This is a genomic window from Dysgonomonas sp. ZJ709 (genome assembly GCF_011039195.1).
GTDB lineage: Bacteria > Bacteroidota > Bacteroidia > Bacteroidales > Dysgonomonadaceae > Dysgonomonas.
This window is the reverse complement of the sequence record NZ_JAAKEM010000027.1, coordinates 1-46,147: the sequence shown is the minus strand read 5'-3', so window position 1 is coordinate 46,147 and position 46,147 is coordinate 1. Positions and strand designations below refer to the sequence as shown.

Annotated in this window: 38 protein-coding genes and 2 pseudogenes; 27 read left to right on the top strand and 13 right to left on the bottom strand. The window is 37.7% G+C overall.

What is annotated here, in order from left to right; all coding sequences use genetic code 11:
- Nucleotides 1-120: 120 nt before the first annotated feature.
- The 3 genes and pseudogenes from G7Y56_RS15040 to G7Y56_RS15030 form a co-directional block, all read right to left on the bottom strand.
- A pseudogene (locus G7Y56_RS15040) lies at nucleotides 121-4,116 on the bottom strand (N-6 DNA methylase); the annotation flags it as partial.
- Complete coding sequence (locus G7Y56_RS15035; protein WP_165044730.1) at nucleotides 4,106-4,543, bottom strand: DUF1896 family protein; 438 nt, start codon at nucleotides 4,541-4,543, stop codon at nucleotides 4,106-4,108. The pseudogene G7Y56_RS15040 and the gene G7Y56_RS15035, both read right to left, overlap by 11 nt.
- A 207-nt stretch (nucleotides 4,544-4,750) precedes the next feature.
- A complete protein-coding gene (locus G7Y56_RS15030; protein ID WP_165044728.1) occupies nucleotides 4,751-6,142 on the bottom strand; it encodes a DUF3945 domain-containing protein in 1,392 nt (463 codons plus the stop codon).
- Nucleotides 6,143-6,719: 577 nt separating this feature from the next.
- On the opposite strand from G7Y56_RS15030, the gene G7Y56_RS15025 reads away from it, so the two are divergent.
- Genes G7Y56_RS15025 through brxL form a run of 4 tightly spaced genes read left to right on the top strand, consistent with a single transcriptional unit; the run spans nucleotide 6,720 to nucleotide 16,273 of the window.
- A complete protein-coding gene (locus G7Y56_RS15025) occupies nucleotides 6,720-9,269 on the top strand; it encodes a phosphoadenosine phosphosulfate reductase family protein (protein WP_165044726.1) in 2,550 nt (849 codons plus the stop codon).
- Between the two features lie 28 nt (nucleotides 9,270-9,297).
- Complete coding sequence (locus tag G7Y56_RS15020; RefSeq protein WP_165044724.1) at nucleotides 9,298-12,705, top strand: hypothetical protein; 3,408 nt, start codon at nucleotides 9,298-9,300, stop codon at nucleotides 12,703-12,705.
- Between the two features lie 9 nt (nucleotides 12,706-12,714).
- Nucleotides 12,715-14,844, top strand: coding sequence for a BREX-4 system phosphatase PglZ (pglZ, locus tag G7Y56_RS15015; protein WP_165044721.1), 2,130 nt, complete (start codon nucleotides 12,715-12,717; stop codon nucleotides 14,842-14,844).
- Between the two features lie 7 nt (nucleotides 14,845-14,851).
- Nucleotides 14,852-16,273: a BREX system Lon protease-like protein BrxL gene (gene brxL / locus G7Y56_RS15010; protein WP_165044719.1), complete on the top strand. Its 1,422-nt coding sequence runs from the start codon at nucleotides 14,852-14,854 to the stop codon at nucleotides 16,271-16,273.
- 74 nt (nucleotides 16,274-16,347) lie between these two features.
- Here the strand turns inward: brxL and mobC are convergent, their stop codons facing one another.
- On the bottom strand, nucleotides 16,348-18,348 hold the full coding sequence (mobC, locus tag G7Y56_RS15005) for a conjugal transfer protein MobC (RefSeq protein ID WP_165044717.1): 2,001 nt from the start codon (nucleotides 18,346-18,348) through the stop codon (nucleotides 16,348-16,350).
- A gap of 110 nt (nucleotides 18,349-18,458) precedes the next feature.
- Here mobC and G7Y56_RS18890 point away from each other — a divergent pair, with 110 nt between their 5' ends.
- Complete coding sequence (locus G7Y56_RS18890) at nucleotides 18,459-18,821, top strand: transposase (protein WP_221412561.1); 363 nt, start codon at nucleotides 18,459-18,461, stop codon at nucleotides 18,819-18,821.
- 63 nt (nucleotides 18,822-18,884) lie between these two features.
- On the opposite strand, the gene G7Y56_RS14995 is transcribed toward G7Y56_RS18890, so the two are convergent.
- The 4 genes from G7Y56_RS14995 to G7Y56_RS14980 form a co-directional block, all read right to left on the bottom strand.
- Nucleotides 18,885-19,103: a DUF2798 domain-containing protein gene (locus G7Y56_RS14995; protein ID WP_165044715.1), complete on the bottom strand. Its 219-nt coding sequence runs from the start codon at nucleotides 19,101-19,103 to the stop codon at nucleotides 18,885-18,887.
- A 30-nt stretch (nucleotides 19,104-19,133) separates the two neighbouring features.
- On the bottom strand, nucleotides 19,134-19,583 hold the full coding sequence (locus tag G7Y56_RS14990) for a DUF1097 domain-containing protein (protein WP_165044713.1): 450 nt from the start codon (nucleotides 19,581-19,583) through the stop codon (nucleotides 19,134-19,136).
- Between the two features lie 32 nt (nucleotides 19,584-19,615).
- Nucleotides 19,616-20,017 carry a nuclear transport factor 2 family protein gene (locus G7Y56_RS14985; RefSeq protein ID WP_165044711.1) on the bottom strand — a complete coding sequence of 134 codons (402 nt, stop codon included), beginning with the start codon at nucleotides 20,015-20,017 and terminating at the stop codon, nucleotides 19,616-19,618.
- A 154-nt stretch (nucleotides 20,018-20,171) separates the two neighbouring features.
- The gene (locus tag G7Y56_RS14980) at nucleotides 20,172-20,939 is read right to left on the bottom strand and encodes an SDR family NAD(P)-dependent oxidoreductase (protein WP_165044709.1); all 768 of its coding nucleotides are present in this window, start codon (nucleotides 20,937-20,939) and stop codon (nucleotides 20,172-20,174) included.
- 134 nt (nucleotides 20,940-21,073) lie between these two features.
- Here G7Y56_RS14980 and G7Y56_RS14975 point away from each other — a divergent pair, with 134 nt between their 5' ends.
- Nucleotides 21,074-21,382, top strand: a complete 309-nt coding sequence (locus tag G7Y56_RS14975) for a MerR family transcriptional regulator (protein ID WP_165044707.1) — start codon at nucleotides 21,074-21,076, stop codon at nucleotides 21,380-21,382.
- Between the two features lie 231 nt (nucleotides 21,383-21,613).
- Here the strand turns inward: G7Y56_RS14975 and mobB are convergent, their stop codons facing one another.
- Nucleotides 21,614-22,900, bottom strand: a complete 1,287-nt coding sequence (gene mobB, locus G7Y56_RS14970) for a conjugal transfer protein MobB (protein ID WP_165044705.1) — start codon at nucleotides 22,898-22,900, stop codon at nucleotides 21,614-21,616.
- Nucleotides 22,885-23,328 carry a conjugal transfer protein MobA gene (mobA, locus tag G7Y56_RS14965; RefSeq protein WP_165044703.1) on the bottom strand — a complete coding sequence of 148 codons (444 nt, stop codon included), beginning with the start codon at nucleotides 23,326-23,328 and terminating at the stop codon, nucleotides 22,885-22,887. The genes mobB and mobA overlap by 16 nt, the downstream gene beginning before the upstream one ends.
- Nucleotides 23,329-24,017: 689 nt before the next feature.
- On the opposite strand from mobA, the gene G7Y56_RS14960 reads away from it, so the two are divergent.
- The 12 genes from G7Y56_RS14960 (at nucleotide 24,018) to G7Y56_RS14905 (ending at nucleotide 36,198) form a co-directional block, all read left to right on the top strand.
- Entirely contained in the window at nucleotides 24,018-24,791 is a 774-nt protein-coding gene (locus tag G7Y56_RS14960; protein WP_165044701.1) for a ParA family protein, read from the top strand.
- Complete coding sequence (locus tag G7Y56_RS14955) at nucleotides 24,784-25,182, top strand: DUF3408 domain-containing protein (RefSeq protein ID WP_165044699.1); 399 nt, start codon at nucleotides 24,784-24,786, stop codon at nucleotides 25,180-25,182. The genes G7Y56_RS14960 and G7Y56_RS14955 overlap by 8 nt, the downstream gene beginning before the upstream one ends.
- 4 nt (nucleotides 25,183-25,186) lie before the next feature.
- Nucleotides 25,187-25,846: a hypothetical protein gene (locus G7Y56_RS14950; RefSeq protein WP_165044697.1), complete on the top strand. Its 660-nt coding sequence runs from the start codon at nucleotides 25,187-25,189 to the stop codon at nucleotides 25,844-25,846.
- 150 nt (nucleotides 25,847-25,996) lie between these two features.
- Entirely contained in the window at nucleotides 25,997-26,296 is a 300-nt protein-coding gene (locus G7Y56_RS14945; protein ID WP_165044695.1) for a DUF4134 domain-containing protein, read from the top strand.
- A gap of 58 nt (nucleotides 26,297-26,354) precedes the next feature.
- The gene (locus tag G7Y56_RS14940; RefSeq protein WP_165044693.1) at nucleotides 26,355-26,684 is read left to right on the top strand and encodes a DUF4133 domain-containing protein; all 330 of its coding nucleotides are present in this window, start codon (nucleotides 26,355-26,357) and stop codon (nucleotides 26,682-26,684) included.
- Nucleotides 26,681-29,182 (top strand): TraG family conjugative transposon ATPase, encoded by a 2,502-nt coding sequence (locus G7Y56_RS14935; RefSeq protein WP_165044691.1) that lies wholly within the window; start codon nucleotides 26,681-26,683, stop codon nucleotides 29,180-29,182. Before G7Y56_RS14940 ends, G7Y56_RS14935 begins: the two co-directional genes overlap by 4 nt.
- A gap of 60 nt (nucleotides 29,183-29,242) precedes the next feature.
- Nucleotides 29,243-29,785 (top strand): DUF3575 domain-containing protein, encoded by a 543-nt coding sequence (locus G7Y56_RS14930; RefSeq protein WP_370457702.1) that lies wholly within the window; start codon nucleotides 29,243-29,245, stop codon nucleotides 29,783-29,785.
- Between the two features lie 102 nt (nucleotides 29,786-29,887).
- Complete coding sequence (locus G7Y56_RS14925; protein ID WP_165044689.1) at nucleotides 29,888-32,047, top strand: hypothetical protein; 2,160 nt, start codon at nucleotides 29,888-29,890, stop codon at nucleotides 32,045-32,047.
- Nucleotides 32,048-32,168: 121 nt separating this feature from the next.
- Nucleotides 32,169-33,053, top strand: coding sequence for a hypothetical protein (locus G7Y56_RS14920; protein WP_165044687.1), 885 nt, complete (start codon nucleotides 32,169-32,171; stop codon nucleotides 33,051-33,053).
- 90 nt (nucleotides 33,054-33,143) lie between these two features.
- Nucleotides 33,144-34,109, top strand: coding sequence for a fimbrillin family protein (locus G7Y56_RS14915; RefSeq protein WP_165044685.1), 966 nt, complete (start codon nucleotides 33,144-33,146; stop codon nucleotides 34,107-34,109).
- 79 nt (nucleotides 34,110-34,188) lie between these two features.
- Entirely contained in the window at nucleotides 34,189-35,949 is a 1,761-nt protein-coding gene (locus tag G7Y56_RS14910) for a fimbrillin family protein (RefSeq protein WP_165044683.1), read from the top strand.
- Between the two features lie 60 nt (nucleotides 35,950-36,009).
- Nucleotides 36,010-36,198, top strand: coding sequence for a DUF4141 domain-containing protein (locus G7Y56_RS14905; RefSeq protein WP_165044681.1), 189 nt, complete (start codon nucleotides 36,010-36,012; stop codon nucleotides 36,196-36,198).
- A gap of 570 nt (nucleotides 36,199-36,768) precedes the next feature.
- Here G7Y56_RS14905 and G7Y56_RS14900 read toward each other — a convergent pair.
- A pseudogene (locus G7Y56_RS14900) lies at nucleotides 36,769-37,296 on the bottom strand (IS630 family transposase); the annotation flags it as partial.
- A gap of 14 nt (nucleotides 37,297-37,310) precedes the next feature.
- A complete protein-coding gene (locus G7Y56_RS14895) occupies nucleotides 37,311-37,820 on the bottom strand; it encodes a helix-turn-helix domain-containing protein (RefSeq protein WP_165044672.1) in 510 nt (169 codons plus the stop codon).
- A gap of 102 nt (nucleotides 37,821-37,922) precedes the next feature.
- Here G7Y56_RS14895 and ltrA point away from each other — a divergent pair, with 102 nt between their 5' ends.
- The 3 genes from ltrA to traJ all read left to right on the top strand — a co-directional run bounded on the left by ltrA (nucleotide 37,923) and on the right by traJ (nucleotide 41,392).
- Nucleotides 37,923-39,734 carry a group II intron reverse transcriptase/maturase gene (gene ltrA, locus G7Y56_RS14890; RefSeq protein WP_165044670.1) on the top strand — a complete coding sequence of 604 codons (1,812 nt, stop codon included), beginning with the start codon at nucleotides 37,923-37,925 and terminating at the stop codon, nucleotides 39,732-39,734.
- On the top strand, nucleotides 39,722-40,306 hold the full coding sequence (locus G7Y56_RS14885) for a conjugal transfer protein TraI (protein WP_165044668.1): 585 nt from the start codon (nucleotides 39,722-39,724) through the stop codon (nucleotides 40,304-40,306). The genes ltrA and G7Y56_RS14885 overlap by 13 nt, the downstream gene beginning before the upstream one ends.
- Before the next feature lie 93 nt (nucleotides 40,307-40,399).
- Nucleotides 40,400-41,392 (top strand): conjugative transposon protein TraJ, encoded by a 993-nt coding sequence (traJ, locus tag G7Y56_RS14880; protein ID WP_165044666.1) that lies wholly within the window; start codon nucleotides 40,400-40,402, stop codon nucleotides 41,390-41,392.
- Between the two features lies 1 nt (nucleotide 41,393).
- Here the strand turns inward: traJ and G7Y56_RS14875 are convergent, their stop codons facing one another.
- Nucleotides 41,394-41,882: a hypothetical protein gene (locus G7Y56_RS14875; RefSeq protein WP_165044664.1), complete on the bottom strand. Its 489-nt coding sequence runs from the start codon at nucleotides 41,880-41,882 to the stop codon at nucleotides 41,394-41,396.
- Nucleotides 41,883-41,964: 82 nt separating this feature from the next.
- Here G7Y56_RS14875 and traK point away from each other — a divergent pair, with 82 nt between their 5' ends.
- The 6 genes from traK to G7Y56_RS14845 all read left to right on the top strand — a co-directional run bounded on the left by traK (nucleotide 41,965) and on the right by G7Y56_RS14845 (nucleotide 46,000).
- The gene (traK, locus tag G7Y56_RS14870) at nucleotides 41,965-42,588 is read left to right on the top strand and encodes a conjugative transposon protein TraK (RefSeq protein ID WP_165044662.1); all 624 of its coding nucleotides are present in this window, start codon (nucleotides 41,965-41,967) and stop codon (nucleotides 42,586-42,588) included.
- Nucleotides 42,589-42,646: 58 nt separating this feature from the next.
- Nucleotides 42,647-42,928 (top strand): TraL conjugative transposon family protein, encoded by a 282-nt coding sequence (locus tag G7Y56_RS14865; RefSeq protein ID WP_165044660.1) that lies wholly within the window; start codon nucleotides 42,647-42,649, stop codon nucleotides 42,926-42,928.
- Entirely contained in the window at nucleotides 42,925-43,134 is a 210-nt protein-coding gene (locus G7Y56_RS14860; protein WP_165044658.1) for a hypothetical protein, read from the top strand. Before G7Y56_RS14865 ends, G7Y56_RS14860 begins: the two co-directional genes overlap by 4 nt.
- Nucleotides 43,127-44,440 carry a conjugative transposon protein TraM gene (gene traM / locus G7Y56_RS14855; protein WP_165044656.1) on the top strand — a complete coding sequence of 438 codons (1,314 nt, stop codon included), beginning with the start codon at nucleotides 43,127-43,129 and terminating at the stop codon, nucleotides 44,438-44,440. The genes G7Y56_RS14860 and traM overlap by 8 nt, the downstream gene beginning before the upstream one ends.
- 65 nt (nucleotides 44,441-44,505) lie before the next feature.
- Nucleotides 44,506-45,474, top strand: a complete 969-nt coding sequence (gene traN / locus G7Y56_RS14850) for a conjugative transposon protein TraN (RefSeq protein ID WP_165044654.1) — start codon at nucleotides 44,506-44,508, stop codon at nucleotides 45,472-45,474.
- A gap of 1 nt (nucleotide 45,475) precedes the next feature.
- Nucleotides 45,476-46,000 (top strand): conjugal transfer protein TraO, encoded by a 525-nt coding sequence (locus G7Y56_RS14845; RefSeq protein WP_165044652.1) that lies wholly within the window; start codon nucleotides 45,476-45,478, stop codon nucleotides 45,998-46,000.
- Nucleotides 46,001-46,147: the final 147 nt, after the last annotated feature.

Below are 46,147 nucleotides of genomic sequence, written 5' to 3'. Positions count from 1 at the left end.
TTGGTTGAAAAGTTTTTCTTAACAGGTTTTTATGTAAAGTTGTAGTGTGAGGTCTAATAAAATAAGATTGATTATCAAGATAAAAGCATAACAACTTTACATAATGATAGGCTTTACATAAAATACAAACTGCGTACCTTTATCTTCGTTGTATTTTTTATAATACGCTGCGATATTAGCTGCACAGTGCGATGCTTTGTTGTCGATATGGTCGCCATAATGCTGACTAATCATCCGCATATCCAATGACATTTTCCGGGCATAGTCCGTCGCAATAAGCATCTTTGCTTTTTCCTCACTTTCGGACAATGGTTCTCTTCCCAACAAAGTTGCATCACCCGTTTTGGCAAACTCCATCAACTTTTGAATAAATATCTCCTGTTGTGGCGTAGGTGGTATATTATACAGTATTTCGTTTTTCTCGGGCCTATCAATACCAATATCTCTTGCTGTACGAAAATCAGTTATCTCCGCATAGAAATTTGCCAACTCGGGGACTTTGATAAAATATCGGAAACGCTCTTTCTGTACAATTTGGTTTGTAACCGAGAACTCATAATCGGTTGTTTTCTTCGCATAGATAGCTGCCCATGCATCAAACGAATTAATACCCTGATTCTCTAGTTCTTTCGGTCGCAAGTATTTAAATAGTAAATAAAGTTCAGTTAATGAATTGGATATAGTGGTTCCCGAAAGGAAAGTTGCACCCAAATCTTTACCTGTACGTTCTTGTATGGTACGAACAGCGAAAAGCATATTTAAAGCCCGCTGACTGCCTTCGGGATTACCTAATCCTGCTACTCTGTCGTGGCGTGTGGTAAATGTTAAGTTTTTAAATTGATGGCTTTCGTCTACAAATAAGTGATCTATGCCCATCATCTTAAAATCTACCACATCATCGGTGCGGTTCTTTATAGTATCAGCAAGCACACTTAGTTTTACTTCTAAGTTTTGTTTGCGTACCTCTAAGCCCCGCAACATACGTTTAGATGCGGACTTGCCTGTTGTCATCTCCAATACTCTAAGATTTTCTTCTACCGAATCCAATTCGGCACGAAATATTTTCTGTTGCATTTCGGGCGATTGTGGCAATTTGCCGAATTGGTCGTGAGTAAGAATAACAGCATCCCAATTGTTGTTCTTTATATCATTGAAAATCTTTATCCGCTTGCTCGGGGTAAAGTCTTCTTTCCCGGGATATAGAATCTTCGCATTGGGATAAGCCGTTTTAAAAGTAGCTGCTATTTCATGTACATTGGCTTTCAGTCCTAGAATCATCGGTTTGTTAGCCAAACCCAACCGTTTCATCTCGTAAGCAGCACAACACATGACAAGTGTTTTCCCTCCTCCTACTTCATGATCGGCAATACCGCCACCCATTAACTTCTGCATCCAGATACAATCTTTCTGACTTGGATATAAATCGACAATACCCAAAGCTTTTAAATCAAGTCCGGGAAAAGTTTGATGAGATCCATCATATTGTGGACGCACATAACAATTGAACTTTTGATTGTATCGGTCTGCCAGCTTATTTTGTAAATCGGGAGATTGATCATTCAACCAATCGGTAAATCCATTTCGTATTTCATCAATTTTAGAGTTGGCTAGCTGTATAGCTTCTGGATCGGCAACCTTTACATTTTTAGTCTCCCCTTCCTTATCTGTCATTTGAACGGTTTTTGTAATATTGGGAGAAGTATTTAGCAAAGCATGCTTCATCAGATGAATACCCGTAAAGAGTTGCTTTTCGCTTTGCACGGCAAATTTTTCATTGATAATGAGATTGCTCCTATCTGCTTTGACGGTGAAATCATCACGGGAAGCATAATATTCGATATCAACATTGGTATCATAGAGTTGGGCTGCATAATCCCGATAGATTTGCATAGGTATCCATCGTTCTCCGAAGTTGAAATCTAATTCGGCAAAACGTATTGGTTCGGGAATGGAGTCTTGTAAGGCTTTGAGTGATGCTTGTGTGGGTAAATCATCGGGATGATTATCGGCATACTGCTTCACTTGGGTTGACTTTTCGATCACATTACCTGCAATAAACTTGTCACGTATTTCATAGTTTTGCAACATGGGGTTGAAATAGATTTGTCCCTCCAAATCTTTAAGAATCTCCTCTCTGTTCTTATTGTCCAAGAGTGAAGTCATGTAATCCAATCGAATTTCTCCATATTTGTTGAGGGAAGCGACTAAGGCTTCACGAGAAGTTTCGGCGTGTTTTATCTCATCGGGATTAAAGGTTACAGGCTTTTGAAATATATCTGCCTTTTGGAGTTTGCCATCTATTCGGCGTTCCAAAGCAAGGATAGCATTACCTGCTATATCCATTTTGGCAATGTCAATATTTTTCTTGTCATTCAGATTACCATATAACCTGACAAAAGAATCATAGGAATCATTTAGATTCTTACGCAAGGTCGGCTCTTCCACTAAGTTTTTCGCTTCATAATCGTATAGATACTGGTAGGCATCTCGTAACTCAATATATCTGCCAATCTTCGATTGCTGCATATTTGGTAAATCCAATGGCTGAAACATCGCATCCGATCGGTAGCGTTCTTTCAGATAACCGATTTGTTCATTGTCCTTGACCAAAGAGCCTTGTTTGTGGTAGCTTTCCAATTTCCCTGTGAATGGACGAAGCTCCATAGATGGTTTGGAAGTTTCAACTTTAGGTTTTTGAGTTGGTAGCTCGACCTTTTTCTCTTTTCTATTAGTAGAGAATAAGCTTAATTGAACAGGTTTCTGATTGGATGGTGGTATTTGCTTTTTGCCTCTGCCTGGTTTAATCTGTGTACGTTCTTGTTCGGAAAATCCAAACAGATCATATAACGACATGGTTGGCTGCGATACATTGAGTTCAATGGCTTTTGACTTTTCCTGAACTTTATTTTCTATTGGAGATTGAGAAATTGGACTGTTTACAGATACCTCTTGACTTTGTTGTGAATGTCTGTTGTATAAATTCAAATCAAGATTTTGAGAGAAGTCAGCATGTAACATCTTTTTCATATCTGTGGCAATACCTTCTACTCCACCATCATGGATAAATATTTGTGCAGGCTTCCCATACGGATCGGTATCAGTAAAACCTTTGGTATGAACAATCCGTTGTAGATTCTCAAAACTGCTGTTAATGGTTACTCCGGATGAAAGATTGTAGGTTGTCAGAAACTTCTTCTCACTTTTGGTAAGTTCTTCTTTTGCTGTGTTCTTTTGTAAAATAATCAAATCACTGCCCACTTCTGTTCCTGCATTTTCCACAAACAAGTTATTCGGCAATCGGATTGCAGACACAAGGTTTGTATTATCCATCAGCCATTTTCTGACGGCTTGGTTATTTGGAGAATTCAATACTCCTTGCGAAGTAATGAATGCCATAACTCCTCCTTCCCGAAGTGTTTCTACTCCTTTGATAAAGAAATAATTGTGAATCGCTCGTGTGGAATCCCGGTGCAGCTTATCTGTTTTCATAAACTCGGCATCGAAAACACTCATTTCGCCAAAAGGCATATTGGAGGTAACAACATCAAAGTGATTGTTGTAACGACTTTCAATCGTTTCAAAACCATCGACTATAACCTTGTCGTCAGGGTTGATATGAGATAACATTTTACCTGTAAGCAAATCTTTCTCAAAGTTCATAATATCAGCTTTAAGATAACGAAAGGAGAATGCAGAGGAAAACTCGCCCATGCCTGCCGATGGATCCAATAGGCTATTTATCTGCACATCGTTATCTTTGAAAGCATCGGCTAGAGTTTGTACAACCAAGGGTGGCGTATAGAAAGCGGTTAGCACGGAGTTCTTTATGCTGTTCATATATTGTTTATACTCTAGTTCTGAACTCGTATTATCTTTGATAACCCGATGTAGTTCGGCAACCATCGGGAATAACTCTAATTCGGATTTTGCCCAATGAACAGTATCGGCTAAGCTATTTACAGGATTCAGGACACATTTGAGTCCTCCAAACCCTGAATAATTAAGCAACATATCTTGTTCTATCTCTGTGGCTAGTCTTTGTTCTCTATCAAGAGTAAATACCACTTGAATGGCATCGATATTGGCTCTGAGATGAGCCTTTTTATTATAGCTCATTCTCGTCCTCCCAAATATCAATTAGTCCAACCAGTTCTGTATAAAGTTGATCGTATTCGGAAGAATAGGCAAACTCATCATGTAGATTGTATCCGGCAAAGACCTCTTCGCATAGCGGTAATAAGGCTAAAACCTTTTGATCGACTTCGTTTTCGGGGATATAGGAAAATTCCTCCCAAAGAATATTACGAATAGTATCAAACTTGGAAAACAGCAATCCGGAATATAAAGATTGACTAGCCATTTCTGCGGCTCTGTCGTGTGAGTATCCGTCCTTTATGGCATTAGAGTAAGTTTCCGCAGCAATGTCGGAGCGAGATTTAATATATTGAAAATCATCCGCCTTGTCGGGATGGCTTTCTTTGAGGTATGAACGGAGCAATAGCCCATAATAGGACAACTCCTTTAGGTTATTCTTAGATTTCATTATTGCGGAAATTAGTGGAGGCCGAAAGACCGTTTTTTGTAATGTGGTATAGAAAAATTGCTTATAGAAAGCAGAACGGCACTTGGGTTTTCCATCCCAAGTGCCTCCACTAAATTTCCAATTTTACAAGTCCACCAAAGTACCTCCCGATACAGATGGTTGCCTATGATAGTAAAATTGTAGAAATCAGTGGTAAATATACAGATTTTATCTTCTGACCCCTCGAGATGGTTGTTGGGTTTCTTCCTGCTCTTGCTTATTCTCCTGCTTCTCTTTTTGTTTCTCGGTAGGAGCAGTTTGCCCTTGTTCCAATGGCTCTTTCACTTTCTTTGTCGCTTCGTTAGTCTTCCCTTCCGAATTAACGGCGACTTGGGTCTTATGTCTGTCGTCAGGTTTTACGGTTCCTTGTTCTAAGGCTTTCTTATAGTCTGTCGGAAACATAAAATCAGTTTTGCGGTCTTCAGGCTTCCATGTGATATAACCATTGTAGTTTTTACCGTTTCGGTCTGTCAGGTCGCTCACATAAACAGTTTTACCTTCGGTTAAACTTGCCCGCTGATCTTCGGTTAATTCTTTCTTGCGAAAAGTCTTAGGTACATCATTCTGCTCTTCTGTTTGTTTGTGGGATTGGCTTTGCTTGGGATTGTTGAGGAAAAGTATCTCAAGACTCCTGCGATCCGCATTCACTTGTATTGTTGCACTGAACAAAGTATCTTTTTTCGATTTCATATCCTCCAGATACACGTCTTTGCCTTCAGCTAAATCTTTCTTCTGTTCATTGCTCAAAACCACTCCCTTGTATTCATCGGGTATTTTTATCTTATCGGCTCGAAGTGCCACCAATTCGTTGGTCAGTTTATCAACGGAAACAAACGCCTGCATCTTCATGCCCTCTTTAGGTTCTATTTCAATCAATCGCCCTGCGTTGCCTGTTTGGCGAAGATTCTCTTTATCCTGTTGTGTAAAGGTTGCTCCCATGAAAGGATAGTTGAGTTCGGGTGCATTACGGATGTTATGAATACGCAGTTTGAGATTACCCTCTGCATCTTCCCGAAAAGACAAACGGGCATCTGAATAAACAGACTCGCCCAATGCTTCGGTTTTGATGGTTACAAGTACAGGGGATTTCTGCCAATTAAGCATAGGTTCCAAGCTACCTGATTTTTCTAGTTTTTCTTTGGAAATACCGAGTTGGGCTAACTGATCCCAATTGATACGGGATTCGTCTAATGCCTGATATGCTTTGGGTGCAAAAGCTTCGGGTAATACTTTGTACTGATCAATAAACTCTTTGTTGGATGGGCTTTCGGGATTGTTTAGCATCTCTTTGAGAACAGGTGCAATGCTCTCAATCATATCCGAAGGAATTTTGAAGAAGTTGAAATGTGTCGGATCTTTACACTGGTTCAGGAAGTTTTTGAAGAAGTTCTCTAGGGCATCGGCATTCTTGTCGATCTTTAAGAAGTCAGGTTCATTCTCCTTGGTAGGCTTGACGGTCTTGGGTGTTCCGTCTTCGTTGATACCTGTAACAGCTTTTACCTCGTTGTTGTCTTTTTCTGTGACCAACAGAATTTCTTGGTCGTTTACTTTTTCATTCATAAAATCGGAATTTAGTGGTGCATCAATAGTAATGCTTCACTAAAATTAGAATGAAAAGGTGTGTATATAGCTAGTATTTAGACAACTGTCATCTGATGACATCTGCTGTCATCTTTTGGCTGGGATGAACAAACAAAAAGAGGGAATAAGACAATGCAACCTTATTTCTGAGGATGAAAAGGTATTTCAATAAAAGAAGTTTTACTGCTAAGAGCTCACTGAATTTATTTATCTTTGTCAAAATTTGACTATTCAAAAAAAGATAGTCTAAAAAGATTAGATAATACTGTTTGTGAACAAGATCAGACAATTAAGAAGATAAAAGGGCTTTTCCAACGCCAGCTAGCTGCGACATTAGAAATGGACACGCCAAATGTTATAGCAAAATTGAGCGAGGCGACCGTCGTGCTAAACGCGAACAAGTTGTAAAGCTTGCCGAATTGTTGCCCGTCAATCAAAAAGAATTACTGACATTGTGGCTTGCTGATCAAATTATTATAGATATTGAAAATGAAAGAGAATTAGCAAACGATGCTCTAATCATTACTCTAAATTATTTAAGTAGTTAATATACGAAATGTTTAAAATAACTTGGGACAAAGAAAATAACGGGGTATTACTTACGATGAAGTCGTCAGGCGAAATATTGAATGTATCACCTCGTCCTGTTTTTTTCGAAGAATTGGATTTATTGGGATTGAATAAATATTGGGATTATCCAAAATCAAATGAGCCGTTACTTTGGGCTTGTGACAGGCGGTACTTTTATAAAGGAGAATTAGTTCTGGAGGCACGTGGAGGAAATATATATGATGATCCTCAACTAATTTTTACTGATACTGACAAAAGGCTGAAATTGGAACCAATAGATATTGATTTGCTTTCTAAACAAAACGAAGCAACTATGTTTTTACTGGAGCATGAAGCATTGGAGTTTATCAACACGATGTATAGACGTTATAATCTTAAAAACATAAATGAACAGACTATAAATAAGGATGTTGACTTTGATCGGTTAGCAGACATGCAGGAAAAGAAATCTAAGGAAAAGTATTCTGTCATCAAGGAAGATTGCGATAGTTTTGATATTATGCCTTTGTCTGAAGCCGAAAAATTGGGAAAACAAATTATGCTCAGTACAAAAATAGAGATGTTTATCGCCTCTTTTTCGGGAGGTAAGGATAGTCAAGTCGTATTAGACTTAGTTTCGCGAGCTATTCCGTCTAACGATTTTTTAGTAATATATTCTGATACTGGTTACGAAATCCCCCCTTCATTGGAAATTTACAAACAAACAAAAATATTTTATCAAAAACAATATCCCGATTTAAAGTTTTATTTGTCTAGAAATCACCAAAGTGTATTGCATTATTGGGATAAGATGGGGTCGCCAAGCCGCATGCATCGATGGTGTTGTGGTGTTATGAAGACCGCTCCATTATACCGTCTTTTAAAAGAAATCCAAGGAACGGGAAAGCAACCTAATGTTTTGGTTTTTGAAGGAGTAAGATCAGAAGAGAGCAATAGACGTGCTTTGTATGATAGAATTGGCAAGGGCGTTAAGCATAATAATGTCGTCAATGCACGACCGATCTTTGATTGGAATGCAACAGAGATTTATTTGTATCTTTTCATGAAGCAGTTACCTATTAATAAGGGATATAGAAATGGATTATGGCGTGTTGGATGTTCCATCTGCCCATATTCTTCTGATTGGTCGGAACATATTGTCGCAAAAAAATATCCAGATAGTATAAATCCATTTATTTCAAACATAATTGAAAAAACATCTTTGTTAGGAATAACCGATGAGAAAATCAGAAAAGAATATGTGAAATCTGGTAATTGGAAACTTCGTTCAGGTGGAAAAACAAGTAATCCTGAAAAATCAAGATTAGATATACTTTCGACAACTCCTGATTTTAAGGCCGTTTTGATTGCACCAAAAGAAAATTTGCTTACGTGGATGAATGTTTTGGGTAAGATTAAAACCAGTCAAGAAAATAATTTAATAAATGGAGAACTAAAATATAAAAAAGCTATCTATCATTTCTCAATACAAACTAATGATAATAAACAAATTATTATTTTCGAGAATATAGGAGATGAAATACTTTTACAAGGACACATTAAACGTGTCTTATACAAAGCAACTTATTGTGTTCACTGTGAGACTTGTGAAGTAGAGTGTCCGACAGGAGCCCTTTCGGTTGTGCCTTTAGTTTCAGTTGATGTGAAAAAATGTATTCATTGTCATAAATGTTTGGACTTTAAAGAAAGGGGTTGTGTGATGGCTAGTTCAATAAATATATCAGAAGGTAATACGAAAAACAGTAAAATGAAAACATCAGGTATAGATAAGTATTCCACTTTTGGGATGAAGGAAAATTGGATCTCAGATTTCTTTACCAATCCGGACGATTACTTTGAAGGAAATAATAGTCTTGGTACAAAAATGATTCCTGCTTGTCTTAATTGGTTTAGGGAAGCAGAGATATTGGAAAGATCAAGTAAAAAAATATCGAAAACTGGTATTTTATTGCAAAAAGCCTTCGGTAGTAATCCTACTATTGTATGGGAAATTATGTGGGTAAATCTTTCATATAATTCTAAAATAATAGAGTTTTACACATCAAATATTATCTTTAATCGATTATATTCAAAAAAAGAGATATTGGAATTAATGATAGATGTTTTTATAGGAATATCTGAAGCAACTTTGGGAAATCCATTAGGAGCATTGTGTAATATGTTTGGAATTAAAGAACAAACTATAATAGGTGACATACTTCGACAAGGAATAATTATTGCCAAAGGAAATTCAGTGGCCACTATTTCTCGCCAGTATTATAACGATATTTCTTCTGTTGCTATTGCTTATTCTCTATATCGCTATGCAGAGAGCAAAAAGCGCTATGCGTTGACGGTTTCAGAATTATACGATCCTAAACAAACCGAAGGTGTTTATCAACAGTTTGGTGTGCCAAAAGAACGCTTTGAGACTATTTTGAGAACACTAAAAGAGGATAAAAACCGAGTGCTGAGTGCTGATCTCAACATGGGCTTGGATAACATCAACCTTCGTGAAGATTTAACATCAATGGATATATTGGAAATATTGTTATAAACCGTAAATCTAAAATAAGTTAATTACAATGAGATATTCAGACTTTATTGCCTTACAGGAATACTTTCACCCTATTTTCAATCTTCAAAATGAAGCAGCGGGTTATTGGAAACAGTTCATTCCAACAATGCAATTTTATAATTTGCTAGGCAAAACGGTTGACGCAGTTTCATCAAACCAACCTTCTAATCGTAAAAGTATATGGGTAAAAGGAACTTTTGGCACAGGAAAAAGTCATGCAGGATCCGTAGTTAAGCATTTATTATGTAATGATGTTAACGAAATTTCAGACTATATTGAAGATCGTATTTTACTAACTGAACTTAAGTCTCGGTTGTGGCATCTTAGAAAAAACAAACATTTCTTTCCTGTTGTATTGAAAGGTACAGAAGATGGAAAAATTTATGACATGCGTTCTTTTCTTTTGGCATTGGAGCGCATCATCAAAGACAGTTTAAGCAATTCAGGTAATAGTATAACTGTACAGTCGGATTTTGAAAGAGCTGTAGAGTATTTAAAGTCCACTCCTATTGATATAAGTCAGATTATAGCAAACGAGCCAGAACTGCGAGGTTGTGCAAAGTCAAAAGAAGAAATCATCAAAAAAATGCAGGCTTCGGATACCGACACTTATCTAGCATTAGAAGAAGCATTAGCAAAACCACAATATAGTGTTCATTTTTCTTCGAGCGATATAGTTAGATGGCTGTCGGAGGTAGAAAAAGAAATAGTAAACAAAGGGATAGCGGATGGTTTACTTATAATTTGGGACGAATTTACTTCGGTAATGGATACTATTACCAGTGGTATGACTAACATGATTCAAAATATTGCAGAGCTCACCGAATCTCAAAATATCTATTTGTACCTTATTAGTCATAAGAACTCTAACGCTTATAATAATGAAGATATTCGCAGGATGGAAGACCGCTTTCACATTATACAATATAATATGGAAGCCCTTACGACATATCGTATTATGGCGGCAAGTATCAGGAAATTAGATGAAACTCAGTATGATTTGTACAGAGATAATAGAATGGATAACCATTCGGAATTGATTACATATTTAACGGAGAATGATAGTCAACAATCAATTAAGGATATAAAAGACCTTTTTCCATTTCATCCTTATGCTGCATATCTTTGTTCGTCAATAGCTAATCAAATTGGTTCTGCTAACCGTACTGTCATGCAGTTTATGTATGACGTTCAAAGCGGTTTTCTCGGATTTTTGAATAATGACAATACTTGTGATAACAAACTCTTACTAACAGCAGACAAACTATGGGACTATTTTTTTGAAGAATTTCAGAATGATCCGGAAAAGTACGGCATCGTTAATCAAACCTTCTATACTCATAAAAAAGTTGTAGAAGATAAAGGTCGTGCATTTGAAAAAGTATTTAAAGGCATTCTCTTACTCAATGCGATGCGCAATAAGATTGGAGAATCAGACAAAATTATTCCATCTGTCAAAAATATAGAATATCTTTTTGAAGGAGAAAATTTTGAAATAACTCTTGATGAAATATTGGATTATTTCCACAGGAATCAAATTATTCAAAGAGACCCTTCAGATAATTTCCTAATAGCATTCTCAGCATTACCTGTGAATGAAATAAATGATGCTATCAACAGAGTCAGATCCAATTTTTCAGATACAAAGAAAATATTGGAATTTGATCTGCAGCTTAGAGACTCTATTAATAAAATCTTTGAAAAATCTTTAATTCGTCAACCAGCTTTGGCATACTCAGCATGTTCTTCTGATGCTTATTTGGTACGTAGTTATATGAAATCCGCATTCAAAGAGCCATATACGCTCAATATTGCATTGTTTTTTGCAATGGATATTACAGAACGGCAAACTATGGCAGGCATCGTTGAAAATCTTTCAATAACAGATGATTTTAAGAATATTGTCTTTTTGATGTTTGATGAGGTTTTTGATTATGATGGTATGCAAAAAAGTAGCTTTTATGAGTATGTTGCAACGGCACAAGTTGCCAAAAGCCACAATCTAACACAACCAGCAAATGCAAATGATATAAATGCAAAAAAAGTTATAACTAATTGGATTAATCGCCTCAAACAGGGTACAGCTAAAATTTATTATCGTGGGGTTCAAGATACGATAAACACTAACACTCTTACGCAATATATAAACAATAATATTGTGCATAAAATATTTAGTAATGGAGTAGAAACGCTATCATCATTGCGAAAAAGTCCTATGACTTTCTGGGATGCTTTCAAAAGCCCATCAAAAACCTCGATAGAAACAATGCTTGTTGCTCCCAATCGAGATGAAGCAGAACAAAAATTCAAAGGACCATACACGCCTGCAAAATTATTATTCAAAGACGATAATGATGACTATATAGTGGATTCTGATTTGGTATTAAAATCAAATGCTTCTGATAATCATCCGCTTGTTTACATGCAAAAAAAAGTAGATGAAATACTTGAAAATACAAAACAAAATGGGGGATCAACATTTAGTTTAGGAGCGGTTTTGCAGCCCCTAACCCAACCACCTTTTGGACTATATACCAACATTCCGAATATGGCAGTTTTGGCATTTGCTCTGAGAAAATATGTGAATGAACTGAATGGTACGGATAGTGTGCCTGTAGACAATACTAATATGCGTGACAAGGTAGTTGAAGTTTTCAATTATTGGCAAAAAGGAGGTAACGATAATAAATTGAGGGTGCGTTTTGGCTCAAAAGAGGAAAAAGACCTGAAAGACTTGTTAATTGGTATTTTTGATATGAAACGCTTGTCTGATGTACCCGAACTTACAAGTCTTATTAACGTTCGATGGGGAGTGGTTGCTTACTGTACGCAAAAATCAAAATATCCATTATGGTGTTTAAAATACTCGCCTTCTGTCTCAACAGATGATTTCCGCTTACTTATAGAACAAATTGTTGAACTTATACAAAAAGACACATTACAACCTGAACTTATTAATAAAATATTACAATCTATAAGAATACAATCTTTTGAATTTCAGCGAATCTTATTAAATGATACAGCTTTTGAAGAAGGGTTTAAAACATTTATTCAAAAAATTGAGTCTATTAGCATTGAACACAGTTGGTGGAATGAGTTGAAAGAGTATTTAAATCAAAAATTGCAGAGCGAGATAGGACGCTGGCAAGAAAGCGATGTGGAAAAGATGACAATGAGTTTTTATATTGAAAAAACACGGAAGCCAGAGCTACAACCGATTCTTAATCCACAACCCACTCCAACATCAGTTCCACAACCTGCTTCATCACAGATATTAGTTGACAAAATCAGCAGAGTAAAAGAAAAAGTTTCAAGAGCCAGTAATTTTTCACCAATTATACTGAAGAATATTTTATTGCAAGTGCTTGAAGAATACCCTCAAACAGCAGATATTATTGATGAAAATTTAGAATAACATAGAATAATGACAGCAGCAGAAAAGATAAAAACATTTGCTTCAATAGATGATTTACTTGAAGAAATTAGAAACGACAACAATTCAAATTCTGTCTTAAATCGACGTTATGCTGTACGATTTATTATGCTTGATAATTTTAATCTTTATCAAGATTTTATAAGAAAAATGACAAAATGTGAAATCCAAGTGTTTAACTTAGAACAGTTACTTGATTCTGATGACAGAGACAGTTGGATAACGACAGATATGCTCGTTAATGCAATAAAAGATTTGAAAGGACAAGTTGTTGTTTCGCCTTTTTCTGAGATTGTTCGTTTTTACAAAGATGGCAAGTTTAAAGCACTTTTTGAAGGAATGACGTTGATGGAGCTTGATATTTCAACGAGAATTTATATTCCACTCATTGGCTTGAAGCATCGATTTGAAAACTTTTTGAATACTTTTTCAAGAATACAAGAATCACAACCTATTTGGGCGGTTTATAGTGAAGAATTACAAACTGTAGAAATTGATTTGATTCCAAATAACTTTCCTTGTATTAATTCGCTTAATTGTCTAAAAAATGTCTATGAATGGCTTGTATTCTGGAAAACTCACGCACCAACAGAACGCATCCTTTGTTCATCCGATACGATTAGCACCTTTTCAAAATACTCTCAACCGGATAATATTTTTGATATTAGGAAAATAGAAACTGCATATTCATTTATAACTCAATTCTTAAATATTCAAACAGGTATAGAATACAAAGTAAGTGATGAAGTTTTTTGGATTCAGTTATTGTCTTTATTAGATTATCATAAAACTAATTCGTTTTCTTTTAAGGTATTTGTAAATAAGTACTTTAATATTCACGATCTTAAAATCGAGAATTTATTGAATATATGGACTTCAAATGAAACAAAAGAATTTGACCGTTGGTTACTAAAACATTATTACCTCCATTTTCTTGCTGACAATAAGTATCTGAATGAGATCATTATAGATTGTGTCGATTATTCTTCGTTAAGATTATTCAGGGAAATTGCATTGACTATTTTTGTCGATACAAGCACAAAAAAGTTTATTGAAGAACGGAATAACTTATTAAACTTATTTGATAGACAATATAAACTTCCTGATTCTGACTTATCGGAAATGAAAGAACAGATTCTGAATATAGCGAAGTTGGATACAGCAAAAGCAATTTCTCTTTGCTCTAGCAGATTTGATTTTGAAAAGGAAATGTTTATTGATTGGTATAAAGATGGAAAATTGAAAGATGTAGAATTACAAAAATTATATCCCGATTTTGCTGCATATCAATATAATATAAATTACGGTAGTTGGGTAAACACTTACATTCAGTCATACAAACGAGCCAAAATTGAAGATAAATATACAGACGAAATCAAGAATTTTATCACAGAAAAGAATGCTAATGAAGAAACCTTCTATCAATGGTATCATAGCTTTGAGTTATCAAAAGAACTTTTATCAAAAGAACAGCCTGATAAAGTTTATTGGGTTGATGGACTTGGTGTTGAATATTTATCCTTAATTAAAGAAATTATTAGCAATTCAAACTTTGAAATTGAAAAGCTGCAGATAGCTATTACAAGTATTCCGTCAAGTACTGAACACAATAAATTTAAGGATGTTGAGAAAATTGAAGATTTGGATAGCTTCATTCATAACAATTTGTATCAATATCCACAAACTATATGCAAGGAAATTGATATTGTAAAAAACATTTTTAAGAAAATTCTCAATCAAACAACCGAAATAACCCTTGCAATTGTATCAGACCATGGTTTAACTGCTCTTTCACGTTTAGTTGATTCCAAAAAATATACAGTAAAAGCAAGCCACGAAGGAAGATATATCAAATTAGATTCCACTGATTGTTTAGAAGATTCGGATTATATTCGTTGTAAAAATAGAGAAGATAATTTTAAAGTGGCACTTACACATGCTTCATTGAATACAAAACCTGTTCGCGAGGTTCATGGAGGTTGTACACCTGAAGAAATTTTAGTCCCGTTTATTATTATTTCCAACAAAAAAGAAAATATAAAAAATATTTCCAAACAAAATATTCCCGAACAAATTGCATCCAAGCAAGTGGTTGGTTTTGAGGAAGAAGAACTATTTTAGAAGATATATGAGAACAATAGGACAGAAAATAAAAGAAGTTTTTCCTGATATTGCTATTCTAAAAGACCAAGATAATTACAGTGTCTTTAATGGCAGAAATTTACCTTCGTTTGTCAAAGATTTTCTTATTAGAAAATACACTGATAGCAATGGCTGCTTAGATAAAGATGCTATTTTTGCTTTTCTTGATAAACATATTCCTGATGACAATAATGTAGTTAAGAACCGTTTGTTACGACAAGAAACTGTTCAACTTTTAACTCGTTTTATCATTACTACCGATATAAAGGGTGGAAAAGTGCGTTTTGCAATTCCAGATGCTGGAATAAAAACAAATGAGGCTGTAATTCCCGATTATGTAGTTAACCAGTACAAAGATGATTTAATTGATGGGGAAAAATGGGGAGTGATAAAATTGGTTTATATTCCACCAGTAGGCAGAGAAAAAGGACAAATTGAGTTAGCTGAATATAAACCGTTTAGACCTTATAAGGTTGATTTAAATTATTTTCGTGAAAGCAGGAAACAATTTACAACAGAGGAATGGATTGATGTACTTTTGGCTGCAATGGAATACAACCCCGAAAGCTTTAGAGGTACAACACAAAAGCTAGAATTTCTCACTAGACTGTTGATTTTTGTAGAACCGCGCCTGAATATGATTGAACTTGCGCCCAAAGGGACAGGTAAATCGTATGTTTTTGGTAATTTGAGTAAATACGGTTGGTTAATTAGTGGAGGAAAAGTATCGCGTGCAAAACTTTTCTATGATAAAACTAGACAACAACCAGGGATAATGAAAAATTATGATTTTATTACCTTCGATGAGATTCAAACAATCATTTTTCAAGATCCACCGGAAATGCAAGCTATACTTAAATCTTATTTGGAGTCAGGAAAAGCTACGGTAGATAATTATGCTTTTCTTTCTGAGTGTAGCACTATGTTAATGGGAAATATTCCGTTGTCAAGTAACAATCAACCATTAACACCTAAATATTTTAGTTCCTTACCTGAAAGCTTTAGGGAATCTGCACTACTAGATCGTTTTCACGGATTTATTGAAGGCTGGTATTTACCACGTATGAACAAAAGTATGATCTTAAAAGATTGGACTTTGAATGTAGAGTATTTTTCAGAAGTACTTCATTTACTAAGAACCTCTCCAGAATATTCTATACTTGTAAATGACGTTGTTTATTCTGAGGAAAAAAGTGATTTGCGGGATTTAAAGGCTGTTCAAAAAATGGCTTCAGCATATTCAAAATTATTGTTTCCCCATATTATAAGTACTGATGAATTAGATAAAAAAGAATTTAAACTTTATTGTCTTGATCCAGCCATTCGTCGTCGTGGTATTATCAAAGAACAATGTCATAAAATTGACGAAGAGTTCAAAGAATATATGCCAGAAATAGGTCTTAAATAAATATACAAAAACTGATAAGTATATAAATAGAAATTCCCTCTCAAATTAAAATAAAGAAGAGGGATTTTATACTTCTATTTCTTTACCAACTTACTTAACACCGGATCTTTCATAATCCGTTCCATTTCAATTTTCACAATCTGTGCTACATCTTTTTTGATGTCATAGTAAGTATTTTCTATGACTGTTTTCATGTCTTTGTTATAGGTTTGCTGAAAATCCATGATAACAGGAATTTCTTTAAATTCTTTGGTCTCAGCAGAAACCTTGTCCGTATCCACAACAATCTGAGCATGAAACGTCTTTTGCTCAATCCGCTCATCAAAATTATCCGAAACAGAGCCTACAAACATACCCTGTGTGAGAGTTGATATTTTAGAAGCAGGAATTAACGAATCCAACTGTGTATTAATAGTGGTAGACTTATCCTGCTTATTGATAGTCATTGATTGCCGTTTTTGTAACACTTTACCAAACCGATCAGAAAGATTCTTAGCTGTGTCGCCAACTACCTGACCAGAAAATATATTGCCAACTGTATTCATCACAACATCCGCTTCCTCTCTACCATAATCCCTCGTCAACTGCGATATATCCTGAAAACCTAGACAAACAGCCACTTTGTTACTGCGGGCAGTGGCTATTAGATTATCCAATCCACGAAAATAGATAGTTGGCAACTCATCAATAATAACAGACGATTTTAGCAATCCCTTCTTGTTTATCAACTTCACTATACGAGAGTTATACAATCCAAGTGCAGCACCATAGATATTTTGTCTATCGGGGTTATTACCAACGCATAAGATTTTAGGTGCTTCGGGATTGTTTATATCCAACGTAAAATCATTGCCCGACATTACCCAATACAGTTGTGGCGAAATCATTCTTGATAAGGGTATTTTCGCACTGGCTATCTGCCCCTGCAACTGTTCTTGCGCATTACCGTGCCACGCATCCATAAAAGGAGAAAGGTAATTCTCCAATTGTGGATAGGATGTAAGAATAGGGAATATTTCTTTATAGGGCTTGTTCAAAAACTCAATTGCATGGGGAAAGGTACAATATTTTCCATTATCATATAACTTTAAAAACCAGATAATGGCAGCCAACAATATAATAGGCGATTCGACAAAGAAGTCGCCTTGTTTCTGTATCCACGTTTTGTTCAAATTTAGCATTATGGTATAGGCACTTTCATAAGCATCTGAGATGTCTGTCATAAATTCGGGAGCAATAGGATTGCATCGATGGCTACGTTCGGGATTGTCGAAATTGATAACGAAAAACTGAGGATCAACATCGTATCTCTCTGCATATTGTAACATCTTGTTGTAAGCAATAGTAGACAAATCAGGATACTTGAAATCATAACAATAGAGAGCAAAGCCTTTGCTAATTTGTTGGTCTATGTAATTATTTACTACTGCAAAAGATTTACCACTGCCGGGAGTTCCCAATACAATAGTTGCCCGAAATGGATTGACAACATTGATCCACCCTTTGTGTTGTTTCTTCTGATATTGAAACAGTGTCGGTAAATTAACCGAATATTCGTTCTCCATGAGCTGAGTTTCCTGCATAAAGCTTTCGTTCTCCAGATTGAAAACATCATCCATGAGATTGGTTTTCAAAAGTCTACTCATCCATAGACCGCCCATTAATAACAATATATAGCCAATAGTCAAAGTAAATATATACAAAGCTGTATTAGCAACTAATGGCAACGGTAGGTCTAATATCCACCAGTTGAAAAAGAAAAAGATAAACCCAAAGAACAGAAATATATAAATCTTACTCCATGTTATCTTTTCTTCTTTTACGCCCTTTGTACCTAAACAAGACAAGGCTAGAAATACCACAGCAAACAGTTTAGTCCAAAGTATATGAGAAAATAATCCTGCTGTACGTTGAAAATTTAGGAGTATTCTGTCTACTACTCCAATATTTATTCCACCGTCCAATATTGCTTGGTAGCAAAACCAGTAGATGTGAATAACGACAAATAAAATACTAATGGCTCGCATGAATTCCATCACTTTGGCGAGTCCTCTCAAATCATCTTCATTCTGCATAACTTCATATTTTTGAGTTTCTGGCTCAAAAATATAATCTATAACAATATAGCGACGAGACATTTTACTGCCAATAATGGACAACTTAAAATAAGGCTTTAGTTTTCTATTTGGTACGAACAGGTTGTCAATGGCGGATGCTTCCCAATGATTATCCGAAATGGGCATTAGTATATTATTACTTTCGTAAATGGTCTGATTTAGAGGAATTCGACTTATTATTAAGTAGTTTACGTGAAAAGGTTCGGGCTAAACGCCATCAAAAAGCATCAGCATCATTAGGAATTATAGATAGCCAAAGTGTAAAATGGGGTGATAACAAGTCGCTCAATGGTATTGGCGGTAATAAAAAAGTAAAAGGTATAAAACGTCATGTTGTAGTTGATAAAAATGGATTTTCAATAGCAGTAAATGGATCTGTTAGAGTGTTTCATCTAAAGAAAATAGGTGGCTCTTCGAAATCCTCTGAATAAAATTCTAATAAATTATTCATCAAATCTGAAAAAAACCACCTATCTCATTACAAAACATTACTCTCACCTTACTATTTTGTCTGTCATTTTACGAGCAATCGGTAAAATTACGAAAGCAAGTATATATGCTACAGGAAGCATCATCCACCAGGTTTTTGCAAAAGTTGTTACCCAGCCACATTCGAAGCCATTATTGCGTATAATAGCAACTAATGTCATAAAAAAAGTCATGGGGGCGACAACAAATAGCATCTTGATATATTTGGAATATTTTCTATTCATTCTTTCAATGTTATATAATTTATTAATACATCAACTGGTTTTTGTTCTCTTATCAATCCACCCATCAACAATCATGTTGAGCCATCCGCACATATAACCCAGAGTCAAAGCCGTTATAATCTTTATGGATGCTTCGATACTAAATTCATATCCGGAAGCAAACCAAATGATGAGACCTGTAAAATAGATAGTCAATTTATTTAATATTTTAAACTTGGTCACAAAGAATAAGCCGGCAGTCAACACGAAAATACTTATCAACAAAGCAGGCATTCCATCCATATAGTTACTAAGCCCTATTGCCGAAAAATGGCATACAATAGCTAAAGTAATAGCTATGATTTGTTGGGTGAATGTCAATAGTGCTGCCTTCGGGGTACTGCCAAATAAGTAATAACTGCACAAAGCGATAAAGATCATCCAGATGTATAAATCGAATTGAAGAGCAATAAATGCAGCTATTACTGTAATCAATCCCATGCAGATTGATTTTGATAAAGAATTTATATTCATCAAACCTGAAATGGATTTTCGACATGCGAGTATGCAACTTTAGTTACAACTTTCCATTCGCCTCCAATTTTAAGCAGCGATATATAGTCGGTCGCAATCAACTCTCCGTGTCTGGATAAAAGCAGTTTCACTGTCGCTGCGTTTCCTGCTACGTCTATATAATCCAGTTTATGAGTAAGTTCGCGAAGCCCCGGCTTACCTCTGTTATCCGCTTTATAAGCATCTACTACGTTCTTCCATTCACGCAAGGGGAACTTTACCAGTTCACGGTCGTTTGATGAGAAAATAGCAAAGTCAGGATGGAAAAACTCTAATATTTTATGGGTATTCATATTATTGGCAACCCCGTTCAAATACTTTTCTTCTAGTAATTGTTCGATTTGTTCTTTTTCTGTTTTCATTTAATTTTTAATTTGGATTGTTTTTTTTAAGTACATGAAAGTATTTAATGATATACTACATCTCTCCTGCCCCTCCAAAAGTGGGGAGTATTTAATCCTTCTCCTTTAGGGAGGCTAGCAGGGGTATTACCAAAGCAATAAAAGGTCTGCGGCCTTAATTAGTTGTTAATCCACCATCCACAGCATAAATAGCGCCTGTAATCCATTTGGCATTTTCTGAAGCAAGGAATACTGCCAACTCGGCAATATCATTTGGTTCACCAATTTTCTCCATCGGGTAAATAGTTTGGATCATAGTTTTAAACTGTTCCAGCTTTTCAGCAGTTAGCTGATTCATATTGTGTTGCAACTGAGCCGTTGTGATACTACCCGGAGCAATAGCATTTACCCTCACACCATCTACACCCACTTCAAAAGCCAATGCTTTTGTAAATGAGTTGATAGCCCCTTTTGTCATCGAGTAGGCTGTTGTATTTCTTCCCGGTAGCATCCGATGGGCTAGATAGGATGAAATATTTATCACATTACCCTTTGCCTTCTTTAGCGAATCAAATAGCATGTGAGTCAACATATAGGGTGCTTTTACATTTAGGTCTAAGTGCATATTAAGGTCTTCTTCGCTCATCTCCCCGAAAGGAATGAAACGTCCGATGCCTGCATTATTAACCAGAATATCCACTTGTGGGAATAACTCCAATATTTTGTTAGATACACTTTCTATTTCCGAGATTTTAGATAAATCTGCTGCTATGGAGCAGACTTGTGTTCCGTAGGCTGACAATTCTGCTTCATTGGCTTTCAATCTTTTCTCATCACGCGCTATTAGACATACATTAGCACCATTAATTGCAAACAGAGTTGCGATAGCTAGTCCGATACCATCACTTCCTCCAGTTATTACAGCATTTTTTTGTTTTAACATTTCTTTTCTTCTTTTTCTTTAGTATATAAACAATATAATATGACGATATAATACATTAAATGTATATAATCTACATTTTCAAAGATAGAGATTTAATTCTATATTTGCACCAACAAATGTAGATTAAGTACAAAATGAGTGATATTAATGAATTATACTCCGATATGGAGTTTCTTGATAAAATGATAATTGGTATTGGCGAAGTATCGCAAATAACAGGTGTCCCTGTGCGTCAAATTCGTTATTGGGAAGAGAAAGGAATCATAACAAGCCTGACCGAAGAAGAGGGAAAAAACAGAAGGTTTGATTACCCGAATATAAAAAAAATGCTGTTGATAAAAGAGCTGCTTGATGAAGGCTATACGTTAGATGCTGCTGCTGAAAAAGTTAAAAACAGGGTTGTGATGCTACAAGAGGCTCTGAATAAATTGAAGAATAAATAGAAAAATATCTTTAATCAACTTTGATCTGACTGATATATATGCAATTATATACACTCTTGTAAAAGAGCTTAAAACAAGGAGCAAAGAAAAATGACAGTATCCTATAAGAAAATAGTTCGATAAAATTTAAACAGGCTCTAAATAGTTAGTGGATTCTTTTGCTAAAATACTTGATTTTATTTGAAGTTATCTCGAACTTTAAAAAATTACTTGAAATTGATTGTGGAAAAATTAGAATCCTCTGAATCTCATTCTTCTGCGTTTTTTCTCTTCCGCTTCTTTTTGTCTGGCAAAAGCTTCTGCTTCATAGTCAGTTCCGTGCTGTTCCAACAAAGAGGGAAGTAATGTTGAGTTATCATTTTCATACTGATTATTATCGTATTGAGTATTCCCTGCAAATTTGTCTCGTAGATTAGATTCTTTATCACATTTCTCGAGAATATTTGTTGACAACTGCTCTTTAGTTTGGTTATTATCATCCTTCAGTAGTTCATTAAATACATTCGCCGAGAATTCTTTCCCCATTTTAGAGCCGTTGAAAACCGTTAGGTTTTGATGGTCAATAAAAGTTGCCCCATAGATGCGACCTTCTGTATTCCCCCGAAATATAACACTCATTCCATTCTTGGCTAAATCACTTAGAAAATTCTGTTTATCTGTGTAGTTATCAATCGCTGAACGGACAATCAGTTTTGGCGAATCGAATACTTTATTTTCTTTCATATATTTTGTGGAATATTGCAATCGGCTTTGCAAGACTTCGTAACCAACACTTTTACCGATAACCGACGCTTTGATCGGGTTGCCTATTTTTTCTCCATTGTCATTTATAGCCGAATACACCAAACCATTATAGGCTTTCCCCTTTGCTTCTCCTTTTATCTCTTCTACCGTAACACCATAGAGCGAAAGCAAGGCTCGATATTCATTGACCGATTGAAAACGATAACCTTTGATAAGTGCTTTTGCCGTATTGCCTATTTGCTTTTTTATATCTCCCGATTGGTAATCCACTCGTTTAAGTTTGGGTAGTTCTTCCGATTGCTCTTTCTTTTCAGCCGTATGTAGATTATAGGTCTGCTCCAATTCACGGGTAATTTTCTTGGACTGGTAGAAATTATTGGAATCGTCAATCTTCTTACCCGTCTCATCTACATTTACCGTCACAATATGTATGTGTTTCCTATCGAGGTCTTCATGCTTATAGACCATATAAGGCTGATCGCCGTATCCCATCTTTTGCATATAGGTCTGTGCAATTTCGCTGTACATATCATCCGATACTTCATCATCGGGATGGGGATTTATAGAAATATGTAATACGGGCTTTTCCGTGTTTTTATTTGCATTCAGATAAGGAGCAAAAGACTGATTGGCAAGATACATATTTGAACTGCCATCACGATTCAGCATCACACGATTACTGAAAAGCACTTTCGCCTGATCCTCTTTTACCTTCTCTTCGTTGTAAGATAAGGCTCCATGCAGGGAGCTTCCTTTGCTTATTTTTGCAACCATAAGTGTCCATATTTCTGCTCAAACTCATCTGTCAGCATCATCATTTGCTTTTGTAAAGTGACCAATTCAAGTGTTACCTGCTCCAATTTATAGAGAAAAGCCAGTGCTTTTTTCTCTGCGAAATTCGATTTCAAGGCTTTTACCACCTGATTATAGTTCGTTCCAATTGCACGGTATTGACCAAAGAAAGTGGTCATCCGCATATAATAATCCTGCACACCCTTGTCAATCTTGACAACTTTGAAGGGCTTATTGAAAATACAAGAGGTTATAAAATGAGCTTTTATACTTTCTCCCGACTGCTCAAACAAAGACAAGAACTTATCATTCTCATCTACATTCATTCTGATGGAGTAGCGAAACACGGCTGGCTTAGCTTTTGGATTCCTGCCACCTTTTCGCCTTTTAAATTCATTGCTTGGACTCATAACTACATAAAAGATTAGTGAATAAAAATTATGACTTCGGAATAATTTTCTCCCCTTTAGGGGCAAGGGTTTTGAGCAGCTAGAAAGTATTTCGGGCAGCTCAAAACATACCTTGCCGTATTCTGACGAATACCAAAATCCATCCTTTGATGGATTGCCTCAAAAGCTGATTTCGGAACGGAATTAGCCCTCCAAAAATTGAGAGATTATAATCATACTACAAAGGTAGAGTCCATTAATCAGATGTTTATCATTCACTTATCGGACAAATAGTGACAGCAGATGTCATTAGATGACAGTTAATTTAAAACTGCTAAATACTCTCTGTTTTCTATGTTGTTTTGTGTGAATTAATCATTGAGTTAGTGAGCTAAGCCATTCACTCATTTTTTCATTAGTGAGGTCTTTCATTCCATATTGAAATACATCATTGATTCTTGACCTCACTATTTTGTGAATGCGTTAAATCAAGAATGAGAACAAACAATAGATACTGATTTATTGAATGGTCTAATGAGTGAACTAACTCATGAATTCATGGTCTCATGACTTCACTAATTCATTAGAACATTAGAGAATGATTGAGTTATATCATACATGAATGTATGATGGAATATATGAAAGAATGCTATAGCTAACTCGTGATTGATAGAATTAACAAATGAATTACTTATTTAAAACAGTATCACATGAAAAAGAAAACATTATTTATCGCTATCTCTACCCAAAAGGGAGGAATTGGTAAAACAGCTTTAACCGTATTACTATCCAGTTATCTGCACTACTCACAAGGCTACAACGTAGCTGTTATTGATTGTGATTATCCGCAGTATAGTATCAACGGTATGCGATTGAGAGATAAGAAAGCTGTTACAGAAGATCCATATTACAAATCGCTTTTCTACAAGCAAAGCAAAAGTCTGAACAAGCGAGCCTATCCCATTGAAGTAAGCCGAGCACCCGAAGCCATTGAAACAGCAGAGAAGATTATCCGAGAATCAGAAATTCCTTTGGATTTTCTCTTCTTCGACTTGCCCGGGACGATGAATGCCAAAGGCGTATTGAGTACTCTTGCTCAGATGGATTATATTTTCACACCCATTACAGCAGACCGAATGGTTTTGGAAAGTTCTTTGGAATATGCAGGACTTATCAATGAGCAGATCATCACAACAGGGAAAGGCAATATCAAAGGTTTACACCTGCTTTGGAATTTGGTTGATGCACGGGAAAACAATCATTTGTATGATGTCTATGAGCAAGTGATAGCTGAATTGGGTTTGCAAATTATGAAATCTTATTTACCCGACACCAAACGTTTTCGCCATGAGATAACAACGGAGCACAAACCTATTTTTCGTTCCACCTTATTGCCTGCGGACAAACGTTTAATCAAGGGCAGTAATTTAGATGAAGTGGCGGACGAGTTTCTTACAATTCTAAAGGGAGGCGGCAATGGCTAAAAAAGAAATCGAACACGAAATCGATGAGGATTTCTTACTGGCTTCCATAGGAGATCGTAAAGAAGGAAAAGCTCCACCCGTGAAAGAAGAATCAGAGAGTAATGAACCGGTAAAAACAAAAGATTTTGTTAGCAACAAACGCAATAAGCGCAACAACAATACCGGAGACTACGAAGCAGCTTTCTTATGCCGCAATGAGATACGACAACGACAAAGTGTCTATATCAGCCAATCGGTGCATCAAACCGTTATGCTCATTGTAAAACAGATTGCGAGCAATGATGTGTCTGTTGGCGGGTACATAGATAACGTACTGAAACATCATTTGGAGAAATATAAGGATGAGATAAATGCTTTATATAAGCAAGATAGAACAGATTTAATTGAATAAGGCTATGGTAGAATATGTAATTATAATATGTGTTGCGGTTATTCTCCTGATTAAAATACCGGAATACAAAATATCCATCCGAAAGAAAACTGTTTTACCCAAATCAGACGAAGTAAAATCTAAAAATACGGGGAAAAGAGTTGGGCGAGTAGGTAAAAGTATGCCCGATCTCAGACAAATGATGACATTGAATGACAGTTACTTAGAATCGGATAAAGCGAAAGAAAAAGAACATACATTTGATTCGTCAAAGGATGAAAGCGAGCCTGAACCAAAAGATTTGGTCATAGATGCCGACCCGACAGAAACAGTAATTGATGAAGAAGAGGATATTGCTGCTTATACAGGAGGAGAGGACATTTATACCGCCGGAGGAATGGACTACGATGTAATGATGAATACCGTTGAGGTTATAAACAGTAAGACCGCATCCAAAAAAGAGGAACAAAAGACAGGAGAAGTTTTGCATGAAAACCGAGATACGGAATTGGTAAACAAAATGCTCTCTACAAAAGGAGTTTTATCTGCCAGAATAACATCACTCCTTGACCTGCGTACAAAACAACATGCGGATGAAAATTCAAAGAGAGTTGAACTGGGTGTCGCTTCTAATCTGAATGAGTCGGAAGAATATAAGAATTTTAATGCCAGTGATTATTTCTAATGATATGTACAATTGTAAATAAAGAAAGGAGGTCGCCTATGCAGAAGTAGTAAAAACAAAACGGTCTGAGACCGTCCACTAATTTCCAAATTATTCAAGTCTAACCCGCTATGGGGACTATCCAATCCCCATAGCTTTTAAATTAATTGTATGAACAAAAAAGTATTATTTCTTTTCACCATCCTTCTGGCAACCGGCACTTCATTATTCGCCCAAGGAAACGGTATGCAAGGGATTACCGATGCCACCAATTTGGTAACAGGTTATTTTGATCCCGCCACTAAATTGATTTATGCTATCGGAGCCGTTGTTGGCTTGATCGGCGGCGTTAAGGTGTATGGTAAGTTTTCAAGTGGAGACCCCGACACGAGCAAAGTTGCCGCCAGCTGGTTCGGAGCCTGTATCTTCCTGATTGTTGCGGCTACTATCCTCAGATCATTTTTCCTATAAGCCCCCTTTTGTTCCCCCGAGGGGAAATAAGAATACTTACATACTTTAATTAAATAATATGGAATATTCAATCAACAAAGGAATCGGCAAACCCGCAGAATTCTACGGACTCAAAAGCCAGTACCTGTTCATCTTCGCCGGAGGCTTGTTATCCGTCTTTATCGTATTTGTGATTATGTATATGATCGGAATCAGTCAGGCGGTTTGTATCGGATTCGGTCTTGTTACCGCCGGAACACTCGTTTGGGGAACATTTTACCTGAACGACAAATACGGAGAATACGGATTGATGAAAGTGCAGTCCCTAGCCAATCATCCTAAATACATTATCAGCCGGTTACGCATCGAACGGTTATTCCAAACAAAAAGAAAGGAAGAAAAAGAATGAGAAATACAGCCAAAGCAGCAACACTGGAGAGTAAGTTTCCGCTATTGACCGTCGAACACGATTGTATCCTGAGTAAAGATGCAGACCTGTCGGTTGCCTATCTTGTCGACTTACCTGAGTTGTTTACTGCTACATCTCCGGAGTACGAAGCCATGCATTCGACTTGGCTCAAAGCCATCAAGGTATTGCCCAACTATTCGGTGGTGCATCGTCAAGACTGGTTTGTGGAGGAAAAATATCAGCCCCAACTCGACAAGGAAGATATGAGCTTTTTATCACGCAGTTTTGAACGTCACTTCAATGAGCGTCCGTATTTGGATCATAGCTGTTATTTGTTCCTGACAAAAACAACCAAAGACAGAGCCAGGCAGCAAAGCAATTTCAATGCCCTGACTCGTGGCTTTATGGTTCCCAAGGAAATGCAGGATAAAGAGGCGGCATTGAAGTTTTTGGAATCGGCAGACCAGTTCGAACGCATCATCAATGATTCGGGATTTATTAAGCTGACCCGTATCACCACTGATGAGATCGTGGGAACGGAAAAAGAAGCGGGCATTGTCGAAAAGTATTTCTCCCTTTCGCAACAAGATACCACCTGCCTGCAAGATATTACCCTCGGCGCAGGCGAAATGAAGATCGGGGACAAATATCTGTGTCTGCATACACTCTCGGATACCGAAGATTTACCGGGTAAGGTAGCCACCGATATCCGTTACGAACGGTTATCTACTGACAGAAGCGATTGCCGTTTGTCTTTTGCGGCTCCCATCGGTGTACTTTTATCCTGCAACCACATGGTTAATCAATATCTTTTTATTGATGACCATTCGGAAAACTTAAAGAAGTTTGAAAAACAGGCACGTAATATGCACTCACTTTCCCGCTACAGCCGATCGAACCAAATCAACAAACAATGGATCGAAGAATATTTGAATGAGGCTCATAGCTTCGGGTTGACCTCTATCCGCAGCCATTGCAATGTAATGGCATGGGCAGAAGATAAAGAGGAACTTAAACATATCAAAAACGATGTGGGTAGTCAATTGGCATTGATGGAATGTAAGCCAAGGCACAACACAGTGGATACACCGACGCTCTTTTGGGCAGGCATCCCGGGTAACGCAGGGGATTTTCCGAGTGAGGAAAGTTATTACACGTTTATCGAACAGGCATTGTGTTTCTTTATCGGAGAGACCAACTACAAATCTTCTCCTTCTCCATTCGGTATCAAGATGGTGGATCGGGTAACGGGTAAACCGCTGCATGTGGACATATCGGACCTACCCATGAAGAAAGGAATTATTACCAATCGGAATAAGTTTATCTTAGGTCCCAGTGGTTCGGGAAAATCATTTTTTACCAATCACATGGTTCGGCAGTATTACGAACAAAATGCCCATGTCCTGCTGGTCGATACGGGTAATTCCTATCAGGGCTTGTGTGAAATGATTAATCGAAAAACCGGTGGCGAGGATGGTATCTATTTTACCTACACGGAAGATAATCCAATTTCATTCAATCCTTTCTATACGGAAGATAATGTGTTCGATATTGAGAAAAGGGAGTCTATCAAAACGCTGATTTTTACCTTGTGGAAACAGGAGCATGAGAAATCATCGGGTGCGGAAAGTGTCGCATTATCAAATGCCGTGAGTAAGTATATCGAGCTGATCAGACGGGACAAGTCGGTCATACCCTGTTTTAACTCGTTCTATGAATTCGTGAAGGATGATTATCGCAAGAGTCTGAATGAACAGGAAGTCAGGGAGAAAGATTTTGATATTGCTAATTTTCTGTTCGTACTGGCTCCCTTTTATAAGGGCGGCGAATATGATTACCTGCTTAACTCGGATAAGGAACTGGACTTGCTGGGCAAACGCTTTATCGTCTTTGAGATCGATACTATAAAAGATAACGCCGTCCTATTTCCGGTAGTGACCATTATCATTATGGAGCTGTTCATCAATAAAATGCGGCGACTGAAAGGTATCCGTAAACTCTTATTGCTTGAAGAAGCCTGGAAAGCAATCGCTAAAGACAGTATGGCGAACTACCTGAAGTATATGTTTAAAACCGTAAGGAAGTACTTCGGGGAAGCGATTGTCGTCACTCAGGAAGTGGATGATATTATTCATTCCGCCATCGTAAAAGAGGCGATCATTACCAACTCGGATTGTAAAATTCTGCTCGACCAGCGTAAGTACATGAATAAGTTCGACTCGATTCAGGCAATGCTCGGGTTAACCGATAAAGAGAAGGCTCAGATATTATCCATCAATATGGATAACAATCCCGGCAGGCTTTATAAGGAAGTGTGGATCGGATTGGGAGGAGTACAATCAGCAGTATATGCTACCGAAGTTTCGATGGAAGAATATCTGTGTTACACCACTGAAGAAACGGAAAAACTGGAAGTGATGCAATTAGCTGAGAAACTGGATGGAAATATCGAACTGGCGATAAAGCAATTGGCTGAGAAGAAAAGGAAGCCCTCCTAAATCCTCCCCAAGGGAGGACTATAAAATCACTCAGAATTTATTAAATAACAAATAAAACGTATGAAGAAGATCATATTAACATATGCTCTAATGACCGCCTTTTGCCTTTGTTCAAGAATGTGTTATGCACAGTTCTACTCGGTAAACACCAATATTCCGGCACTGGCGACTACCACTTTGAATATGGAGGTAAGCATGACGCTAAACCGAAAATGGTCGCTGCATCTGCCTGTCTATTACAATCCTTTTGTGTTTTCCGACAATAAGAAGATACAGAATTTCACCGTAATGCCGGGAGTCAGGTATTGGATGCTCGAATCATACGTCAGAGGCTTTGTTGGAATTAATGCCATCGGTTCCAAATATCATTTCACTTGGAAAGACTTTCGGTATGAAGGCTTAGCCTTTGGAGCAGGCATCAGTGCTGGCTATGCGTATCTGCTTTCTCCCCGATGGAACTTAGAACTGGAGGGCGGTATCGGTTTGGTTTGGGCGGATTATACCAAATACAGGTGTGAAGAGTGCGGTAGAAAAGTCGGGGATGAAAACAGATGGTATGCCGTGCCTAATAAGGTGGCAGTATCACTCGTGTATTTATTTTAAGGTCGCAGACCTATTTGTTTATCCGTTATCTATAACACTAACAATTAGTTATATAAACAAAACAGCACATTAAATATTAAGTTTTACTCAGATGATTTATGTATGAAAAATAAAATATGCTATATCCTGTGCCTTCTGCTGCTTGCTGCTTGTAGTACAAAACGTTTGGACGAAAATGCACGGGCAAATATTTCTTTGCCTGTCGGGACAGTGGAAGAGTCGAAGACGAAAAGCAAGGACAAAAAACTGCCATCGGTTATTGATATGAAAGACCGGCACGGTAATGTAACCACCTATGTCCAGACCGAAAGGGATAAGGAAGGCAAGCAACAACTATCGGTTCAACTCAATGAAGTAACCATTACCGCAAAACTGAAGAGTGTGCCCGAACGATTCGGTAAAGTGGACATCGACTTTATCGTTACTGTTCCCGAAACCCTGATCAATAAGGACTGGCAATTAAACCTGACTCCCCTGCTGATTAAGAAGGATGAGCATATCCCTTTTGATAATCTGGTCATCAATGGTTCTGTATTTGACAAAGAACGGATGAAAGGATATGCAAAGTATGCCAAGTACTTATCAGGCATTGTCCCTGACAGCCTGTTTAATAACCGCTTTGTGAACATGAGAAAGTATTATAAATACCTCGCTGATTATGAAAAGTCCGAACTCAGGCGTGTACATAAAGACTCGATGGACTATGTGAAGTATAAGCGGTACATCGACCGATTGAACACCCGTTACGAAATCTTCAACCGTAAGATGTATAACAGTAGATTATGGTTAGCGAGGCAATTGGATTTTGAAGATATCAGGGAACGCTACGAAGTCTTTCATCGGGATACCACTTATGTCAGCCGATTTTACAGTAAACGCTATGAGCAATTGGTAAATCTGATTCCTCAGTTTCACTTACTCAGGGAAGTAACCGATTCGACTATTATCAGCAAATACCGTAAAGAAAAGTACAGGTATGAGTTTGTAAATAATTACCGATTCCTTACTCCTGCTGATTCTTCTGTCCTTCTGACGAAGTTTTACCACAGCAAACAAATCGAACGCAACGACAAGCTGATTGCTGAAAAGGAATTGATGTTTGCCAAGTTGGTCAAATTTCCGAAGAACCTGAACGCACGGCTGGATACGGTCATATTCAATAAAGGAAAATTTGAATATTACTACCATCAGGAGATCGTAACGGATGAAGATACCAAGCGGATGCAGTTGTATATGAAAGGTACGGCTCGGACGATACGGGGAGAAAGTTATTTGTTGCCTACTTCAGATACGCTGATCTATTCGGTTTCGTCTATGATTCAGTTTTTGGATATGTCGCCACGGTATATGCGAAAGATCATCGAGCGTAAAGCCAGTTCATCTCTCAAAGCCTATATCACCTTTAAGGTCGGTAAATCGGATCTGGATTTAAACCTCGATAATAACCAATTGGAGATCGACAAGATACAGGAAATGGTAGAAGCTTTGACACAGACGGGAGAATTTGTAATGGACAGTATTTCATTGGTAGCAAGTAGTTCTCCCGAAGGTTCGTATCGTTCCAATCTTTTGCTATCGAAATCACGAGCGGAATCCATTCAAAAATTCCTATTGACTTCGCTCTCTGACATGGATGGTATCGACAAAATGTTATTTGCCCGACCTAAAGGCGAAGATTGGGAAACACTATCGGGGTTGATAAGGGATTCTATCCATAGTTCAAATCAAGAAGCCATACTCGCTATTATCTCAGACAAGGCTGATCCCGACCGCAAGGAAATGGAAATCAAGAATCGTTATCCCGAAGATTATAAAAAGATCCGTAACGATTTGTACCCGAAATTACGAGCCGTTGATTTTACATTTCATGTCCATCGAAAAGGAATGATAAAAGACACGATTCATACGACTGAACCCGATTTGCTGTATACGGATGCCATCAAATTGATGGAAAAACGCAAATACAGTCAGGCTCTACAAATACTTTCGGAGTACAACGATTGGAATACGGGGATTTGTCTAATGTCGCTGGGCTATGATTTGGCTGCTTATAACTTATTCTCAATTGAAAAGGAAAGTGCCGACTGCGAATACTTGTTAGCAATACTTGCTTCCCGATTGGGTAAAGATGATGAAGCGGTAAAGCGTTACCTACATTCGTGTGAACTTGATCCGACTAAACGCTGGCGGGGAGCTTTAGATCCGGAGATCAACAAGTTGATTAAAGCTTATGGCTTACACCAAGAGGATGAAGTCGAATAATTCTGTAATCAGTTACGAGTTACAAGTTACGGGTTACAAGACTGCTTATCAGACAATAAACTTGAAAAAATGTATTGATGAGTATTTACGAGAGGTTAAAAATGAAAATCAATAAGAATCAATGAAAAAGAGAATAAAAATAACCTGTATAATCCTGTTAAGCTTGTTTATGCTCCCTTGTTGTAGCATGATCGACTTTTCGGAAGACTGTACCTATACAGGAAATGTGGAAGTCAGGTTCGACTGGTCGAATTTGTTGGAGGGGGATAAAGTACCCGAATGGATAGATACAAGGTTTTATGGGCAAAGCACTCCACTTCTGAACTATAAGTTAAGCGGAGATACACTACTAAGCGGAATACCTGCTGAGCGATTTGAGATAACAGCTTTCAACCCTATCAAGGGTTTGGATTATACAGGCTTAGAAAATATTCAAACTGCCAAAGCTCAACTTCCTGTAAGTGAAAAAGACGGTAAACTCTATACGGTTCAGGCTCCATTGTTGTATGCCGCAAAAACGGATATTCAGGTTCAGCCATATACTTCGACTATTTGTGAATTAGCCCCTAAATCGTGCATTCGTCAGGTTTTTATCGATTTTATTATCATCAACGAAGGCTTTGATTCCAATGTCGAAAGTATATCGGGAGAACTAAGCGGGGTAGCGACAGTATACAGCTTCGCTGAAATGGAAGCGATACGCTCTTCGGCTATTTTGCCTTTTACATCAAGAAAAATCACAGATAACAACTATTTAGCCGAATTACGGGTATTCGGGATGAATCCGAATGAAGAGGGTTTTGCTGAAATTCCTAAAGACCTGAAGCTATCGGTCTGTATGGAAGATAAGCGGATATTTTCTGAAAGTTTCAATCTGACGGAAGTATTCAAAGATTTCAGGTCGGCATCTATGTACCTGACACTGGAGATCAGATTAACGGCAATGGGAATTAAGATCTCGATTACCGACTGGTATACCGTCGATCAGGGAATTATCGAATTATAATCAACCGATAACTCGTGACTTTATATAATGCATGATATAAAGCACTGAATTATAAACTAATCCAATTTTAAACAATTTAAATTTCAAATTATGAAAAAGTTATTTTTTATGGCAGTACTGACTGCCTTAGTATTCACTTTCAGCAGTTGTAACAAGGATGAGCTACCGGATTCACAGCCAAAGACTGATGGTACAGAGCTAAAAATTCAAACGCAGGTTACATCAATCGATGCAGTTAGCACAAGGGCAACTCCTCTTTCTGCTTTTCTGCCAAACGCTAATATCGGCTTGTTCGTTACATCCGGTTCTTTGGGTAACAATTATGATTCCTATGTCTTTAATGCCAATGTACGCTCTATATTTAGCGGTAGTTCTTGGGCACAAACACCGGTGGTACGCCTTACGGCGGAGAATGCTACTGTTTATGCTTATTATCCGTATAGCAGTTCCAATACCGATGGTAAATCTGTCAAAGTAGATAACGCCGCTCAACATGATTTCATGTATGGCACACACACTGCGGGGCAGGCGGCTATCAATAAAAACAACCCTACTGTCAACTTAACCATGAAGCATGCTTTGGCTATGGTGCAGTTTAATATCTGTAAAGCCAATTACCCATGGCCCGGAAAACTGACTAGGATTGAAATTGCGAATGAAACCGGTAAAAGCATCCTATACAGTGAAGGTACAATGGATATTTCAACAGGTGTAATAACAAATACTTCGGGAAAAAACAATGCAGCGTCTCTAGGGGCATTTTCCGATAGTTTTCCGCTAATGACAATTACCGAGAAACTATTAAGTGATGAAGCTGCTTATCTTAAGTTATTTGTACTGCCTCTTAATTCCACAGGTGCAGAAGGCGATGTTGTATTCAAATTTACAATCGATGAACGCATCTATACATGGAAAGTGCCTGCCAATACAGTCTGGAAAAGTGGTACAAAGAATACTTACACAGTCACTGTTACAGGTTCAGCGTTAAATATTGGAACTGTAAACATAACTGATTGGACTGGTGGTGTTACCGGAAATGTCGGCTTGGCAGACTAAAGTATTTTGGAATAGGAAGAGCATAGGAAATTATGCTCTCCTTCCACCTTTAACAACTCTTTTCTAAAAATACAGCATTATGAAATCTTTATTCTATTTACGGATAATCCTCTATACTCTTATTTGCTTGTTGTATAGTTCCTGCCAGAAAGACGAAGAACAAATCAAGGAGACAATAACTGTTTTGACCAACGAAGTCAGATTCAACCTGCCGATTTCGACAAGATCCACAGACACACAATTTTCTGTAGGCGATGAGATTGGTGTATATGCTGTCGAGCGTTATTCTTCTGAAAATGCAATACTGAATGACAGTGCAAATTATGCCGACAACAAACGTTTCCGTTTTAACGGAACAACATTTGAAGCTTATAGCGATTCGGATACAATCATATTCCCACAAAATAAAGTATTGGACTTTTATGTCTATTATCCTTATACGGTATCGATTGAAAATCCAACTTCTTATTATTTTGAGGTTCAAAGAGATCAAAGTAATTATGAAGATTATACCGGCAGTGATTTGCTATTTGCCCACAATACAGAAGGGATAAATAACAGGATTGTTACACTGGAATTTATTCACAAGATAGCGTTGGTTGAAACTACTTTTTATACCGGAAAAAACAAGAAAGTAAGGCAAGCGGTCATGAAGAACCGTCTGTACTCGGGACGAATTAATATAGCAACGGGTAATTATACCGTTCATACAGCGGAGGATTTGAAGTCTGATATTCAAATGTTACGGTTTTCAGAAGATAGCCTGAGTGTTGTGTACCGTGTGCTAATGCCGTCGCAAGCAATTAAAAACGGAGACCTGCTGTTTGTCTTTGACTTGGAGGACGGACAAAGAAGTTATCAGGCGACCTCTTCCGTGAATCCGAATATGGGAGCTAAAAACACCTTTGATTTTGCCCTGCAATATAAAGTTGAAACGACAGCTTCACATGGTGGTACTGTTTCTAAAGGGGGAGTATTTGATTGCGGAAAAACCATTCAAATTTATGCTACTCCTGAATACGGTTATCAGTTTGACGGTTGGTTTGAAAACGGCCAGTTGGTTTCAGTATATGAATACTATTCTTTTATTGTAGATGCAGACCGGAAGCTGGAAGCAAGGTTTTCAGTTCAGGAGCATGAAGTGATGATATATGTTACATCCGGTGGAATTGCATCATTCGATAACGAAATGACGGGCGGTATTTTCAAACATGGGGAAGAATGCCACATTTTTGCTCAGGAAAAAGATTCGTACCGGTTTGTCGGATATTTCGAGAATGAAGTTCTCATACATGATGAGTTTGATTACAATTTCCCTGTAACACAAAAAAGGGCAATAGAAGTACGTTTCGAACCTTTAGATGTATATGTCAAACTGGATTTTCTGGGTCTGGGAATAGAACAGACAGGCGAAGGTTCTTTAGCTTATGGGTCCGCAAAAGTTGTCATGCAGTACTTCAAAGAAAATAAATGGTATGATTATACGCCTGAAAGCGAGATTACCGTATATGTTTCATTCAGGGTATTGGAACAAGAAAGGGTGTCGGGTACTGATATCGGTTACAAAATACATCGTTATTTTAAGATGAAACAGGAAAGGGTCAATCCGATGAATGTATTTATACTCTACTACTGGCAATTTCCGATGATATCCTCCAACCGAATGAATGACCTGACGGACATCTACAATCTGCGTTTGGATACTTCTGACGATACCGGCTCCCGAAAGTATATTTTCAATGACAAGACGGTAACATTTTATCGAATGAAACCGTGGAACTGGGAAGAATATAACGAAGTCATAAAAATAATACAGAATAAAAATACCACTATTTTTTAAGTAAAGTCATTTAACTTAAAAGCGATTCAACTCAATTATTTACAATCAAATTTTAGCAATATGAAAAAAAGAATTTTCATGTTGTGTATAAGCCTTACGCTTATCACAACACAAATCAAGGCTCAATTTGCAGTAGTCGATCCTTCCAATTTGGCTCAGGGAATAGTCAATACTACCCGTCAGATTGTGCAGACTTCGAGTACCGCAACAAATATGCTCAACAATTGTGCGCCCATCAAGGCGATATAATGAATATAGCATTAGCAAGCTATTAGGTAAGTGTTCTTTGAAAAACCTATCATCACCGACTTATCTGCAATGGAAACAACGCAGGGAGTGTAGCATGTCGGGAAAGCCATAAGTCAGCTAGTTATCAAGCTGCGACTGAATGGGGAGATGAAACAGATAGATATGAGGATAAAATCCGAATTGATTAAATGATAGTCCAAGTGGTACATGATCAGACTGTAGCGTAAGATAACTAAACTCGCTATACCGAGATATTTCTGTTGTGGAAGTTGTACAGCAGAAACAAGAACGTATCGAGGCACAATCACAATAAGTGATAAAGGACGGAAGTCATATCCGACAATCTATCAAAGCTAAAATAATCTGAGAAATCAGATTACATCATTATATCACAAATGGGGATTGCCTAAATCAGAATGCCACTTGTAAGGCTATGAGGTACAGACCTCTGAATATCTGACATGGCAACGGAGCCTCCGTAGTAGTCTGAGCAAGGGAAAGCCTTGTACACGGCAGATTGAATAAACGATCTGCCATGGCGAAGGGAGGCAGCTAATATTTATATATTTTCTAAAAATTAGTTACACAAATAGTTTTAATTTTATCATTAGGTTTTGTAGCAAAAGAGAGCAGCCTCCAAAATTTGGCGATTCGATCTTTGAGAGATGATAAATATCGGTTGTGAGTTATCTGTTTTCGCATAAACCACCAGACTCTTTCCACGGGGTTAAGGTCGGGAGAATATGCAGGCAGATAACGGAGTTCAAGCTCGGGATGAGCCCTCAGAAATGTTTTCAATGCCTTTGCATGGTGATACTTTACATTATCTACGTACAAGATAATTTTGGTTTTACCTCTGTATTCACGTAAGACCTTGCGCAAGTGCTGTTTGAATGTTTTACAGTTCCCATGCCATGCAAAGGTCACTGTCAGTTGTCCTGTAATGTAATTTACGCTCCCCGAACCGGTCACTCGCTCCCTTTTTGCTTGTTTACAAATAGCTAGAGGCTGCAGCCCTCGGAGCGACCAAGCATTTGAGAGCGTAGCAGTATTGCTCAGGCTAAACTCATCTTCAAACAGAACAACAACCCCAGAATCGCAAGCGGCTTGGTCTAAACTTTTTTTATATCAGCCTTGACTTGGGCACGTTTGTTTTCATCCCTTTCGGGATAAACTCCTTTGGCTCGCTGATAACTAAAACCTATGGAATGCAGTAAGTTGTAGATATTGGCTAACTTATACTCAACTCCCAATTGATTCTTTATGAAGTCTTGAACCAACGGACCAGACCATGTTCCCGAGTTGTATCCTTGCTTTTCGGGGCTATCGAGCAGAACCAAACGCAAAGCTTCTAATTGTTCAGATGTGATTCGTGCTGGTCGACCACTGCGAGGCTTGTCTCGAAGACCTTCGATGCCTTGTGAATCAAAGCGAGCTGCCCAATTTAAAATCTGCTTGAAGCTTGTACCATAAAGTTCTTCAAGTTCCCTGCTTGGCTTGCCTTTTGTTAATTGAAGGATGGCATAGAGCTTAATTCCAACCTTGTATTTATCTTCATTGTCAATGAACGCCTTTACATCACTTGTGGTGTAATTAATCAGTTGCTTTACATGTCGTCCCATTATTCAAAGTGGTTGAGTAAGGAACAAAGTTAAGAAAAATATGTGTAATTATTTATTGGGTATTATATATTAATACAATTAACGGAAAATGTGAGAGACATTATGAGAAGTCCAGAAAGAGTATTAAACAGTCTATTCGAACACGGTCAAGTGTCAAATTACAAATTTGAACGACTATATCGGATTCTGTTCAACGAGGAAATGTTCTATGTAGCCTATCAACGTATTTATGCGAAACCTGGCAATATGACACAAGGTACAGACGGGAAAACTATTGACCAAATGAGCCTTACTCGTTTAGAGAAGTTGATTAATTCATTGAAAGATGAGTCATATCAACCCCAACCATCGAGGAGGGTATATATTCCTAAGAAAAATGGGAAAATGCGTCCTCTTGGTGTACCTGCTTTTGATGACAAGCTTGTGCAAGAGGTAATCAGAATGATATTGGAAGCTATTTATGAGGAAAGTTTTGAATACACCTCACATGGATTCCGACCAAATCGAAGTTGCCACACTGCATTAGCTCAAATCCAAAAGTCATTCTGCGGAGCAAAATGGTTTATAGAAGGAGATATCAAAGGTTTTTTCGATAACATCAATCACGATGTGTTGATTAATACTTTGAAAGAACGAATCTCGGATGATAGATTCATACGCATAATCAGAAAATTTTTGAATGCAGGATATGTTGAAGATTGGAAATTTCATAAAACGTACAGCGGAACACCGCAAGGAGGTATAATCAGTCCTATGCTGGCAAATATATACCTCGATAAATTAGACAAGTATATGAAAGAATACATACAAAACTTTGACAAGGGAAAAGGACGGAAACGAAATGAACAGTCAGTCTCACTTGGGTATAAGAGACGCTGGATTGTGGAAAAACTAAAAGTGGTAAGAAACGAAGCCGAAAAAGCTGAGTTAATAAAACGGTTCAAAGCCAACAAAAGAGAAAGTATACTTTTTTCAAGTGGTGACGAAATGGATGAAAATTACAAAAGACTCAAATACGTAAGATATGCCGATGACTTCCTAATTGGGATTATAGGTAGTAAACAAGATGCTATTATTATCAAAGAGAATATTAAAAATTTCCTTATTGAAAAACTGGCACTGGAACTATCTGATGAGAAAACACTCATTACCCATACGGATAAATCCGCAAAGTTTCTCGGCTATGAGATTGATGTGATGAAATCCGACACTACTAAGAGAAGTAATAATGGAGCGTTAAGACGAGCTTTTAATAAAAGGGTCAGATTAATGATTGGAAAGGATATGATTAAAAACAAATTGCTTGAACATCGTGTATTGGAGATAAAAATCCATAATGGGAAAGAGCAATGGAAACCTAAATCCAGATCAAGACTAACCGTTATTGACGACCTCGAAATCCTCGAAAAATACAATCAGGAGATAAGAGGTTTAATCAACTATTACTCTTTGGCTAATAATGCCCATGAGTTACAGAGTTTTGGATATATTATGCAATACAGCATGTATAAAACCTTTGCTCACAAGTATAGGACTAAGGTAACTCAAATCCTGAAGAAATATCACAAGGATGGACACTTTACCGTAAACTATCAACTCAGAAGCGGTGCTGTAAAAAGCAGTCTCTTCTACCACGACGGGTATAAACGTAAAGACCCGATGAGAAATATAAATATTGATAATCTACCAAATATAGTGAAGTACACTGTTAGTACAAGTCTCGTAGAGAGACTAAAAGCAGAAAAGTGCGAACTATGTGGTGCTACCGATAAACTGATAATGCATCATGTGCGTAAACTTGGCGAACTGAAAGGTAAACAACCTTGGGAGAAGCTAATGATTGCAAGAAGGCGTAAAACAATAGCACTTTGTGGTAGTTGTCATCGAAAAACTCATTTAGGATGTATAGATTGATAATATTAGTGGAGAGCCGTATACGCAGGAATGTGTACGTACGGTTTGGGGGCGAGTGTTTGGAAACCGACCATAGTAATATGAAACGGCGCCGGGTACTTAGCCTACTCAAGGAGGTTCAAAAGGTTTATAATCAGGGAAAAGAGTACTACGATGCACTTAAAGTGGTCAATAATTTAGTAAAAGATGCACGTAAAGTGCAACGCACAATCCTGATGGTAGGCGAAATCTCGGATATCTATGTCATCAGTTTTCAAAAGATGATGTCAGACCCCAACTACTCGATAGAGGAACTCAACGCTATTGCTTCGGGATATGCCCGATTATTGGAACAAAGCAACGACGTGCTGAACGAACTCAGGGGAGTGGTCAATATCAGCACGCTGTCTCTTTCGGATAAGGAACGGCTGGATATTGTGGATAAATCCTACGAAGCCATGCTCAACTACCGCAATCTGGTACAGTATTACACCAATAAGAATATCGGTATATCCTATCTCAGAGCCAAGAAGAAAGGCGAAACGGCACGGGTTACGGCTTTATATGGAAATCCGAGTGAGCGTTATTGGTAAAAACTTCCAACTAGCAAATGTACAAATGGCACGAAACGACAATAAACAATCATTTGCTAATATGCTAATTAACTAATTTTCAAATTAAAAAATATGAATTTCGATCAATTTCACGAAACATTACGGACACTCTACGAACAGATGATGCCTTTGTGCGGCAATATGATCGGCGTAGCCAAAGGGATTGCAGGTCTGGGAGCCTTGTTTTATGTGGCTTACCGGGTCTGGCAGTCCTTAGCCCGTGCCGAACCTGTCGATGTGTTTCCTCTTTTACGTCCTTTTGCCATTGGCTTGTGTATTATGTTCTTTCCGACTGTTGTTCTGGGAACAATCAACAGCATTATGAGTCCTGTGGTACAGGGTACACACGGGATGCTGGAATCCGAAACCTTCGATATGCAGAGATATGCCGAACAGAAAGACAGGCTGGAGTATGAAGCCATGCGGCGTAATCCCGAAACAGCTTATCTGGTAGACAATGTTGTCTTTGAAGCTCAACTTGATGAACTGGGAATTACCGATGCGGGGCAGATAGCGGGAATGTATATCGAACGGGGATTATACAATGCAAAAAAAGCTATTCAGGAAGCATTCAGGGATATACTGGAACTGATTTTCAAGGCGGCGGCTTTGGTTATCGATGTGATACGAACGTTCTTTCTGATTGTTCTTTCCATTCTCGGACCATTGGCTTTTGCCATATCGGTGTGGGATGGGTTTCAGTCGACACTTACTCAGTGGATAACCAGATATATTTCGGTCTATCTGTGGCTACCTGTATCGGATCTGTTCAGTACGATTATCGCACGTTTACAGTCGTTGATGTTACAGGCGGATATAGAGCGGATGCAGGCTGATCCGAATTTCTCGCTGGACAGTTCAGATGCAATTTATATTGTGTTTCTCATCATCGGCATCATCGGATATTTCACGATTCCGACTGTTGCCGGATGGATTATTCAAGCAGGAGGCATGGGCAATATGGGTAAGAATATCAATAATACGGCGACTAAAGCAGGTGCTGTAGCAGGAGGTGCTGCGGGGGCTGCCGCAGGGAATGTTGCAGGAAAATTGATGGGAAGGTAAGTTATCGGATTAAATCAGTATGGCATAATCCTATTAAGTTATTTGTAGTGTATGAGTTAATGATATAATTCCATTCCACATGGAGGTAGACTCCTTTGAAATTCAGAGGATGCTGATAGTCTAAATAGTTCATCGCAAAAAAAGGAGAATTGACCCTATCCGATATTTCAGCTTTTGTATAAAGTGGTTTTAATGCAAGGTTATATTTATTGCCAACTTTGATCTTATTGCACTTAAAATCAATCGGTAAAATAATCTCTTCTTTGGTAAGGACTCTAAAAATGGAATCATTCCTGCGGACATTGATTACATATATGAAATCCCGGTTATTCTCAGAATCTTTCATTTTACTGATAGCAGTAACCAGATAAAGATTATCGGAGTCTGTTTCAGAATATTCCTCTGCCTTACTTGTAAATGCTGATTGTGATTGTCTGCACGAATAGAAGAAAGCAAAGAGTATTATCGTTATTCCAAATATTATTCTCATACACTATCAAATTATGTCATGCTAAAGATATTCAATATCCTCTGAGTTGGCGAAATATTTATCTAATTATTATTTAATCAAAATGGAATTTAAATCATTAAAAAATATCGAATCGAGCTTTAAACAAATCCGTCTCTTCGGGATTGTCTTTCTATGCCTGTGTGCTGCGATTACAGGATACTCTATGTGGAGTGCCTACAATTTTGCAGAAGCTCAACGGCAAAAGATCTATGTACTGGATGGCGGTAAATCGCTAATGCTTGCTCTTTCGCAGGACTTGACACAAAACAGGCCTGTGGAAGCCCGGGAACATATCAAGCGGTTTCATGAATTGTTCTTTACGCTCTCTCCCGATAAATCAGCCATTGAAAGTAATATAGAGCGGGCATTGTTGCTCTCGGATAAGAGTGCTTTCAACTACTATAAGGATTTATCGGAGAAGGGTTATTATAATCGTATCATTTCGGGAAACATCAATCAAACGATTCTGGTAGACAGTGTTGTCTGCAATTTCGATGTGTACCCATACGATGTGGCAACCTACTCCAGGCAAATGATCATCCGGGAAAGTAATATCACTGAACGCAGTCTTATTACACACTCCAAACTCTTGAACTCCGTCAGATCCGATAACAATCCGCATGGGTTTACGATTGAAGGTTTTGAAATTAAGGAGAATAAAGATATAAGGGTTCTTAACCGATAGCCCCTCTGGATCTCCCTGAAGGGGAGAAAAGAGTAAACCACGAGAAATAGAAAGAATTATGAAAGAGAGAATCAAAGAACTGGCTTATTGGTTTGAAGACAGGCTCAAAGAGCTGTGCGGGGAAATTACTCCCGATAAACGGTTGACTGTTATTCTGATTATGCTCCTGATTTTCACCCTCGGCAATCTATATTTTACCATCAGTTCCATTTATAACTGGGGCAGGGAATCACAGAGGCAGGAGCAACTGAAAATAGAGCATATCAGGCAACTGAATATGCGGAGATCTTCCGATACTATACCCTATGAATTTAACCAGAATAAAGAAAGAATCCGATGAAAGTACGCAATAGCACTTTAAAAAAAATGGATACGGTAACATTCTATACCCTGTCTATGCTTTTGATTGCATTTTTTTGTTGGATCATAGGTGATTCTAAGGTATCAAACCTAATTATGATTGATCCGGGTATAACAACGACAATAGATTATGACCTAGAAACAGGGCATACTACTTACAATCCAAAACAATTTAATTATGAATGAAATAACAAATACTAATTCCAAACTCAAGCAGAAACTTAAAAAATACTCTGTTTTTGTCTTGATGGCAATTATCGATATAGGCTCCCTCTGGCTGATCTTTAAACCATCCGATGCCGATAAAGCCAAAGAACAGGTGGGTATGGGCTTCAACTCGGATATACCCGATCCCAAAGCAGACGGTATTATCGGGGATAAGAAAGATGCCTACGAACAGGAACAGATGCAGCAACGCCAAAAGGACAGGATGCAGTCGTTAGAAGGGTATGCCGACATCTTGGAGAACTCAAAAAATGAGAGAGTCAGCATTGATTTAACTGATAAGCCGGAACAAAAAAAGGTTCAATCTGCCCCTAAAGCTCCTATTAACAATTCGGTATCTGCCTATCAGGACATCAACAAGACACTCGGTAATTTCTATGAAAAACCAAAAGATGACCCTGAAAAAGCTGAATTGAAAAAGAGACTGGATGAATTGGAAGCCAAGCAAAATGAAAAAAGCGATAAGCAATCGGCTATGGATGAACAACTGGCTTTGATGGAAAAATCTTATCAACTGGCAGCCAAGTATATGCCGCAGGGACAGAGTCAAAGCGAACCTTTTCAAGACCAACCTACGAGTACAGGTAATGAAAGCCTGAGCAAGAAGATTGTGAAAGGAACTTCCAATAATTCGAATAATGGTAAAACAAAGATTAGCCCTGTGCGTCAGCTTCAACAGCAAACGGTATCGGCATTGGCTCAGAACATCAGCAACGAAGAATTATTTGTACAATACGACCAGGCACGGAATGCCGGTTTTATTACCATGGATGCTAAAGAGGGAGTCTCTGAAAAGAATACGATCTCTGCTATTGTAGACAACGATCAAACGGTTGTTGACGGGCAAAGTGTCCGGCTTCGTTTGACTGAGCCTTTGATGGCAGGCAGTACGGTTATTCCTGAGAATACAATTATAACAGGAATGGCAAAGGTACAGGGAGAACGGCTGGATATTATGATTTCGAATATGGAGCATCAGGGGACAATTATTCCTGTGGAAATGACGGTTTTTGACAGCGATGGACAGCGTGGTATTTACATCCCCGGCTCTCTGGAAATGAATGCCGTTAAAGAGATCGCTGCCAATATGGGCAGTAGTGCGGGTACAAGTTTTACGATGGCACAGAGTGCGAGCCAGCAAATCGCATCGGATCTGACTAAAGGTGTGATACAGGGAGCTTCGGCTTATATGCAGAAAAAGATCAGGCAGATTAAGGTAACGCTAAAGTCGGGGTATCGGGTGATGCTAATGCCGAAAGTCAATTAGTTAATGTGATAATATGAAAATTTGAAAATGAAAAATAAAGAATGAAAAAATTAAAAATAAGAATAATGAGAAAATATATGATCGCATTTGCATTGTTGTTCGGAGCAATCGGTATCAATGCACAAACAGAAGATTCTACAAATGAGCTTCTTCAAGAAGAATTACAGCAGGTTCTTAAACCGTCATGGGGAGATTATTACGAGGGGTTATCCAAGAAAATAACTTTTGACCGCATGATTCCGCCTTATGGATTGGAAGTAACCTTTGATAAAACGGTGCACGTTATTTTTCCTTCTGCTATCAGGTATGTCGATCTGGGATCGAATAATATCGTTGCAGGCAAAGCAGGAACATCCGAGAATGTAATCCGTATAAAGGCTGCTATACGGAATTTTGAGACGGAGACCAATATGGCGGTTATTACCGAAGAAGGTAGCTATTACACCTTCAATATCAAATATGCAGATGAACCGGAGAAACTCAATGTGGAAATGAAAGATTTTATGAACGATGGTATAGCGATTAACAAACCGAATAATTCGATGGAGATTTATCTCAAAGAATTGGGAAGTGAGTCGCCCCGCATGGTTTACCTGATTAACCGTTCCATTTATCAGAACGATAAGCGATTGGTTAAACATATCGGGAGTAAGCGTTTCGGTATTCAGTATCTACTCAAAGGTATTTTTACACATAATGGTTTATTGTATCTGCATACGCAGATAAAGAATGCTTCGAATGTGCCTTTCGATATAGATTTTGTGCGGATTAAGATAGTGGATAAGAAAATGAGCAAACAAACGGCTATTCAGGAAACGGTCATCTATCCGCTCAGAGCTTATAACTTCGTTTCTCAGGTTGGTGGCAATAAGGCTGAGCAAACCGTCTTTACAATTGATAAGATTACCATTCCCGATGACAAGCAACTGCTGATCGAACTTTTTGAAAAGAACGGTGGGCGAAATCAGTCGTTCATTATTGAGAATGAAGATTTGATAAGGGCTAGAGTAATTAACGAATTGAAAGTACAGTAGTATGAAAAATTTAAAGAGATTAATCTTGATTATACTGAGCCTTGTCCTTGTCGGACAGGCTCAGGCTCAACGCTACTTACCGGGACAGAGAGGTTTACAGGTAACTGTCGGAGTAGTGGATGGTTTTCAGTTAAAGAAGGAGGATAAGCAGGCTTTTTGTTTTGGTGTAGCTCATTCTACTTACACCAAAGGTGGTAATAGGTGGGTATTCGGTGCGGTGTATCTCGAAAAGAAGCATTTGTATCGGGATATATTGATCCCTGTTTCGCAGATAACAGGGGAAGGGGGTTACTATAAACAGGTCTTAGCAGATCCGAGCAAAACGGTTTTTCTGTCGGTGGGTGCTTCTGCTGTGGCAGGTTATGAAACGATTAATTGGGGCAAAGAACTTCTGTTTGATGGGGCAACAATTGAAAGCAAGGATGCTTTTTTGTATGGTGGGGCGGTCTCATTTGAGATTGAAGCATTTCTGACGGATAGGCTTGTATTGCTGGCGAATGTGAGAGAGCGTATGTGTATAATATAATTGAAAAGTAGTCCACTTAGTAATTGAAAAGTATACCACTAAGTGTCTCGGATGAGATTGGCTAAAGATATTTATTCTTCATCAGGTTGTAACATTTTTTTAGTTTCTTTAACTCTGTACGACTGTCCATTCATGTTGATAAGGTAT

Excerpts from the sequence above, each read along its gene's own strand:
- G7Y56_RS15035 (WP_165044730.1), bottom strand. The coding sequence starts at position 4,543 with ATGAAATCTAAGAATAACCTAAAGGAGTTGTCCTATTATGGGCTATTG.
- G7Y56_RS15030 (WP_165044728.1), bottom strand. The coding sequence starts at position 6,142 with ATGAATGAAAAAGTAAACGACCAAGAAATTCTGTTGGTCACAGAAAAA.
- G7Y56_RS15025 (WP_165044726.1), top strand. The coding sequence starts at position 6,720 with ATGTTTAAAATAACTTGGGACAAAGAAAATAACGGGGTATTACTTACG.
- G7Y56_RS15020 (WP_165044724.1), top strand. The coding sequence starts at position 9,298 with ATGAGATATTCAGACTTTATTGCCTTACAGGAATACTTTCACCCTATT.
- pglZ (WP_165044721.1), top strand. The coding sequence starts at position 12,715 with ATGACAGCAGCAGAAAAGATAAAAACATTTGCTTCAATAGATGATTTA.
- brxL (WP_165044719.1), top strand. The coding sequence starts at position 14,852 with ATGAGAACAATAGGACAGAAAATAAAAGAAGTTTTTCCTGATATTGCT.
- mobC (WP_165044717.1), bottom strand. The coding sequence starts at position 18,348 with ATGCAGAATGAAGATGATTTGAGAGGACTCGCCAAAGTGATGGAATTC.
- G7Y56_RS14995 (WP_165044715.1), bottom strand. The coding sequence starts at position 19,103 with ATGAATAGAAAATATTCCAAATATATCAAGATGCTATTTGTTGTCGCC.
- G7Y56_RS14990 (WP_165044713.1), bottom strand. The coding sequence starts at position 19,583 with ATGGGATTGATTACAGTAATAGCTGCATTTATTGCTCTTCAATTCGAT.
- G7Y56_RS14985 (WP_165044711.1), bottom strand. The coding sequence starts at position 20,017 with ATGAAAACAGAAAAAGAACAAATCGAACAATTACTAGAAGAAAAGTAT.
- G7Y56_RS14980 (WP_165044709.1), bottom strand. The coding sequence starts at position 20,939 with ATGTTAAAACAAAAAAATGCTGTAATAACTGGAGGAAGTGATGGTATC.
- G7Y56_RS14975 (WP_165044707.1), top strand. The coding sequence starts at position 21,074 with ATGAGTGATATTAATGAATTATACTCCGATATGGAGTTTCTTGATAAA.
- mobB (WP_165044705.1), bottom strand. The coding sequence starts at position 22,900 with ATGGTTGCAAAAATAAGCAAAGGAAGCTCCCTGCATGGAGCCTTATCT.
- mobA (WP_165044703.1), bottom strand. The coding sequence starts at position 23,328 with ATGAGTCCAAGCAATGAATTTAAAAGGCGAAAAGGTGGCAGGAATCCA.
- G7Y56_RS14960 (WP_165044701.1), top strand. The coding sequence starts at position 24,018 with ATGAAAAAGAAAACATTATTTATCGCTATCTCTACCCAAAAGGGAGGA.
- G7Y56_RS14955 (WP_165044699.1), top strand. The coding sequence starts at position 24,784 with ATGGCTAAAAAAGAAATCGAACACGAAATCGATGAGGATTTCTTACTG.
- G7Y56_RS14950 (WP_165044697.1), top strand. The coding sequence starts at position 25,187 with ATGGTAGAATATGTAATTATAATATGTGTTGCGGTTATTCTCCTGATT.
- G7Y56_RS14945 (WP_165044695.1), top strand. The coding sequence starts at position 25,997 with ATGAACAAAAAAGTATTATTTCTTTTCACCATCCTTCTGGCAACCGGC.
- G7Y56_RS14940 (WP_165044693.1), top strand. The coding sequence starts at position 26,355 with ATGGAATATTCAATCAACAAAGGAATCGGCAAACCCGCAGAATTCTAC.
- G7Y56_RS14935 (WP_165044691.1), top strand. The coding sequence starts at position 26,681 with ATGAGAAATACAGCCAAAGCAGCAACACTGGAGAGTAAGTTTCCGCTA.
- G7Y56_RS14930 (WP_370457702.1), top strand. The coding sequence starts at position 29,243 with ATGAAGAAGATCATATTAACATATGCTCTAATGACCGCCTTTTGCCTT.
- G7Y56_RS14925 (WP_165044689.1), top strand. The coding sequence starts at position 29,888 with ATGAAAAATAAAATATGCTATATCCTGTGCCTTCTGCTGCTTGCTGCT.
- G7Y56_RS14920 (WP_165044687.1), top strand. The coding sequence starts at position 32,169 with ATGAAAAAGAGAATAAAAATAACCTGTATAATCCTGTTAAGCTTGTTT.
- G7Y56_RS14915 (WP_165044685.1), top strand. The coding sequence starts at position 33,144 with ATGAAAAAGTTATTTTTTATGGCAGTACTGACTGCCTTAGTATTCACT.
- G7Y56_RS14910 (WP_165044683.1), top strand. The coding sequence starts at position 34,189 with ATGAAATCTTTATTCTATTTACGGATAATCCTCTATACTCTTATTTGC.
- G7Y56_RS14905 (WP_165044681.1), top strand. The coding sequence starts at position 36,010 with ATGAAAAAAAGAATTTTCATGTTGTGTATAAGCCTTACGCTTATCACA.
- G7Y56_RS14895 (WP_165044672.1), bottom strand. The coding sequence starts at position 37,820 with ATGGGACGACATGTAAAGCAACTGATTAATTACACCACAAGTGATGTA.
- ltrA (WP_165044670.1), top strand. The coding sequence starts at position 37,923 with ATGAGAAGTCCAGAAAGAGTATTAAACAGTCTATTCGAACACGGTCAA.
- G7Y56_RS14885 (WP_165044668.1), top strand. The coding sequence starts at position 39,722 with ATGTATAGATTGATAATATTAGTGGAGAGCCGTATACGCAGGAATGTG.
- traJ (WP_165044666.1), top strand. The coding sequence starts at position 40,400 with ATGAATTTCGATCAATTTCACGAAACATTACGGACACTCTACGAACAG.
- G7Y56_RS14875 (WP_165044664.1), bottom strand. The coding sequence starts at position 41,882 with ATGAGAATAATATTTGGAATAACGATAATACTCTTTGCTTTCTTCTAT.
- traK (WP_165044662.1), top strand. The coding sequence starts at position 41,965 with ATGGAATTTAAATCATTAAAAAATATCGAATCGAGCTTTAAACAAATC.
- G7Y56_RS14865 (WP_165044660.1), top strand. The coding sequence starts at position 42,647 with ATGAAAGAGAGAATCAAAGAACTGGCTTATTGGTTTGAAGACAGGCTC.
- G7Y56_RS14860 (WP_165044658.1), top strand. The coding sequence starts at position 42,925 with ATGAAAGTACGCAATAGCACTTTAAAAAAAATGGATACGGTAACATTC.
- traM (WP_165044656.1), top strand. The coding sequence starts at position 43,127 with ATGAATGAAATAACAAATACTAATTCCAAACTCAAGCAGAAACTTAAA.
- traN (WP_165044654.1), top strand. The coding sequence starts at position 44,506 with ATGAGAAAATATATGATCGCATTTGCATTGTTGTTCGGAGCAATCGGT.
- G7Y56_RS14845 (WP_165044652.1), top strand. The coding sequence starts at position 45,476 with ATGAAAAATTTAAAGAGATTAATCTTGATTATACTGAGCCTTGTCCTT.